Annotated in this window: 39 protein-coding genes; 27 read left to right on the top strand and 12 right to left on the bottom strand. The window is 70.9% G+C overall.

Translation table 11 applies throughout. The annotated features are described in order from the left end of the window. Positions 1-51: 51 nt before the first annotated feature. Complete coding sequence (locus tag MHY30_RS10760; RefSeq protein ID WP_239276919.1) at positions 52-1,026, bottom strand: zinc-binding dehydrogenase; 975 nt, start codon at positions 1,024-1,026, stop codon at positions 52-54. Positions 1,027-1,104: 78 nt separating this feature from the next. Here MHY30_RS10760 and MHY30_RS10755 point away from each other — a divergent pair, with 78 nt between their 5' ends. Next, entirely contained in the window at positions 1,105-1,674 is a 570-nt protein-coding gene (locus MHY30_RS10755) for a TetR/AcrR family transcriptional regulator (RefSeq protein ID WP_239276918.1), read from the top strand. A 5-nt stretch (positions 1,675-1,679) separates the two neighbouring features. On the opposite strand, the gene MHY30_RS10750 is transcribed toward MHY30_RS10755, so the two are convergent. Further along, the gene (locus tag MHY30_RS10750) at positions 1,680-1,994 is read right to left on the bottom strand and encodes a YbjQ family protein (RefSeq protein WP_138178090.1); all 315 of its coding nucleotides are present in this window, start codon (positions 1,992-1,994) and stop codon (positions 1,680-1,682) included. A 116-nt stretch (positions 1,995-2,110) separates the two neighbouring features. Between MHY30_RS10750 and MHY30_RS10745 the strand changes: the two genes are divergently transcribed. Further along, the gene (locus MHY30_RS10745) at positions 2,111-3,301 is read left to right on the top strand and encodes a thiolase family protein (protein WP_239276917.1); all 1,191 of its coding nucleotides are present in this window, start codon (positions 2,111-2,113) and stop codon (positions 3,299-3,301) included. A 136-nt stretch (positions 3,302-3,437) separates the two neighbouring features. Here the strand turns inward: MHY30_RS10745 and MHY30_RS10740 are convergent, their stop codons facing one another. Continuing rightward, positions 3,438-7,175, bottom strand: a complete 3,738-nt coding sequence (locus MHY30_RS10740; protein WP_239276916.1) for a choice-of-anchor I family protein — start codon at positions 7,173-7,175, stop codon at positions 3,438-3,440. Positions 7,176-7,357: 182 nt separating this feature from the next. Here MHY30_RS10740 and MHY30_RS10735 point away from each other — a divergent pair, with 182 nt between their 5' ends. The 3 genes from MHY30_RS10735 (at position 7,358) to MHY30_RS10725 (ending at position 10,183) form a co-directional block, all read left to right on the top strand. Continuing rightward, the gene (locus MHY30_RS10735; protein ID WP_239276915.1) at positions 7,358-8,080 is read left to right on the top strand and encodes a VIT family protein; all 723 of its coding nucleotides are present in this window, start codon (positions 7,358-7,360) and stop codon (positions 8,078-8,080) included. An 82-nt stretch (positions 8,081-8,162) separates the two neighbouring features. Beyond that, a complete protein-coding gene (locus MHY30_RS10730; RefSeq protein ID WP_239276914.1) occupies positions 8,163-9,326 on the top strand; it encodes an acyl-CoA dehydrogenase family protein in 1,164 nt (387 codons plus the stop codon). 68 nt (positions 9,327-9,394) lie between these two features. Then, positions 9,395-10,183: an enoyl-CoA hydratase-related protein gene (locus MHY30_RS10725; protein WP_239276913.1), complete on the top strand. Its 789-nt coding sequence runs from the start codon at positions 9,395-9,397 to the stop codon at positions 10,181-10,183. 78 nt (positions 10,184-10,261) lie between these two features. Here MHY30_RS10725 and MHY30_RS10720 read toward each other — a convergent pair whose 3' ends face one another. Then, positions 10,262-10,789, bottom strand: a complete 528-nt coding sequence (locus MHY30_RS10720) for a MarR family winged helix-turn-helix transcriptional regulator (protein ID WP_239276912.1) — start codon at positions 10,787-10,789, stop codon at positions 10,262-10,264. Between the two features lie 134 nt (positions 10,790-10,923). Between MHY30_RS10720 and MHY30_RS10715 the strand changes: the two genes are divergently transcribed. Further along, positions 10,924-11,901 carry a cytochrome b/b6 domain-containing protein gene (locus MHY30_RS10715; RefSeq protein ID WP_239276911.1) on the top strand — a complete coding sequence of 326 codons (978 nt, stop codon included), beginning with the start codon at positions 10,924-10,926 and terminating at the stop codon, positions 11,899-11,901. A gap of 56 nt (positions 11,902-11,957) precedes the next feature. On the opposite strand, the gene MHY30_RS10710 is transcribed toward MHY30_RS10715, so the two are convergent. The 3 genes from MHY30_RS10710 to MHY30_RS10700 form a co-directional block, all read right to left on the bottom strand. Continuing rightward, positions 11,958-12,584, bottom strand: coding sequence for a hypothetical protein (locus MHY30_RS10710; protein ID WP_239276910.1), 627 nt, complete (start codon positions 12,582-12,584; stop codon positions 11,958-11,960). 44 nt (positions 12,585-12,628) lie between these two features. Continuing rightward, entirely contained in the window at positions 12,629-13,282 is a 654-nt protein-coding gene (locus tag MHY30_RS10705) for a hypothetical protein (protein WP_239276909.1), read from the bottom strand. 107 nt (positions 13,283-13,389) lie between these two features. Next, entirely contained in the window at positions 13,390-13,965 is a 576-nt protein-coding gene (locus MHY30_RS10700) for a TetR family transcriptional regulator (RefSeq protein WP_239276908.1), read from the bottom strand. A 55-nt stretch (positions 13,966-14,020) separates the two neighbouring features. On the opposite strand from MHY30_RS10700, the gene MHY30_RS10695 reads away from it, so the two are divergent. Genes MHY30_RS10695 through MHY30_RS10685 form a run of 3 tightly spaced genes read left to right on the top strand, consistent with a single transcriptional unit; the run spans position 14,021 to position 15,899 of the window. After that, positions 14,021-14,629, top strand: coding sequence for a biotin transporter BioY (locus tag MHY30_RS10695; protein ID WP_239276907.1), 609 nt, complete (start codon positions 14,021-14,023; stop codon positions 14,627-14,629). After that, positions 14,626-15,309: an energy-coupling factor ABC transporter ATP-binding protein gene (locus tag MHY30_RS10690; protein ID WP_239276906.1), complete on the top strand. Its 684-nt coding sequence runs from the start codon at positions 14,626-14,628 to the stop codon at positions 15,307-15,309. The genes MHY30_RS10695 and MHY30_RS10690 overlap by 4 nt, the downstream gene beginning before the upstream one ends. Continuing rightward, positions 15,303-15,899 (top strand): energy-coupling factor transporter transmembrane protein EcfT, encoded by a 597-nt coding sequence (locus MHY30_RS10685; protein ID WP_239276905.1) that lies wholly within the window; start codon positions 15,303-15,305, stop codon positions 15,897-15,899. The genes MHY30_RS10690 and MHY30_RS10685 overlap by 7 nt, the downstream gene beginning before the upstream one ends. A 77-nt stretch (positions 15,900-15,976) precedes the next feature. Here MHY30_RS10685 and cofE read toward each other — a convergent pair whose 3' ends face one another. Continuing rightward, positions 15,977-16,753 (bottom strand): coenzyme F420-0:L-glutamate ligase, encoded by a 777-nt coding sequence (gene cofE, locus MHY30_RS10680; protein WP_239276904.1) that lies wholly within the window; start codon positions 16,751-16,753, stop codon positions 15,977-15,979. Position 16,754: 1 nt separating this feature from the next. Then, positions 16,755-17,261, bottom strand: coding sequence for a GNAT family N-acetyltransferase (locus MHY30_RS10675; RefSeq protein ID WP_239276903.1), 507 nt, complete (start codon positions 17,259-17,261; stop codon positions 16,755-16,757). Positions 17,262-17,408: 147 nt separating this feature from the next. On the opposite strand from MHY30_RS10675, the gene MHY30_RS10670 reads away from it, so the two are divergent. Continuing rightward, positions 17,409-17,969 carry an acyl-CoA thioesterase gene (locus MHY30_RS10670; RefSeq protein WP_239276902.1) on the top strand — a complete coding sequence of 187 codons (561 nt, stop codon included), beginning with the start codon at positions 17,409-17,411 and terminating at the stop codon, positions 17,967-17,969. A gap of 142 nt (positions 17,970-18,111) precedes the next feature. Here MHY30_RS10670 and MHY30_RS10665 read toward each other — a convergent pair whose 3' ends face one another. After that, entirely contained in the window at positions 18,112-19,092 is a 981-nt protein-coding gene (locus MHY30_RS10665) for an acetylxylan esterase (RefSeq protein ID WP_239276901.1), read from the bottom strand. Positions 19,093-19,342: 250 nt separating this feature from the next. Between MHY30_RS10665 and MHY30_RS10660 the strand changes: the two genes are divergently transcribed. From MHY30_RS10660 to MHY30_RS10650, 3 genes are all read left to right on the top strand, one after another. Then, complete coding sequence (locus tag MHY30_RS10660; RefSeq protein ID WP_239276900.1) at positions 19,343-20,266, top strand: LamG domain-containing protein; 924 nt, start codon at positions 19,343-19,345, stop codon at positions 20,264-20,266. Then, positions 20,263-24,741 carry an alpha-L-arabinofuranosidase C-terminal domain-containing protein gene (locus MHY30_RS10655; RefSeq protein ID WP_239276899.1) on the top strand — a complete coding sequence of 1,493 codons (4,479 nt, stop codon included), beginning with the start codon at positions 20,263-20,265 and terminating at the stop codon, positions 24,739-24,741. The genes MHY30_RS10660 and MHY30_RS10655 overlap by 4 nt, the downstream gene beginning before the upstream one ends. A 123-nt stretch (positions 24,742-24,864) precedes the next feature. Continuing rightward, a complete protein-coding gene (locus MHY30_RS10650; RefSeq protein ID WP_239276898.1) occupies positions 24,865-28,467 on the top strand; it encodes a proline dehydrogenase family protein in 3,603 nt (1,200 codons plus the stop codon). 58 nt (positions 28,468-28,525) lie between these two features. Here the strand turns inward: MHY30_RS10650 and MHY30_RS10645 are convergent, their stop codons facing one another. Beyond that, positions 28,526-30,622 carry an RICIN domain-containing protein gene (locus MHY30_RS10645; protein WP_239276897.1) on the bottom strand — a complete coding sequence of 699 codons (2,097 nt, stop codon included), beginning with the start codon at positions 30,620-30,622 and terminating at the stop codon, positions 28,526-28,528. Positions 30,623-30,811: 189 nt separating this feature from the next. On the opposite strand from MHY30_RS10645, the gene MHY30_RS10640 reads away from it, so the two are divergent. The 8 genes from MHY30_RS10640 (at position 30,812) to rocD (ending at position 40,343) form a co-directional block, all read left to right on the top strand. Then, the gene (locus tag MHY30_RS10640) at positions 30,812-31,822 is read left to right on the top strand and encodes a LacI family DNA-binding transcriptional regulator (protein ID WP_239276896.1); all 1,011 of its coding nucleotides are present in this window, start codon (positions 30,812-30,814) and stop codon (positions 31,820-31,822) included. A 132-nt stretch (positions 31,823-31,954) separates the two neighbouring features. After that, the gene (locus MHY30_RS10635) at positions 31,955-33,217 is read left to right on the top strand and encodes an ABC transporter substrate-binding protein (protein WP_239276895.1); all 1,263 of its coding nucleotides are present in this window, start codon (positions 31,955-31,957) and stop codon (positions 33,215-33,217) included. 71 nt (positions 33,218-33,288) lie between these two features. Then, on the top strand, positions 33,289-34,251 hold the full coding sequence (locus tag MHY30_RS10630; RefSeq protein ID WP_239276894.1) for a carbohydrate ABC transporter permease: 963 nt from the start codon (positions 33,289-33,291) through the stop codon (positions 34,249-34,251). Beyond that, positions 34,248-35,141, top strand: coding sequence for a carbohydrate ABC transporter permease (locus tag MHY30_RS10625; RefSeq protein WP_239276893.1), 894 nt, complete (start codon positions 34,248-34,250; stop codon positions 35,139-35,141). Before MHY30_RS10630 ends, MHY30_RS10625 begins: the two co-directional genes overlap by 4 nt. A gap of 11 nt (positions 35,142-35,152) precedes the next feature. Beyond that, on the top strand, positions 35,153-36,409 hold the full coding sequence (locus tag MHY30_RS10620) for a family 1 glycosylhydrolase (RefSeq protein WP_239276892.1): 1,257 nt from the start codon (positions 35,153-35,155) through the stop codon (positions 36,407-36,409). Next, the gene (locus MHY30_RS10615; RefSeq protein ID WP_239276891.1) at positions 36,406-37,926 is read left to right on the top strand and encodes an alpha-N-arabinofuranosidase; all 1,521 of its coding nucleotides are present in this window, start codon (positions 36,406-36,408) and stop codon (positions 37,924-37,926) included. The genes MHY30_RS10620 and MHY30_RS10615 overlap by 4 nt, the downstream gene beginning before the upstream one ends. A gap of 321 nt (positions 37,927-38,247) precedes the next feature. After that, the gene (gene ddaH / locus MHY30_RS10610; RefSeq protein WP_239276890.1) at positions 38,248-39,132 is read left to right on the top strand and encodes a dimethylargininase; all 885 of its coding nucleotides are present in this window, start codon (positions 38,248-38,250) and stop codon (positions 39,130-39,132) included. Beyond that, positions 39,129-40,343, top strand: a complete 1,215-nt coding sequence (rocD, locus tag MHY30_RS10605; protein ID WP_239276889.1) for an ornithine--oxo-acid transaminase — start codon at positions 39,129-39,131, stop codon at positions 40,341-40,343. The genes ddaH and rocD overlap by 4 nt, the downstream gene beginning before the upstream one ends. Before the next feature lie 83 nt (positions 40,344-40,426). Here the strand turns inward: rocD and MHY30_RS10600 are convergent, their stop codons facing one another. Next, positions 40,427-41,362 carry an SDR family oxidoreductase gene (locus tag MHY30_RS10600; protein ID WP_239276888.1) on the bottom strand — a complete coding sequence of 312 codons (936 nt, stop codon included), beginning with the start codon at positions 41,360-41,362 and terminating at the stop codon, positions 40,427-40,429. A gap of 185 nt (positions 41,363-41,547) precedes the next feature. On the opposite strand from MHY30_RS10600, the gene MHY30_RS10595 reads away from it, so the two are divergent. From MHY30_RS10595 to MHY30_RS10570, 6 genes are all read left to right on the top strand, one after another. Continuing rightward, a complete protein-coding gene (locus MHY30_RS10595; RefSeq protein ID WP_239276887.1) occupies positions 41,548-42,390 on the top strand; it encodes a helix-turn-helix transcriptional regulator in 843 nt (280 codons plus the stop codon). 96 nt (positions 42,391-42,486) lie between these two features. Further along, entirely contained in the window at positions 42,487-43,653 is a 1,167-nt protein-coding gene (locus tag MHY30_RS10590; RefSeq protein WP_239276886.1) for an alpha/beta fold hydrolase, read from the top strand. 103 nt (positions 43,654-43,756) lie between these two features. Further along, positions 43,757-44,800, top strand: coding sequence for an acyl-CoA dehydrogenase (locus tag MHY30_RS10585; RefSeq protein WP_239276885.1), 1,044 nt, complete (start codon positions 43,757-43,759; stop codon positions 44,798-44,800). Beyond that, a complete protein-coding gene (locus tag MHY30_RS10580; protein ID WP_239276884.1) occupies positions 44,794-46,194 on the top strand; it encodes a bifunctional PIG-L family deacetylase/class I SAM-dependent methyltransferase in 1,401 nt (466 codons plus the stop codon). The genes MHY30_RS10585 and MHY30_RS10580 overlap by 7 nt, the downstream gene beginning before the upstream one ends. After that, positions 46,191-46,910, top strand: coding sequence for a glycosyltransferase family 2 protein (locus MHY30_RS10575; protein WP_239276883.1), 720 nt, complete (start codon positions 46,191-46,193; stop codon positions 46,908-46,910). Before MHY30_RS10580 ends, MHY30_RS10575 begins: the two co-directional genes overlap by 4 nt. 94 nt (positions 46,911-47,004) lie before the next feature. After that, positions 47,005-48,180: a zinc-dependent alcohol dehydrogenase gene (locus MHY30_RS10570; RefSeq protein WP_239276920.1), complete on the top strand. Its 1,176-nt coding sequence runs from the start codon at positions 47,005-47,007 to the stop codon at positions 48,178-48,180. The last annotated feature ends 80 nt before the right edge of the window (positions 48,181-48,260 follow it).

Below are 48,260 nucleotides of genomic sequence, written 5' to 3'. Positions count from 1 at the left end.
ATAAGAGACAGGGGCGGGCGCCGACCCAGGGGCGGCGGCGCCCGCCCGGGCTCACGGGCGCAGAAGCACCTTGCCGACGCGCGGCGACAGGCTCGCGGTCACGGCCTCGCGGATGTCGTCGAGGTCGAAGGTCGCCGCGACGGGCAGGGTGACCGTACCGTCGGCGAGGTAGCGCGACAGCTCGCCGAAGAGGGCACCGCGGGTCTCGGCATCCATCGTCTTGCTGACGACGCTGCCCCAGAATCCCTTCACGGTCGCCTGGCGGAAGATGATGTCGCCGGCGGAGAGTTCGAGCTTCCCGGCGCCCATCGAGCCGAAGATGACGAGCGTGCCGTTGTCAGACAGCAGCGACAGCACGTCGTTGCTCGCCGAGCCGCCCACCGAGTCCACGCCCGCGACGATCCGCGCGCCGTCGGCGATCGCGAGAGCCTTCTCGCGCCAGTCGTCGGCGTCGGTGGACACGACGTTGTCGATGCCCTGCTCGGCGAGCTCGTCGACGGCGCTCTGCCGACGGACCAGCCCCAGGACGTGGATGCCACGCGCCCGCGCGATCTGCGCGACCATGCGCCCGACGGCTCCGTTGGCGGTGTTCTGCACGATCCAGTCGCCGGGTGTGAGGTCGAGGGAGTGCAGGAGGCTGATGGCGCTGAACGGCATGGATACGAGCTGCGCGGCCACCTCGTCGGGGAGGGCGTCGGCGACGGGGATGAGGCCCGCGGCCGGGGCGACGACGTACTCGGCCCAGACGCCGAAGGTGCCGCCGGTGGCGACGCGCTGGCCCACCTCGAGCCCGTGGACGCCCTCGCCGATCGCGTCGATGATGCCGACGGCCTCGGTGCCGGCGCGGGCGGGGAGGTCGGGCTTGAAGCCGTAGTCGCCGCGGATCGTCCACAGGTCGTGGTTGTGGATCGGCGAGAGCGTCACCCGCAGACGCACCTGGCCGGGGCCGGGCTCGGGGGTCGGAACCTCATCGACGCTCAGAACATCGGCGGGTTCGCCGAATTGGGGGTGCACGATCGCGCGCATGTCTCTCCTTGCGTGGCTATTTTGTAACGACCGGTCTAATATAGGCCTCGACCGGGAAGAAGGAAACCCATGGGCAGGATGCCGACATTCGACCGCCGCGCCGTCGTCGACGCCGCGCGCGATGTGTTCTGGCAGCACGGCTACGCCGAGACGGGCATCGCCGAACTCGAAGACGCCACCGGCCTGACCCGTTCCAGCCTTTACAACGCGTTCGGCAGCAAGCGCGGACTCTTCGACGCGGTGCTCGCCGGATACCTCGACGATGTCGTGCGAACGCGCCTGCGACCGCTGGGCGGGGGAGACCCGGGCGCTCTCGAGGCGTATGTCGAACAGATGCGCGCGGCGATCGCGGCCGACAGTTCCCGCGCTCGCCTGGGATGCCTCCTGCTCAACGCCGGAGCATCGCCACTGGCGTCGGACGACGACGACATCCGCGCGCTCGTGTCCGGCTACGCCGCCGAGATGCGGGCCGCCATTCGCTCCGCCGTCGCCGACCGTCGCCCCGATCTCTCGCCAGATGCCGTGGACGCCCTCGCCGGCGTCTGCGCGTCGCTCGTCGTCGCAGCGCTCACCCTCGCCCGCGCCGACCGTGACGCGGCCGTGGCGACCCTGGCATCCGTCCCGACGACGCTGGAGTCCTGGCGCTGAGCCCCTCAGCCGAGCTTCACGGCCGTGCCGTACGCGACGACTTCCTGGAAGTTCTGTGCGACCTCGCTGGTGTCGAAGCGCATCGCGATCACGGCATCCGCGCCGAGGGCCTGCGCCTGCTCGATCAGACGCTGCTTGGCTTCATCGCGGCTTTCCTGCAGCTGTTTGGTGAGCCCCTCCAGTTCACCGCCGAAGATCGACTTGAGCCCCGCGCCGAACTGCACGCCGATGTTGCGGGCGCGCACCGTCAGGCCGGTGACCTCTCCGTAGACCTCGACGATCTGACGGCCGGGGACATCGTTCATGGTCGTGACGAGCATGCGGTCAGTCTGGCAGCGGCCCTGGGGCGCCCGCCAGTGTCGCGCGGGCCATCGCATGCCCCCGGATGCCGCGCGAGGCACAATGCTGTCATCCCCGCTTCTTCCCGGAGGTCCCCATGGCGCCGAACGCTTCTCGCATCGTCCTCGTCTCGGGCGCGCGCACCCCGATCGGCTCGTTCGGCGGCGCGCTGTCGAGCGTAGACGCGCACGAGCTCGGGGCCGTTGCGGTCACCGCGGCGCTCGACCGCGCGGGTGTGCCGAAGGATGCCGTGGACGAGGTCGTCATGGGCTGTATCGCGCAGAACGGACCCGACGCGTACAACGCCCGCCGCGTCGCGCTCGCGGCGGGGCTGCCGACCCGCGTCCCGGCCTTCACCGTGAACCGTCTGTGCGGGTCGGGGCTTCAGGCGATCTGGTCGGGGGCGCAAGAACTGCGGTGGGGCGGCGTCGACGTCGTGGTCGCCGGTGGCGACGAAAGCATGTCGCGCACGCCGTTCCTCGAGTACGGTGCCCGCGGCAACGCGAGGCTCGGCGACCGGACGCTCCTCGACGGCACGCTCGCGATCCTCACCGACCCCTTCAGCGGCCGGCACATGGGCACGACCGCTGAGATCGTGGCATCCCGGTACTCCGTGTCGCGGGAAGAGCAGGACGCGTTTGCGGTGGAGAGCCAGCGGAGGGCTTCGACGGATGCCGCCCGGGTGGCGTTCGCGGAGGAGATCGTGCCCGTGGCGACCGGCGGGAAGAGGCCGGTCGAGGTGTCGGTCGACGAGCATCCGCGGCCCGGGACGACCCGCGAGGTGCTCGCGGGGCTTCGGCCCGCGTTCGAGCGCGAGGGGACGGTCACGGCGGGGAACTCGTCGGGGATCAACGACGGTGCCGCCGCGACCGTGCTGATGCGCGAGGACGACGTGCGCGCACAGGGCCTCGCGGGCCTCGCGACGCTGGAGGCCGTCACCACGGCGGGCGTCGACCCCGAGATCATGGGCTACGCCCCGGTGCTCGCGCTGCAGCGGTTGTGGGAGCAGACCGGACTCACCCCGGCCGACGTCGATGTGATCGAGCTGAACGAGGCGTTCGCGGCGCAGGCGGTCGCGGTGATCCGTGACGCGGGCCTGGATGCCGAGAAGGTGAACCCGTACGGCGGCGCGATCGCCCTCGGCCATCCCGTCGGCGCGACCGGCGCGATCCTCACGGTCCGCGCGGCCCTCGACCTCCAGCGCCGCGACCTCGAGTACGCGGTGGTGACGATGTGCATCGGCGGCGGCCAGGCCCTCGCCGCGCTGCTCCGGCGCTTCCGTCCGTAGGGCGCGAGTCGCCAGGATTTGTCGCCTCGGGCCCCGCCCGGGCGACAAATCGTGGCGACTCGCGCGCAGGCACGGCGCCGCCGCGAACGGGAACGGCCCCCACCCCGGAGGGGTGAGGGCCGTTGCCGTGCCGGGGTCAGGCCGTGCGGCGACGACGCAGGGCGAAGGTCAGACCGCCGGCGACCAGCAGGAATCCACCCGCCAGCGCGACGCCCCACGGAGCCTGGGCGCCGGTCGCGGCGAGGGTGCCCTTGCGGAACACCTCGATCGCGAGCGGGCTCAGCACCGTGCCGTCGGCGCGCGTGATGACCACCGTGTGCGTCCCCGGCTCGAGCGCCACGGGGACGTTCACGCGGAACGTGACCGATCCGTTCGCGTCAGCGGCCGGGATGCCGGTGATCGCGGTCGGCGTGCTGTTCAGCGTCGCGGTCAGCTGCTCGCCGGCGTTCAGGCCCGCGACCGTGACGGTGAACGACCCGCCCTGCTCGACGCGCGTCGCGCTCGCCGTGACGCTCACCGCGGCGGGCGAGGTCGTCGGCTGAGTGGTCGGGGTCGGGGTGGGGGTCGGAGTCGGGGTCGGCGTCGGCGTGGGCGTGGGCGTGGTGCCCTCGTCGACCGGCTGCGCCCCCTTCAGGTACGCGCGACCCAGGGGCGACGGTGCGACCGTGCCCTTCGCGGTGAAGTAGTCCACCGTGGCCTGCAGGTCGATCTGACCCGAGTCGGCCTTGCCCGTCCCCTGCGCGAAGGTGGTGAAGTTGTCGCCACCCGCCGCGAGGAACGAGTTCGTGACCACGCGATACGACTTCGTCAGGTCAATCGGCGTGCCGTTGAGCGACATCGCGAGGATGCGCGAACCCGCTGCGGCGTTGGGGTCGTACTCGAACGCGAATCCCTTCGACACGCCCAGCGCGAGCACGGGACGCGAGGCGCCCTGCGGCTGCCACTGCTGCTCGAGCACTGACTTCAGCTGCGCACCCGTGAGCGAGAGGGTCACGAGCGTGTTGCCGAAGGGCTGCACGTTCGCCGCCTCGCGGTACGAGACCGAGCCGTTGTCGGTGCCGTACAGCAGGTCGGCGCGAAGGCCGCCGGGGTTCATGAACGAGATCTGCGCGTCCTGACCGTTGAACGAGGGGTTCTCGCTCGTGGCCCACAGGTACACGTCGGCGACGGTGTTGCCGAGGGTCGAGTAGGCGCCGCGGTCCTCTCCGCCGGTGTTGTTCTTCGCCCGGGTGATGTCGCCGGTGATCCGGCCCACCTCGACCTGGCCCTTCACGTCGGCGGTGGCCTTGGCATCCGCCACGATCTTCGCGACCTGCGTCTGCGGGTACGCGACCCACTGCGAGACGGTGGAGTCGTACAGCGACCGCACCCCCGGCGTGATCGAGACGAGCTCGCCGGCGTCGTCGAGGTCGATGTCGAGCGTGCCAAGGTTCGTGCCGTACTGACCCGCCTGGATGACGGAACGTCCGCCGATCTCGCACGCGTACTTCTGGTGCGTGTGCGCCGAGACGATGGCATCCACGTCGCTCGATGCGCCGCGGACCAGATCGCCGAAGTCGCCGGACTCGGTGGCGATCTTCGTGCAGTCGGTGCCCTCGGAGCCTTCGTGGGCGAGGACGATCACGATGTCGGCGCCCGCTTCGCGAGCGTTCTTCGCCTCGCGGTTGGCCGCTTCGACGAGGTCGCCGAACTCGATCTCGGCGATCTTCGACGGGTCGACCATGCCGGCGGTCTGCCGGGTCACGGTGCCGACGAAGGCGACCTTGGTGCCGTCGACCTCCTTGATCGTGTACGGCTTGAGGGCGGGCGTCTTCGTGCCCTTCTCGTACACGTTGGCGCCGAGCGCGAAGTCGCTGAAGTCACCCGTGTTGCCGCCGTACGCCGGGATGACCCGGTCGGTCAGGTCGGCGAAGCCGCGGTCGAACTCGTGGTTGCCGACCGCGCTGATGTCGAGGGTCGCGGCCTTGAGCGCCTTGATGGTCGGGGTGTCCTGGTCGATGAACGACTCGAACGCACTCGCGCCGATGTTGTCACCGGCCGAGACGAACAGCGTGTTCGGGTTCTGCTGCCGGTACTTCTCGACCGCGCCGGCGAGAACACCGGCGCCCGCGACGCCGCCGCTCTCCTGAAGCAGACGACCGTGGAAGTCGTTGATCGTCAGGATCTGCAGGTCGGGGGTCTTCGGCTGCGTCGGGCGCACCTCGAAAACGGTGGTCGACCCGGACACCTCGTTGCCGGTGATGAGCAGCGGGATGCCGATGGGAGAACGCAGCGCCGAGACGAAGGTGATGCCCTCGGGACCGAGGTCGCCCGCGGCGGCCGTCTTCACGTCGGCGGAGGCGTTGCGGTTGTTGACGTACGTGACGTACGTGGCGTTCTTGGGGTCGGTGATGTCGTAGACCATCACGCCGCCCGCCCGCTCGAGGCCGATGAAGGCGTACGTGCGGCCGTCGACGACGCCGATTGCAACGTTCTCGGGCTCGGGACCCTTGTCGTCGCTGCGGTCGTCGACGGTGTTGTTGTCGTTCGACACGTTGAACAGCTCGGGCGCGACCTCCTTGAGCTTCTGCTCGAAGTCGTCGCCGGAGTCGAAGACGAGCGTGCCCTTGGTGTCCCAGATCGAGAACGAGCGGCCGCCGTACGCGTAGAGCTCGCTGTAGCAGCCGTCGGCGGTCTTGCCGAGGTCGGTGACGACCTTGAGGCGTCCGAGGTCGGCATCCGCGGAACGGCCGGCGAGCGGCGAGGTCTCGCAGATGGCCGCGAGGTCCTTCTTGCCGAGGTCCTTGATGCGGGCCTCGTCGATGAAGTCGCCCCACTCGCGTCCGTCGCCCTCGTTTGCGGTGACGAGGTAGGTCCCGGCCTTGCCGTCGACGTTCGCCGAGTACGACGCGATCCCGTCGGGCATGTACAGGCCCTTCAGGCCCGAGACCGCGCGGATGTCGATCCCGCCGTCCTTGTCGCTGGTGTCGAGCGCGCTCGCACCCCAGTCCTTGTAGCCCAGGGGCAGGATGCCGGTCACCTCGGCCTTGGCGAGGTCGACCGTTGCGACGGCGTTGGCCTCCTGCAGGGTGACGTAGGCCACGGTGCCGTCGACGGTGATGTACTCGGGCTCGAGGTTGCGCGAGACGCGGTTCGCCGACAGCGGCGTGGAGCCCTGGTCGGGTGCGGCGACGTCGGGACCGAACACGCGGACCTTGGGGTCGAGCGTCTTGGTGCCACCGGGCTCGAACGCGCGGAAGCCCGCGGTCTTCACCGCGCTCTGCGCGGGAGCGGTGAGGGTGGATGCCAGGGCGACGACGCTCACCGATCCTTCGGGGTCGGTGGAGAAGTCGTCGGCGGGCTCGCCCTCGTTGGCCACGACGGCGTACGCGCCGTCCTTCGAGAACGTCACCATGTCGGGGAGGGCGCCGACGGCGACTTCGCCGAGCACCGCGGATGCCGCGTCGTCCTTGTTCGCGTCGAAGAAGACGAGGTGGCCCGCGGCGGTCTTGTCGTCGGCTTCGAAGGCGATGACGCCCAGGCCGTCGTCGCGGACGGCGACGGAGTTGGCGACACCGTTCGAGGCGATGTCGAAGAGCTTCACCGGCTTCGTCGGGTCGCTGTTGAGGAGCACCGTCACGGTGCCGGCCTGCGCGTTCACGACGAAGAGGCGGTCGCGGTAGGTCTGCACGATCTCGGCGGCCGACTCCTTGTAGACGCCGGTGTCGTACGAGCCGACCGGCGTCAGGCCGATCGCCGCGCCGGGGGCGCTGTTCGAGACGGGGGCGGGGACGATGGCGGCCGAAGCCGCCGTTGCGCTCGTGAGAGCGAGCGCGCACACCGCCGCGGTGGTCGCGGTGAACGCGACGGCGCGGCGAAGGAACGTCGAAGGCATGGATGTCCTCGGGGTGTCGGGTGGGATGACACGATCGACGGAGGCGTCGATCTCTCTCACTGTGCCCAGCGGCGGTGACGGCGGGGTGAACACGACGGGAAGGGACGGGGCGGTGCGCGGGCGAAGTCACCTCGTCCTTCACCGCGGGCGGCCGGTGGGTGAGACAGGACTAGCCTGGCCGCGTGACCAACTCGCCGGCGGGAACCCATCCCGATGAACCCCACCGCCAGGGGCTCGCGCAGCGCCTGAACTGGCTGCGGGCGGGCGTTCTCGGCGCGAACGACGGCATCGTGTCGACGGCCGCGGTCGTCGTCGGTGTCGCGGGTGCGACGAACGCGGTCGGGCCCGTGCTCGTCGCGGGGCTCGCCGCTTTGGTCGGTGGGGCGATCTCGATGGCACTCGGTGAGTACGTCTCGGTGTCGAGTCAGCGCGACAGTGAGCACGCGCTCATCCAGAAGGAACGCCGCGAGCTGGCGGAAGACCCCGAGGCCGAATTCGCCGAGCTCGTCGGGCTGTACGAGGCGCAGGGGCTCAGCCGTGACACCGCGACACGCGTCGCGACCGAGCTCACGGCATCCGATGCGTTGAAGGCGCACCTCGCCGTCGAGCTCAACATCGACGCCGAAGACGTGGTGAGCCCGTGGGCTGCCGCGCTCGCCTCGGCCGTGGCGTTCACCGTCGGGGCGATCCTGCCGATGCTGACGATCCTGCTCGCTCCGGTCGCGGTGCGTGTGCCGCTGACGTTCGTCGCGGTGCTCGTGGCGCTGGCGATCACGGGGTACCTGGCCGCATGGATCGGCGGCGCACGGCGGGGCCGGGCGATCCTGCGCACCGTCATGGGCGGCGCGCTCGCGCTGGGAGCGACGTACGCGGTCGGAGCGCTGTTCGGGGTCGCCGCCGCCTGATCTTTTGTCATCCTCGCAATTACTTGGACGTCCATCTAAAATCGCTCTCGCGACAATGCTGTCGCCGACGAAGGAGAGCCGCATGGACACCACCCCCGCCCCCGCGCTCGACGCCCTGACCGCTGACGACCGCGCCGCCATCCTCGACGCCGTCCGCGAGTTCGCCGCGACCGAGCTGACCCCCCACGCCCTGGAATGGGATGCCGCGAAGCACTTCCCCCGCGACGTTCTGCGCCGCGCCGGCGAGCTGGGACTCGGCGGCGTCTGCGTGCGCGAAGAGTCCGGGGGTGCGGGCTTTCCGCGTCGTTTCGCGGTGGAGATCTTCGAAGAGCTCGCCGCGGGCGACCCGACGGTCACCGCTTACCTCACGATCCACAACATGGTCGCCTGGATGATCGACGCCTATGGCGACGACGCACAACGCGAGCGGTGGCTTCCGGGCCTGGTCTCGATGGAGCATCTCGGCGCGTACTGCCTCACCGAGCCGGGGGCGGGGTCGGATGCCGCGGCGATCACGACCTCGGCCATCCCCCACGGCGACACGTTCGTGCTCACGGGCGTGAAGCAGTTCATCTCGGGTGCCGGCGAGGCATCCGTCTACGTCGTCATGGCGCGCACCGGCGAGCCGGGCGCGCGCGGTATCAGCGCGTTCCTCGTTCCCGCCGACGCCCCGGGGCTGTCGTTCGGTCCCAGCGAGAAGAAGATGGGCTGGAACGCCCAGCCGACGCGGCAGGTCGTGTTCGACGAGGTCCGCGTTCCCGCCGAGAACCTGCTCGGCGGTGAGGGACGCGGATTCGGGATCGCGATGGCGGCGCTCAACGGCGGCCGCCTCAACATCGCGGCGTGCTCTCTCGGCGGCGCGCGCTGGGCGATGGAGCGTGCGGTCGCCTACGTGCACGAGCGGTTCACGTTCGGCGAGCCGCTCGCCGAGAAGCAGTCGGTCGTCTTCTCCGTCGCCGACATGGCCACCGAGCTGGAGGCGGCGCGGCTGCTCGTGCACGCCGCGGCGGAACATCTGGATGCCAAGGCGCCCGACGCTCCGACCCGCTGCGCCATGGCCAAGAGGTTCGCCACCGATGTCGGGTTCCGGGTCGCGAACGAGGCGATGCAACTGCACGGGGGCTACGGGTACCTGCAGGACTACGGGATCGAGAAGGTCGTGCGCGATCTGCGCGTGCACCAGATCCTCGAGGGGACGAACGAGATCATGCGGCTCATCGTCGGGCGGAGCGTCCTCGCGGCGTGAGCGGAACCCCCTCCGCGATGTCGGGGACGCGTGCGACGATGCCAGCAGGACGACACGAGGGGAGCGGCATGACCGATCACGCCGGCGAGTACGAGACGATCCGGGTCGAGCAGCGCGGACGGGTGGGGTGGATCACCCTCGACCGGCCCGAAGCGCTCAACGCCTTGAACACCCGCTCGATGGTCGAGGTGGTCGCGGCGGCGACGGCGTTCGACGACGCGCCCGACGTCGGCGCGATCGTCGTCACCGGGTCGGAGAAGGCGTTCGCCGCGGGCGCCGACATCAAAGAGATGGAGGGGAAGTCGGGGCTCGACATGACGCTCACCGACCACTTCGGCGCGTGGAGTCGCTTCGCCGCGGTGCGCACGCCCGTCATCGCGGCCGTCTCGGGATACGCCCTGGGCGGCGGGTGCGAGCTGGCGTTGATGTGCGACATCATCCTGGCCTCCGATCAGGCGAAGTTCGGTCAGCCCGAGATCCAGCTGGGCGTCATCCCCGGCATGGGCGGGACGCAGCGGCTCGTGCGGGCGCTCGGGTATTACAAGGCCGCCGAGATGGTGCTGACCGGGCGCATGATCGATGCGGCCGAGGCCGAGCGCGCCGGGCTCGTCTCGCGGATCGTCCCCGCCGCCGACCTGCGGGAGGAGGCGGAGTCGGTCGCGCGCACGATCGCCGAGAAGCCCCTGCCGGCGCTCTACGCGGCAAAGGCGGCGCTCGATGTCGCGCTCGAGTCGACGCTGGCCGAAGGGGCGCGGTTCGAGCGGCAGGCGTTCGCGGCGCTGTTCGACACCGCCGATCAGAAAGAGGGCATGGCGGCGTTCCGCGAGAAGCGGGCCCCGAACTTCACGCACCGCTGAGTCGGCGGCGCGTCGACCCGAGGGTGCGGCGTCGGCGACCGCGCGCTGCCGGAGACACCGGTACGCGGGTCGTGCGCGTCACAGGGGGTCGGGAGTCGGCGACGGGTCGGCGAAATCGCCGGCCGCCTTGCGGAACCGCGCGATGATCCGCACCAGCTCGGTGGCGTCCGCGGGCGCGAGCCCCGGGTCGCGGAAGACGACGTTCAACGCGTCGGTGGCGTCATCGACGCGCGAGCGACCGGCATCCGTCAAGACGAGCAGGGCCGCGCGGCCGTCCGTCGGATGCGCTTCTCGCGTCAGGAGACCGTCGCGGGCGAGGCGTTCGACGGTGTTGGTGACACTCGTGGGGTGCACCTGCAGGCGCGCGATGGCGCTGGCCATCGGCATCCGTCCCTCACGTGTAAAGGCCAGCAGCCGCAGCATCTCGAACCGCGAGAACGTCAGGTCGAGCGGTTTCAGCGCGCGATCGATGGATGCCATGAGCAGCTGGTGCGCGCGGATCACCGACGTCACCACGGTCATGCCGTCGGCGGCGTCGTCCCAGCCGTGCGCGACCCACTGGCGTCGGGCTTCGGCGATCGGGTCGACCGGTAGGCGTCTAGCCATCCGTCCTCCTCCCGCTTCACGGTACCGCGCTACCACCATTCGCTCCGGCTACCAAGGGCGAGCCCTGCGTGGGGAGAGGCCGTTCGATCCCGGTATCGTCAGAGGTCGGTCCTCGCTCCAGCCCCGAGAAGTAGATGGCGTCCACACCCCGCACCCCGCAGCGCGGGTCTTCGCGCGTCGAGCCGCGCCGCATCGGCGAGCTGACGATCGCCCAGTGGGCTGGATCGCTGCTCCTGCTGGGGGCGCTGGCTCTCATCCTCGCGACGTTCGTCGTGCTGATGGCGCGCGTCGTCGTGTCGCTCGGACCCGTGCGCGAATTCCTCGCCGTCTACCCCGGGGCGTACGACCTGCCCGCGGCGGCTCCCGTCGGGATTCCCGCGTGGCTCGGGTGGCAGCACTTCCTCAACAGCCTGTTCCTGCTGCTCGTCATCCGGTCGGGGCTGCAGTTCCGTCGGCAGAAGCGGCCGGACGTCTTCTGGTCACCGCGGGGCAACAAGCGCCGCCGCATCAGTCTCGCGCTGTGGTTCCACCAGGCCATCGACGTGCTGTGGATGGTCAACGGCATCCTCTTCGTCGTGCTGCTCTTCGCGACGGGGCAATGGATGCGCATCGTCCCGACGTCGTGGGAGGTGTTCCCGAACGCGATCTCGGCGGCTCTGCAGTACGCCGCCCTGGACTGGCCGACCGAGAACGGGTGGGTGAACTACAACAGCCTGCAGCAGCTGTCGTACTTCACGATCACCTTCGTCGCCGCGCCCCTCGCGATCGTCACGGGAGTGCGGCTGTCGGGTGTGTGGCCGCGCGACGCGGAGCGGCTGAACCGACTCTTCCCCGCGGAGTGGGCGCGTCGCATCCACTTCCCCGTCATGCTCTTCTTCGTCGCCTTCATCGCCGTGCACGTCTTCCTCGTGCTCGCCACGGGAGCGCTGCGGAACCTCAACCACATGTATGCCGCTCGCGGCTCGGTCGACCCCGACGCGTTCGCGTCCGATCCGACCGGACTCCTGCTGTTCGCGGCATCCCTGGTGGCGATGACGGCCGCGTGGATCGCGGCGCGCCCGTCGCTGCTCATTCCGATCGCGCGCCTGTTCGGAGACGTGAAGCAACGCTGAGGTGACCCGGTGCGGTGCTCGCCTGCTGGGGAGGCATCCCGGGCGCCGCGACGCTGTCACGTGGCCAGTTCGTCGAGCCACGACGATCGCAGACGCAGAGCGCGCTCTCCGCTCGCGATGACGACGGCCACCGTGATGGCGGCATTCATCGCGGGCGGGAGGTGGAGCGGGGAGACGAAGGTGCCGAGCGAATCCGCGATGAGGGGGATCCGCGAGACCGCCTCGATCACCTGCGGGACGGTCAGGCAGGCCCCGATGGTGACGATCACGGCCGAGGCCACACCGATGGCCCGACTGACCCGCGGGTGCGTGCGGTCCAGTCTGGCCCGCAGCCCTTCGCCGGAACGGGGGTGAGGCGTCAGCGCCCGCTCCTGGCCCGACGAAGACACGAAGTGGCAGCGCCGGAGGCCCGAGGCGCGTGCGGCGCCCTCGATGTGCCCGCCGGGAACGGGAAATCGGGCGGGGAGACGCGACACCGCCTGCAGCGCGCCGTCGCGATAGAGTCGCGCCCGGATCTCGCCGTCCTCTCGATCGCCGAGTGTGCGGACGTCGATCGCGTAGCGAGTCGGTGACGTGGCGGATGTCGGGAGCGTGAGAAGGAACAGGGAGCGGCTGAGCGTCTGCCACCAGCGGAACGGGGCGAGGGGACGGCCGTCGCCCGGTCGGACTCGCCGCTCGGCCATGCGGGCGCGCCAGCCTCCGCGGGTGCGTCTTGGCATCCGCATGATCAGAGCAGGATCTGGCTCAGAGGATGGACCAGGTACCGCAGCGACACCGCCTCCCACGCGGCCCCGACGACGAGAAGCAGGAGGGCGGGGAGAGCCAGCAGGCCGAGACTCTTCAGCCCCCGCACGTAACCGCGACGCCGGGTGAGGGCGCCGACCCGTTTCGGTTGCAGCCAGCTCCGCCCGAGGAGGTAGCTCCCCAGCAGGAGCAGGATGTAGGCCTGCAGCTCGATGAGCACCGTGAGGGAGTGCGGGATGAGCGCCACCCAGCCCACCGGGATCGACGGGACGAGAGTCACGCCGGTCACCACCGCCCACCATCCGAACAACGCCAGGCCGGCGAACGGCACGATGAGCGACGGCAGGACGATGGTGAGCAGACTCAGGCGGAACACGTTCACGGCGAGGATCACCACCGCGAAGAGCGGCGCGGACGAGGCGACCGCCGTGACGAGCTCACCGGTCCCGTCGGTCTCCAGGGTGGCGGCCCGGGCAGCGGGCAACTCGGGGAAGAGCAGCCCCACGGCGAACCCGGCGACGAGCAGTCCGTAGGCGGCCGCGTTCAGGGCGAGGTAGGCGCGTCTGTTCTCGCGGATGACTCGGAACGGTCGACGCCAGAACGGCGTCGGGGAGGGGACGTGATGGGAATCGGACATGGTTCCATCGCAGTCGCCGCCGCCCTGCGGCGACAGTGCCGCCGCGTCACGACCGGGGGTGACATTAGTCAGTGACTGCCCGCCGCCCGGCGGGGGCGCCAGGGGGGCTAGGCCGGGCGGGATGCCGCCGCGTGCAGGCCGCGGTGGATGAGGTCGACGCCGAACAGGAAGTCGGCTTCGGGCGGGTGGGTGGCGCCGGGAGTGACCACGCCGACGCTGTCGTACTGCAGCCGCTGCTGCTCGTGCCACACGTGGCCGAGGACGAAGTGCAGCAGCGTGGTCGCGGCGCGGGCCGCGACGTCCTGGGCGAAGCCCTCGGCCGCAACGGCGGCTGTCAGCCGATCCCGCGCCGCGGTCGAGCCGAGGCCCAGCGCGAGCGTGCTCGAGACGACCTCGGCGCCGTCGCGGTAGGCCAGGAGCGCGTCGCGCAGGGCTCGCGCCTCCGCGGCGACCCCGGAGCCGCGCAGGAGGGATGCCGCCTGCGCCACGATCCGGCCGGAGAGCTCCGCCAGCAGCGACTGCTTGTTGGGGAAGTGCCAGTAGAGGGCGCTCGGCTGCACATCGAGGCGCGTCGCGAGGCGGCGCATGGTGAGGTCGGCGAGGCCGTCGTCGTCGAGGATGCGCAGTGCTGCGCGCGCCACGTCGTCGGCCGAGTGGCCGCGGCCGCGTCCGGGAGGGGTCACGGCTCCGAGTATAGTGAACGCCGTTCAGGTGAACGCTGTTCAGGTAAGGACCGACATGCCCTCTTCCTCTCGCACCCCGGATGCCACCGACTTCGCGCGCGTGGCCGTCTTCGCCGCGCTCATCGCGGCGCTCGGCCTTCCCGGAAGCTTCCCGGTCTTCGGCGGCGTGCCCATCACGGCGCAGACCCTCGGGGTGATGCTCGCCGGCGCGATCCTCGGGCCCTGGCTCGGCGCCCTGTCGGTGACGATTCTGCTGACCCTCGTCGCGGTAGGCCTGCCGCTGCTGGCCGGCGGACGTGGCGGATTCGCGATCTTCCTCGGACCCACCGCGGGGTACGCCCTCGGGTGGATCCTCGGCGCGATCGTCGTCGGGCTTATCGTTCACGCGGGGCACCGCCGTCCCGTGTGGTGGCGCACGGCGGTCGCGATGATCGCCGGGGGCGTCGTGGCGATCTACGCGGTCGGCATCCCGGTGCAGAGCCTGGTGACGCGACTTCCGCTGGCAGAGACCGCGCTGACGAGCCTGATCTTCCTGCCGGGCGACCTGCTCAAGGCGGCGATCGCGACGGTCGTCGTCACGCTGCTCGTGCGGGGGTACCCGCGGGGCTTCCGCCGCGCGTGGCGCACGGAGGCCGCGTCGGAGCCGGCCCCCGTCGCCGCGTGATCCTGCACTGCCGCGACCTCGGAGTGCGGCTCGACGGGCGAGACGTGCTGCGCGGAGTGAGCCTCGATCTCGACGCGCGCACCATCGCGGTGGTGGGAGACAACGGGTCGGGCAAGTCGACCTTCGCCCGTGTGCTCGCGGGTCTCGTCCGACGGCACGCGGGCGACCTGCGGATGGGGGGTCTCGATCCGGACGCGGATGCCGGCGAGCACCGCCGCCGCGTGGCCCTCGTGCTCAGCAATCCCGACGCGCAGATCGTGATGCCCGTCGTATCCGACGATGTCGGCTTCTCGCTGCGCGCCCAGCGCCTGTCGCGGTCGGAGCGCGCGGAGCGGGTAGCGCGCACCCTGGATCGTTTCGGGCTCACGGGCATGGCCGAGCGGCCCGCGCACGACCTGTCCGGGGGGCAGAAGCAGCTGCTGGCGCTGTGCGGTGCGTTCGTGCGCGAGCCCGACGTGGTCGTCGCCGACGAGCCGACGGCCTACCTCGACGCCCGCAACGCCCGCCGCGTCGCCGACCATCTGCTCGCCGAGACCGGGCACGCACTCGTGCTCGTCACCCACGACCTGGCCCTCGCACGACGTTGCGACGCCGCGGTGCTGTTCGCAGACGGGGGAGTGGATGCCGCGGGTGCGGCATCCGAAGTGATCGACGCCTACGAGCGGGCTCTCGTGTGCTGAGCCTCTACCGGCCCGGCACCGGGGTGCTGCATCGCCTGCCCGCGGGGCCGAAGATGCTGCTGCTCGCCGCGGCCGCGATCGGTCTTTCGGCGCTGCCGACCGCGGCGTGGACGGCGGCGGTCTGCGCGGTCGCGGTGTTCTCGGCCTACGTCATTCCGGGCGTCGGAGTGCGCACGCTGGGCCGTGAGATGTGGGGGCTGCGGTGGGTCCTCGCGGTCACGGCGCTCGGGCAGCTGATGTTCCTCGGCCCGGAGCCGGCCCTCGCCAACACGGCGCGGGTCGCGGCTGCCCTGCTGGTGGCCGCGCTGCTCCCGTTGACGACGCGCGTCGACGACCTGCTCGACGCTCTCGAGCGGGGCCTGCGTCCTCTCCGGAGGATCGGGATGGATGCCGACCGCGCGGCGGTGCTCCTCGCGGTGACCATCACGACCGTTCCGGTGCTCGCGCGGCTCGCCGCCGAGGTGCGCGACGCCCAGCGCGCCCGGGGCGTGCGGCCGTCGCTGCGTGCCGCCCTCGTGCCGTTCGTCGTGCTGTCGCTGCGGCACGCCGATCAGCTCGGCGAGGCGCTCGCGGCCCGCGGGGTGCGGTGAGACGCCGATCGCGCGGCAGCGCCGGGGGAGACGCCTCCGTGCGCGGCAGCGCGCGAGGGGCCCCTGAACGAGCCGTTTCAGTCGGAGGCAGCGCGCCCGGCCTCGAACCCGGCCGCGTAGGCCTCGTCGGCACCGAGGTGGAACATGTCGCGCTCGGCCGGCCGGACGATCGACCGTGCGCCGGGAAGATCGAGGTCGCCGACCAGGTCCCCCCGCCCGCGCACGACCGCGACCGGCAGGCGCGCGGCCTTGCCCTTGACGAGGTCGGTCGCCGCGGCGATCTCGTCGGCCACGCACGGCAGTGTCACGATGAGCGGCCGGCCTTCGGCATCCGTCGTACCGCGCAGATCCTCGAACACGTGCACCCCGGCGGCGCCGATCGCATGGTCGGTCTGGCCCTCGCGCCACGCGCGGCCGAGCGTGTCGGTGATGAGCACGCCGACGCGGGCGCCCGTGGCCTGCCGCAGCCCCGCCGCGAGGGCACGCGCCGAGGCGTCGGGGTCTTCCGGCAGCAGCAGGACGGTGCCTTCCGGAGTGTTGCTGGCGTCGACGCCTGCCGCGGCCGACACGATCCCGAGGCGGTTCTCGACGATGCGGGTGACGTGCCCGGCGGGCGAGGTGCGGGATGCCACGAGCCTCACCGTCTCGCGCGTGATGGCGTCTTCGCGGTCGTCGGCGCGCAGGATGCGTCCCTCTGCCTTCGACACGATCTTGCTGGTGACCACGACGATGTCGCCGTCGCGCAGGTCGGCGTCCGCGCGGGAGTCGGCGTCGACCGCGGCCCGGATCACCGCGACCAGGTCCGCGCCCGGCGAGATCTCGCCGATGCCGGGCAGCGCCCAGATCTGCAGCACGTCAGCGGACGAAACGCACCTCGGTGAGCTCCTCACCGAGGAAGGGCTGCACCTGGGTCGCCCCGTCGAGCGTGAACCCGTTGCGCGTGTAGAAGCGATGCGCGCGGGGGTTGTCGTCCGCCACCCACAGGTACAGACCTTCGCCCTCTTCGACGGCGGCGTCGAAGAGCTGCTGGCCGATACCGGTGCCGTGGAACTGGTCGAGCAGGTAGATGAAGTACAGCTCCCGCGGTCGCGGAGCGTCGTCGTCGCGGGCCGGGCCCGACCCGACGAAGCCGACGATCTCGCCGTCGACGAGCGCCGCGTGCATGCGGTAGTCCTCGCCCTGCGCGGCCCAGTGGGTCCACAGCTCGGCCATACGCTTGGGGGACACCGCTTCGAGCGCGGCCTTGCTGATCAGGTGGTCGTACGTCTCGTGCCAGCACGTCGCGTGCACACGGCCGAGAGCCTCGGCATCCACGTCACGCACCGGACGGACGACGATGTCGGCTCGGGTTTCCGCAGTCATGGCGTGACTCTACGCGCGGCTCCGGTCAGTGGGAAATCGGCGGAATCGGGGGTCGGAATGCGGTACAAGCGGTGACGCACGGTGCCCTTTGTAGGTCATGCACACCGATCTGGCCCGACCGTCGTCGAAACGCTACGCTCGCCCGTCGTGAACGTCCTGTGGCGCACCCTCCTGGTCCTCTTCCGTGCGCGTCGACGCCTGCGGCGAGAAGGTCCCGTCGACCCGAACTCGGTCGGGCGCCTGCGCTTACGCGTGCTCCCCACCGACATCGATCTGCTCCGGCACCTCAACAACGGCCGCTACCTGTCGCTGTTCGACCTGGGGCGGTGGGATCTGCTCACCCGCACCGGGATCGCGGGGGCGATGGCGTCGCACGGCTGGTACGCCGTTGTCGCGGCGGAGACCATCACGTTCCGTCGGTCGCTGGAGCTGTGGCAGCGATTCGACCTCGAGACGCGGCTGCTCGGCCACGACGACCGCGCCGTGTACCTCGAACACCGCGCGGTCGTGAAGGGCGAGATCTACGCGCGCGCCATCATCCGGGCGCGCATCCTCCGACGCTCGGGCGGCACGGTCCCGCACGACGAGCTGTTCGCGGCCGTGGGGCGGCCCGAGGGTGTGCCCGACGTCGAGGCGTGGGTGCATGAGTGGGCTGCGGCGTCCGCGCTGCCGTCGACCAAGCGCCCGGCGCCGAGCGACTGGCGCTGACCCGTCGCCCCTTCCGTGCGCGAGTCGCCACGATTTGTCGCCTCTGAGCGCGGTCAGGCGACAAATTTTGGCGACTCGCGCCACCCGGGGCGTCAGCCCCGGGGCGACTTGTGCGGCCGGGGCGGCTCGCGCGCCCGGGGCGTCAGCTCACGCCGAAGCGGGCGTCGAGCCAGGCGACCTGGCGAGCCCAGTGGCGCGTGCCGCCGCCCTCGTGGCCGTTGTAGGGGTACACCTCGATCGCCGCGTCCTCGGACGACAGCGCGTGGAAGGCGGCGAACACCCCCGACGGCAGCACGATGTCGTCCATCAGGGCGACCGAGAAGAACGCCGGGGCGGTGATCCTCCGCGCGAGGACGGCGCCATCGATGTGCGACAGGGTGTGCAGCGCCGCCGCGGTGTCGTCGCGGTGGATCGACAGCCAGCGCGTGACCTCGGTGAACGGCGCCGAGGGGGTGCGGACGATCGCGTTCGGGATGTCGCACAGGAACGGCACATCCGGCAGCACGGCCGCGACGGTGTCCGGGCACAGGGCGGCGGCGGCGATCGCGAGCGCGCCACCCTGACTTCCGCCGGTCACGGCGATGCGCGTCGCATCCACCCCGGGGAGCTCGCGCACCACGTCGATCAGCCGCGCGGCGTCGGTGTAGAGGCGGCGGTAGTAGTACTCGCGGGGGTCGTGGATGCCGCGGGTCATGACGCCCGGGTAGGCGGCGGTGGAGCCGTGGGGGTCAGGGGTGTCGCCGATGCTCCAGCCCGAGCCCTGGCCGCGGGTGTCCATGATCACGTGCACGTAGCCCGCCGCTGCCCAGGCGATCTTGTCGCCCGGGAGGCCGCGCCCACCGCCGTAGCCGATGAATTCCACGACCGCCGGCAGTGCCTCGTCGCCGTGCGGGCGGACGACCCACCCGCGGATCTCGTCGCCGGCGAACCCGGTGAAGGTCAGGTCGCGAATCGACAGGGCCCGCACCGGCGTGGGCACCGGGAGGAGCGTCGCCGGCCGCGCGGCGGCGCGGGCCTCGGCGAGGGTCTCGGACCAGAAGGCGTCGAGACCTTCCGGTTCCGGCAGCTCAGGGCGGTACTCGCGCAGCAGCTCGAGCGGCATGTCGGTGAACGTCTGAGCCATGGCGGTCTCCAGGGTCGGGGCGAATCGACAGTAGCGAATACGGGCCGTGTCACTGCTTCCGGCGCGAGCTGGCCGGACCAGGGGAACGGCCGTGTGAAGCTTCACACGCAGTGAGAGTGAGAGCCACCCCTGTGAAACAGTGTTGACACCGCGTGTTCCGCCCCTCGAAGATGGTGCCAAAGTGAGCGCTCACATTCAGCGCCCCTCTGCCGGATCACCGGCACGCCCATCGTCGAGGAGGACGAGCTTGGTGCTGTCACACCCCCGAACCGAGGAAGCCGCGCGCGGGAAGACCATCCGCCGCGCGGGCTCCCTGCTCGCCGCCGCTGCCGTCGTGCTGAGCGGCCTGGTTCCCGCTGCCGCTGTCGCCGCAGCGCCGTTGCCCACGCCGATCGCCTCGTACGACTTCGCGGCCACCACCGGCACGACCGTCCCCGATTCCTCCGGCAACGGGCGCGACGCGACGGTCCGCGGAACCGGGTTCGCGATCGACGGCGATGCGCTGTCGCTGCCCGGTGGGGCTGCGGGATCGAGCGCCGCCTACGTCGAACTGCCGACCGGGCTCTTCGACGGGCGCAGCACCGTGACAGTGTCGGCGTGGCTTCAGGACCGTACCGGCGCGGGCAACCAGGCGGCGATGTTCTTCGGGACGACCGAGAACCTGCCGCAGCAGTACTGGTTGCTCAACCCGTCCAACCCCGCAGGGCGGGTCAAGTCCGTCCTGACCGATGGTCCGCGCATCGGACAGCCGTGGACGCTCGAGCGCGGCATCTCGCCCACCGACGCCTCGCGCGGCGTCGCGGGCCCTGCGGCGACCGACGCGTGGGCGCTGTACACGACGGTGATCACGCCCACCTCGATCACGGCGTACCTCGACGGCACGAAGCTCGGCACCGTGGCATCCACGCGAACCGTCGCCGACTTCGGGACCGGCCTGGTGTCGTACATCGGCAAGTCGTCGTACCCCGACCGGTTCTGGAAGGGCGGCGTCCGCGACGTCGCGATCTACGACACCGCCCTCACCGACGACGATGTGAAAGCGCTCGTCGCCGAGGGCACGCCCTCGAACCAGGAGGACGTGGATGCCGCGGCGGCCGCGCTCGCCGTGCCCAGGGCCGACGACGTGCGGGGCAACGTGACGCTGCCCGGACGGTCGAGGTCACAGCGACCGTGAGCAAGGGGTCCAGCTCGGCGATCCGCAGCTTCTCGCTCGTCGTGCAGCCGCTGCCCGCGGCGCAGGAGCTCGGCGCCTACTTCTTCCCCTTCTTCACCGGGGAGAGCACGACCACCGACGAAGAGATCTCGTTCGCGACGTCGCGCGGTAACGACCCGCGCAGCTGGCTCACCCTGAACGACGGGAAGCCCGTCCTCACCTCCGACCAGGGCGAGGAAGGCATCCGCGACCCGTTCGTGCTGCGTTCGCCCGACGGCGACCGTTTCTACATGCTGTCGACCGACCTGAACATGTTCGACCGGTACAACGGCGACTTCGGCCGGGCGCAGGAAGTGGGCAGCCGGAAGCTCAACGTCTGGCAGTCGAACGACCTCGTGACGTGGAGCCCGCTGCGGCAGATCACGGTGTCGAGCGCCCTCGCGGGAAACACCTGGGCGCCCGAGGCCACGTGGGACCCGGAGCGCGGCGAGTACGTCGTCTACTGGGCCTCGAACCTGTACCCGAGCGCCTCGACCGACGGTCGCCGCGCCGCCGACAGCTACAACCGGATGATGATGGTCACGACGCGCGATTTCGTGACCTTCAGCGAGCCCCAGCCCTGGGTCGACGTGAAGCGCGGTGCGGGCAAGGGCACGATCGACGCCACGATCGTGCGCGACGGCGACGTCTTCTACCGGTTCATCAAGGACGAGGCATCCATGACCGTCCGTCAGGAGCGCTCGACCGACCTCACCGCGACCGTGACCGGGTCGCTCCCCACCACCACCTCGACCCCCGGCTGGCAGCTCGTCAAGGAGCAGATCGGCGTCGGCCAGCCCAACCCGTGGGGTGGCACGTTCACCAACGGCGAAGGTCCCACGGTGTTCGCCGACAACGCCGAGGCCGGTCACTGGTACATGCTCGTCGACCAGCCCAGCTACCACGGCGGCCAGGGCTACATGATGTTCGAGACGCGCGACATCGCGTCGGGGAACTGGACGTCGGTCCCGGATGCCGAGCTGCCGACGCGTCCGCGGCACGGCACGGTGCTGCCGATCAGCGCGGCCGAGCAGCAGCGTCTGCTCGAGGCCTACCCGACCGATGAGACCGCGGACTACTCCATCACCGCGTCGCCGGACGACGAGGGCGCCGAGATCTCCGACGAGATGTACGGCGTGTTCTTCGAGGACATCAACAACGCCGCCGACGGCGGGCTCTACGCGGAGCTCGTGCGCAACCGCTCGTTCGAGTTCATGCCCGTCGACAACCGCGACTTCACCGGCATGACCGCGTGGACTCCCGTCGGCGTCGGGGGCAGCGGCTCGGCGCAGCCGGTGAACGATGCGTCGCGCATGAACGACCGCAACCGCACCTACCTGCAGCTGGATCTGACCAGCACCGGCGCGGGCACCTACGGCGTCGAGAACGCCGGGTTCGACACCGGCATCGCGCTCACCTCCGGCGCCGTGTACGACGTGTCGTACTGGGCCCGGACGACGGCTCCCGTCGGTACCGCCGTCTCGCTGGTGCTGCGCACCGCCGACGGCACCCCGGTGTCGAACCCCTTCACCGCGACGGTGGCCGGCGACGGCTGGGTGAAGTACACCGGGACGGTCACCGCAACCGCGACGACCGACCGCGCCCGTCTGCTCCTGCAGGCCGGCGGCACCGGAACACTCCGCGTCGACGAGGTGTCGCTGTTCCCGCAGGACACGTTCATGGGGCGCCCCAACGGTCTGCGCAAGGACATCGCGCAGAAGATCGCCGACCTGCACCCGAAGTTCGTGCGGTTCCCCGGCGGCTGCATCGTCAACGTCAACAGTCACGAGGACTACTCCGCGGCATCCGGGTACGAGCGCGCCCGGTCGTACCAGTGGAAGGACAGCGTCGGGCCCGTGGAGACCCGGGCCACGAACGCCAACTTCTGGGGCTACAACCAGTCGCTCGGCCTGGGGTACTTCGAGTATTTCCAGTTCGCCGAGGACATCGGCGCCAAGCCCGTGCCGGACGTGCCCGCGCTGCTGAACGGCTGCGGTCAGGCGCTGCAGCCGACCGACCCGGCTCTGCTCGAGCGGCACATCCAGGACACGCTCGACCTCATCGAGTTCGCTAACGGCGGCGTCGACACGACGTGGGGCAAGCTCCGCGCCGACATGGGGCACCCGGAACCGTTCGGTCTCGACCGCATCGAGATCGGCAACGAGGAAAACTACCCCGAGGCGTTCATGGCGAACTTCGTGAAGTTCCGGGATGCCATCAAGGCGAAGTACCCCGACATGATCCTGATCAGCAACTCGGGGCCGGACGCCGAGGGCGCGACGTTCGAGAAGCACTGGGAGCAGAACCGCGCGGAGAAGGTCGACATGGTCGACGAGCACTACTACCGCGACCCGTCGTGGTTCCTGTCGCACAACGCTCGCTACGACGCGTACGACCGCAACGGACCGGACGTGTGGATCGGCGAGTACGCCTCGCGCGACAACCGCTTCTTCAACGCGTTGTCCGAGGCGGCGTACATGACCGGAATCGAGCGCAACGCCGACGTGGTGAAGATGGCGTCGTACGCGCCGCTCCTCGCCGACCAGAGCAGCACGCAGTGGCGACCCGACCTCATCTGGTTCGACCGCGACCAGGTGTGGGGCTCGGCCAACTACGAGGTGCAGAAGCTGTTCATGCGCAACACCGGTGACCGCGTCGTGCCGACCGAGGCCCGGGGAGACCTCGCGCCGACGAGCCTCCCCGGCGCCGTGGGCCTGTCGACATGGAGCACGTCGGCACGCTACGACGACGTCAAGGTCACGACCCCCGGCGGGGAGACGCTGTTCGCGGACGACTTCGCCGACAAGAACGACGACGGCTGGACGAAGCTCGCCACCGCGGGCTCGTGGTCGGCGGCCGACGGCAGCTACGTGCAGTCGTCGACGACGGCGAACAACACGCTCGTCGCCGGTCCCGCCCTGGATGCCACGGACTACGACGTGTCGCTGAAGGCGACCAAGCTCGCGGGCGCCGAGGGCTTCCTCGTCGGGTTCGGTGTGCAGGGGTCGGCCGACTACCTGTGGTGGAACCTCGGCGGATGGGGCAACACACGCAGCGTGGTCGAGAAGGCCGTCGGCGGGACGAAGTCGATCGTGACCGACACCGGGACGCCCCGGGTCGAGACCGGGCGCACGTACGACCTGCGCATCCAGGTGCGCGGTCCCGAAGTGACGCTGTTCGTCGACGGACAGCAGGCCGGGAAGTTCACCAACACCGCGGTGGAACCCTTCGCGCAGGTGATGACGACGGACGAGGCGACGGGTGATGTCATCCTCAAGGTCGTCAACGCGCAGGCGAAGGAAGCCGTCACCGAGATCGACCTCGGCGGTCTCGCGGTGCTCCCCACCGCGCAGATGACGGTGCTGGCCGCGGCCCCGGGTGCGGTGAACACCGCGGATGCCACCCCCGTGGCGCCGGAGACCACGGAGGTCGCCGTCAGCGGCACCTTCACGCGGACGTTCGCGCCGTACTCGGTGACCTTCCTGCGGATGCACACTCGCACGCCCGACACCCAGGCGCCGACGGTGTCGGTCGCGGCCACGCCCGCCGCGCCCGACGGAGCGAACGGCTGGTACGTGTCCCCGGTATCGGTCTCGGCTACCGCGACCGACGACACCGATGACGCTCCGCGCCTGGAGATCAGCGCCGACGGTGGGACGACGTGGGCGGCGTACACCGGCGCGTTCACTCCGGTCGACGGGACGGCGGACCTCGCGTTCCGGGCGATCGACGCCGCCGGCAACGTCTCGGCATCCGTCACCGCGGTAATCCGCCTGGACCGTCTCGCCCCGACGGCGACGAGCGAGGTGGATGCCACGACCCGCACCGTGCGTCTCACCGCGAGCGACCAGGGCTCGGGGGTCGACCGCATCGAGTACCGGGTGGGAGACGGCGGTGCCTGGACGACGACCGCGGGCGCTGAGGCCACCGTCACCGTCCCGGAGGGCGCGACCGCGGTGACCTACCGCGCCGTGGACCTCGCCGGCAACGTCGGGGGGACCGCGTCGGCCGCGATTGGCACCGAGGCGGGAGATCCGACGCTGGCGGTGTCGGGCGACCTCGTCGCCGGTGGCGTCCTCACCGTCTCGGGCACGGGATGGCCCGCCGACACGGACGGGCGTCTGGAGCTGCGCTCCACACCGGTCGACCTGGGCGCCGTGCGCACCGACGCCGCCGGAGCGTTCCGCGTCACCGTCACCCTCCCCGCGGACGTCACCGCGGGACGGCACGAGCTGGTCGCCCTCATCGGGGACGAGCGGGTGTCGGTGCCCCTCGAGATCCGCGCCGCCGGACCCGGCGTGACGACGCCGCCGGCGAGCGTCCCGGCCGCTCCGAACGCGGGGCCGTCGCTGGCGGTGACGGGCGGAGCGCTGTCGCTCGGAGCCGTCGTCCTCGGGCTCCTGGCGGTGGGTCTCGGCCTGGCGCTGCGTCGTCGCCGCCGCGTCAGCGAGAACTGACGTCTCCGACGAAGCCCCGGCCGCCCGCTCGTGCGGCCGGGGCTTCGTCGATCTCGCTTTCGTTGTGCGGGCGGACCGGCGGGCCTCGGGTCGTGGGCACGCGCTCTGCTTAGGCTGTGGAGCATGAGCGAGAACGATCCGCAGACGCACGGTTCCCTGCTCTCCGGCGACGCCGTCGAGCGCGCCGTCGCCCTCGTCGAGTCGGGGCCCCTGCCGCCGGCACCGGACGCCGCCCGCTTCCTCGCGGACGCGGCCGACGGCATCCTGCGACCGGAGGGGACGACCGCTCCCGCCGCCGCGCTGCGCCGGATGGCTGCGGACGTGCCCGCGACCGTTCCCTGGATGCTTCGCGGCGCCGTGCAGCTCGGCGGGGCGGTCGCCCCGGTGCTGCCGACGCCGGCCGTGCCGCTCGTGCGGCGGGCGCTCGCCGACGCGCTCTCCTCCCTCTTCCTCGACGCGCGCAGCGACCGCCTCGGCCCCGCGCTCGCGGCCTGCCGAGAGGACGGAGCCGTCCCGGACGTGCGGCTCACCGCGCCGCTGGTCCTCGGCGAGAGCGCCGCACGGCACCGCTTCGACGGCATCCGCGCCCTCGTCGCCCGAGACGACGTCGACCGGGTGTCGTTCGCGGTCCGCGAGGTGGTCACCGGGATGTCGGGGTGGGCGTTCGAGGCGGACGTCGAGCACGCCGCCGAGCGTCTGCTGCCGTTGTTCGTGGATGCCGAAGCGTCGGGCACACACGTCACCCTCGTCGTCGAGGGGCGCGACGACCTCGATCTCACCGTTGCTGTGCTCACGCGTGTGCTCGAGGAGGCGAGCGCGGCGTCGGCTTCCGCCGGCATCGCGCTGCCCGTCGCCGTCCCCGAGACGTTCGGAGCGTTGCGGGAGCTGGCCGCGTGGGCGGGCGTGCGGGCGGCCGCGGGGGGCGCGCCGCTCGTCGTCCGCCTCGACGACGCCGTTCCTCTCACCGACGACGCCCTCCGTGCCGCGCGGCACGGGTGGCCCGCCCCCGTCGCGACCTCGACCGCCGACCTCGACGCCCTCACCGTCGCGGCCGTGCGCGAGGCGCTCGGACGCCGCGGTGCCGAGGGTCTGCGGGTGGAGGTGGCCACCAGCGATCCGGTGCGCGCGGCGTTGGCGCAGACGCTCGCCGAGTCCGTCGGCGCGAGCATCGACCGGGCGGTGCCGCTGGGCGTCGAGCCCATCGCCTCGGGGCCGAGGATCGTCCTGGCTCCCGTCGTGCACCCCGACGATGTCGACGCGGTCATCGCCCCGCTCGCGGCGCGAACGGTACCGCCCCGCGCAGACGACACCGACGTCCGCGACCGGATCGCGGCCGCACTCGCGACGCCCGACGCGACGCCGGCGCCGCGGCGGGTCGGGCAGCGCGCGGCGACGCCGTCCCCCGCACTCCTGCGCGAGCCGGCCGTGGACGACCCCGCCGACCCCGGGCTCACGCAAGCGGTGCTCGGCATCGCCCGCGACGCCGCCCCGGGGGACACGTCGGCTCTCGCCCCCGACGTGCAGCAGATGCTCTTCGGCGGGCAGGCCTTCGTCGACACCGCCGTGTTCTCCGTCCGCGAGACCACCGAGCTCGCGGGCGCGGCGCCGGGATTCCGCAACACCCCCGCCACCGACCCGGGCGTCCCCGAGGACCGCGCGTGGGTGCACGAGGTGTGGGCGGCGGTCGACGGATCGACGGCCGGCGACGCCACCGCGGCCGGCGGGCGCGTGGACGACGAGGCCGGACTGGACGCCGTGCTCACCCGGGTGCGCGAGGCCGCGACGGAATGGGGCAGCCGTGCCGCGGCCGACCGCGCGGTCGTGATCGGTGCGGCATCCCGGTCGCTCGCCGAACGCCGCGCCGCCCTCGTGGAGGTCCTGGCCTCCGAAAGCGGTGCGCTGTTCGCCGAGGCGGATGCCGAGGTCGACACCGCCGTCGACGCCGCGGCGTACTACGCGGTGACGGCGAAAGAGCTCGATCGCGTCGCCGGGGCGGTGTTCTCGCCCGATCGGGTCACCGTCGTCGCTCCGCGCTGGAACTCCTCGGTCGGGCTGTGCGCCGCCGAGGCCCTCGCCGCGCTCGCCGCCGGCTCCGGTGTCGTGCTCACACCGTCGCCGCGCGCGCGACGAGCCGGGGCCGTCGTGGCCGAGGCGTTGTGGGCGGCGGGCGTCCCGCGCGACGTGCTCGCCTTCGTCGACCTCAACGAGGAGGCATCCGGCCGCGCGCTCATCGTTCACCCGGGTGTCGATCGCGTTCTGCTCGCGGGTGCGCGGTCGACCGCCGAACGCTTCGTCGCCTGGCGGCCCGACCTGCCGATGCAGGCCCTCACCGCCGGCCGCAACGCGGTCATCGTCACGCCGTCGGCCGACCTCGACCGTGCCGTCGCCGACATCGTCGAGGGCGCTTTCGCGCGTGCCGGTCAAGCCGCCACCGCGTCGTCGCTCGTGATCCTCGTGGGCGCGGCCGGGCGCTCGACGCGGTTCCTCGCGCAGCTGAAGGATGCCGTGTCATCGCTGCGCGTCGGCCCCGCCGATGACCCGTTGTCCGACGTCGGTCCGCTGGTCGAGGAGCCCACCGGCGACGTGCGTCGTGCACTGACCGTGCTCGCCGACGGTGAGCGCTGGCTCGTGGAGCCGCGCGAACTCGACCTCGGGCCCGAGACCGCGGGACGCTTCTGGACGCCCGGGGTTCGCACGGGTGTCCACGCCGGTTCGCACCTCACCCGCGCCGCGGTCGCGGCGCCGGTGCTCGGCATCCTGCACGCCCCCACGCTGACGCGCGCGATCGAGCTGCAGAACCTCGTCGGGTCGGGTTTCGTCGCGGGGCTTCACACCCGCGACGCCGCCGACCTCGACCTGTGGCTCGACACCGTCGACGCGGCGGTGCTGCGCGTGAACCGCCCGACCACGGGAACCGTCGTGCAGCGAGAGCCGCTGGGCGGATGGGGACCGGCGGGCGTGGGACCGGGGGCGATGTCCGGCGGGCCCAACCGTCTCGTCGCCCTGGGGTCGTGGCGCCCGTCGTCGGGCGGCCCCGCGTCGACGACGCTGCACCTGCGCGGGCTCGACACGCGCATCTCGACGCTGATCGAGGCGGCGCAGCCGACCCTCGACTACGCGGCGTTCGAGTGGCTCCGTCGGGGCGCGCTCTCGGACGCGGTGGCGTGGGACCGCGAATTCGGCCGCGTCAAGGACGCCTCACGTCTCGTCCTCGAGCGCAACCTCCTGCGGTATCGGCCGACGGACGTGGCCGTACGTGCCACCGCGGACGCCCCGTGGCACGCGGTGCTGCGCGTGCTCGTGGCCGCCGTGCGGTCCGGATCGTCGTTCGGCCTGAGCACGCCCGTGGGACTCCCCGCCGCCGTGCGGCACCTCCTCGGTGAGACCGGTGTGCCCGTCTCGGTCGAGACGGACGCGGAGTGGCTGCAGCGCATGGCGGGTGGCATCCCGGATGCCGAACCGGCCGACGACGGCACCCCCGTCGACGTCGCGCCCGCCGGGCCCCGCGCTTCGCGCGTGCGGCTCATCGGAACCCCCGCGTCGGTCGAGACCCTCCGCGTGGCCCTGGCCGAGACGGTCGGCGGCGACCCCGCACTCACGGTCTACGCGGGCGAGGTCACGACGGCGGGCCGCATCGAGCTGCTGCCGTTCCTGCGGGAGCAGGCCGTCTCGATCGAGGCGTTCCGCTTCGGGCGCCCGGATGCCTGGAGCGCCGAGGTCATCTGACGCGAGGGTCGTCCGCGGGCGCCCTGGTCGGAGGGCGGCCCGCGGACGACCGTTCTCGCTACTGGATGCCCTCCCGCGTGAGACGCCACTGCTGGCACGTGAGCCCGTTCGCGGGCCACTGCTGCGCGACCGCGCCGTCGGCCGTGGCGCATCCGTCGATCTCGAGGAGCTTGCCACTGTTGACGTTGGCGAAAGTCCACCACCCGCCCGCGGTGGACGCGTTCCACCGCTGCGTCGCGCTCCCGGTCGGCCCCCACTGCGCGGCGTCGGCACCGTCCGCGGTCGATGCCGCCGGGATCTCGAGGAGCTTGCCGCTATTGAGGTTCGTCAGCTGCGTGCTCGTCCCCGACGGTGTGAGGGTCCACCGCTGCGTCGGGTGGGCGGTGGGGCCCCACTGGCCGACCGCGGCGCCGTCCGCCAGCGACGCGCCGAGGACCTCCAACAGCTTGCCGCTGTTGCGATTGGTGATCTGGAATTGCGGATCCAGACCGGCGGTGCGCCACACGCGGAGGGTGTCGAGTTCGGCGAAGTTCGTCCCCTTGCCGAAGCGGATCGTGTTCGCGCCCGCGTTGAGCGTCACGGTCTTCTGCGCCCAGGCATAGCGTCCCCAGTCGACCGTGGGCGGGTACGAGATGGACGAAGCGCTTCCGCCGTTGACACTCACGGTGTGGCTGGCGGTGCTGCCGTATCCGTTGGCGTAGCGCACGTCGAGGGTGTAGGTGCCGGCAGAAGGCACCCGGACGGTGAACTGGACGGCACTGCCGCTGTTGTTGATGTTGCCGATCTTCTGCCCGTTCGCGGCCTGCGGGTGCACGACGACCGCGGCGTCCGTGACGGTGGCCTTCTCCGCTTCGTACTGTTGCGCGTCCACCGGGATGGAGCCGACGCGGATGTCGTTCAACGCCGTCGCCGTGTTCTCGACGTTCGTGGCCTGATACAGCGTCCGGCCGTCCGTGCCGATGTCGATGCCCTGCGCGAATCCACTGAAGTTACCGCCCTGGGTGTCGCTGGCGTCGTACGTCACGGCCATGGGGAGCCGCTCCCACGGGCCTTCGCCGAGGTTGTAGTTGACGTAGAAGTTCTGGCCGCCGTCGATCGCACCGGTGGCCGTCAGCGACCACTTGGATGCCACGATCACCGTGCCCTTCGGTCCGCCGCTGGGCACCCATTTCACGTAGGGCGATGACCCGATGCCTCGGCCGTCGGCGAGCCGCACGGGCGTGCCGATGCTGGTCGTGTCGCCCCAATTCAAGCCGTCCGCGGAGGTCTTGAAGTACACCGGTGCGGTGTTCTGGGACTGGCTCGGGCGGTTGACCACCTCAAAAGTGGCGAGGTATCGACCGTCGGGGAGTTTGGTGACGGTGATCATGCCGGGACGATCGCTCTGGTTCGGTGGTGCGGACACGTTCACCAGCGGCCCCCACGTCTGGCCTCCGTCGACCGAGCGGCGGTACGACACTGCTTGCAGCACGCCCGCAGACTTCTGGCGTTCGTCCGAGTAGTAGGCGACGAGTCCGCCGCCCCCGTCCACCGCGAGCGATGGCTCCCACACCGTGGTCGTCGTCGACGTGGGGCTCGGGTCGTAGACGGCGGGGCCGCCGGAGTCGATCGTGCTCAAGGGTGCCCAGGTGACGCCGCGGTCGGTGCTCTTGTAGACGACCAGCCGGCTGGAGGATCGATCCTGCGGCATGATCATCCCGGTGAGGAGCAGTGTTCCCGCGGCCAGCGATCCCGACGCTTGGGGCATCTCGTACAGGAACGGCTGCGCCGTGCGGGTGTAGCCGGGGAAAGCGACGCTGGGATCGACGTCGGCGATCTTCGTCCAGGTTGTCCCGTTGTCGGTGCTCCGGTGAATCGGATACACCTGCTTGCCGTTTTGCAGCACGAGTTTGTCGTAGGTCACCAGTTGGGTGCCGTTCGCGGATCCGTTGTTCTTGAGGACGATGATCTTCGCGTACGTCGTGCCCGCCGGAACTCCGCCTTCGGGGTTGAAGGACGAGCCTGCTGGTGGCGCGTACACGACCGAGCCGTTCCCGGTCGTGACGGCAGAGGCGGACATCGGGGCCGAAACGGCCGCGAGCGTGAGGGCCGCGGCCGCCAGGGCAGCGGTGAGCGCGCGGCGGTATGGTCGGTGGGGATTCGGGGAAGGGGACATGGTTCCTGCTCCTCTGTCGGGGAGGTCGGAGCCGGCACGCGCCCGCGTCAGCGCAGCGACCCGCTCTCGCGTGGGATGCGCCCTACGACTACAACGTTGTAGAGCGATCCGAAGCTAAGGGACGACGGGGGGTGCGTCAAGAGTGCTTCTGCAACGTTGTAGAGTCGGCACGGAACCGGGAGGGATGCCATGAGCGCAACGCTGCACGATGTAGCCCGCGCGGCCGGGGTGTCGATCAAGACGGTCTCGAACGTGATCAACAACTACCCGCACGTGCGGTCGGCCACGCGAGAGCGCGTCGAGGCTGCGATCGACGAGCTGCAGTATCGGCCGAACCAGGCCGCTCGAAGCCTGAGATCGGGGCGGACGGACATGATCGGCCTGATCGTTCCGGACCTTCGGAACCCCTATTTCGCCGAGCTCGCCGACGATGTGATGCGCGCCGCCCGCGCGCACGGCTTCTCGGTCCTGATCGAGCAGTTCGACGCCGAGCGGGACAGCGAGCTCGCGGCCCTCCGGGGCGCACGCCGCCGAGGGTTGGATGGAGTGCTCTACTCCGTGCTCTCCCTGGGTGAAGACGATGCTGCGCTGCTCGACGACGTCGGGATGCCGATGGTTCTGCTGGGAGAGCGGATCTTCCACTCCGCGCATGATCACGTGACCATGCGCAACACCGAGGCGGCGCACGCCGCGACGGCGCACCTCATCGCGTCGGGTCGCCGGCGCATCCTCGCGCTGGGGTCGCACCCGGGCGAGGTCGTCGGGTCCGCGGGTCTGCGGCTGCGAGGATACGAATCGGCGCTCGCGGAAGCCGGGCGTCCGGTCGACCCGCAGCTCGTCGTGCCGGTCGACCGGTGGCATCGGATCGATGGTGCCGATGCCATGCGGGCGGTCCTCGATGCGGGGATCGAATTCGACGGCGTCGTCGGCTTCAACGATTCCCTCGCGCTGGGGGCGATGCGTGTCCTCCTCGAGCGCGGTGTCCGCATCCCGGAGGATGTGGCGATCGTGGGTTTCGACGACCTCGACGAGACCCGGTACTCGTTGCCGGCGCTGACCACCATCGACCCCGGCCGTGATGAGATCGCGCGGGTCGCCGTCGAGCTGCTCGTCGAGCGCATCGCGGGCAATCACGACACCGCGCCGCGCGAGATCCTCGCGGATTTCCGGCTCGTCGAACGCGAGTCCACCCGGGGCTGACGCCGTCGCTTGACAATCACCGCACGTCGAGCAATCATCCTTTTACAACGTTTACCTACATCGTTGTAAACAGCATTGCCCCTCGCTCGACTGGGGCGCACCCGACGACGCAGTCACAGAAAGGCATCGAAGATGATGAACCGCACCGCAGCCGTCCTCGCGACGGTGGGAGCGACGGCCCTCGTGCTGGCAGGATGCTCCGGCTCCTCCAGCCCGGCCACCGAGGGCCCGGTCCAGCTCACGTTCTGGCACGGCTACACCGAAGCCGACGGCGAGGTCCTCGACCAGATCGTCGCTGACTTCAACGCGTCCCAGGACGCCTATGTCATCACCCCGGAGACCAAGACGTGGGCGGTCATCGACGACACCCTCCTCCCGGCGTTGACCTCCGACCAGGGCCCGGACATCGTGGCCATGCCGGCCGAGCGCATGCCCGTGTACGCGGATCGCGGTGCCTTCGCCGACCTCACGGACTTCTACGCCAACGCCGACAGCAACACCGCCGACCTCGTCCCCCAGGCCGTGGACATGGTCACGGTGAACGGCACGCCGTACGGGGTCCCGACCGGATTCGTGCCGCTGGCGATGTTCTACAACAAGGCGCTGTTCGCCGAGGCGGGCATCACAGAGGCGCCCACGACATGGGACCAATGGGTGGCGGATGCCACGCAGCTGACCGTCGACGAGAACGGCGACGGCACGCCGGAGCAGTACGGCGTGGCGATCCCCGACCACGCGACGGTCGCCAACGGCCTGTGGCCGAGTCTCCTGCTCAGCGGCGGAGGTCAGATCGTCGAGGGCACGGACGAAGCAGTCATCGATTCGCCCCAGAACGCCGAGACGCTCGCCTTCTGGACCGACGCGATCACGAATGACAAGATCTCACCGACCGGCCTCGACGGCATCGGCGCGGACGAGCTGTTCAGCTCCGGCAAGGCCGCCATGCACGTGGGCGGTCCGTGGATGGCATCCATCGCCAAGGACAACAACATCGACTACGGGATCGCCGCGATCCCGGCGGGTCCGGCCGAGCAGGCCGCCTCGGCCATCGGCGTCGCGATGGGCGTCACCGAGCAGGCCGACGAGGCGAAGAAGGCGGGCGCGGAGGCGTTCTTCGCCTACTTCTTCCAGGAGGACGTCGCCACGGAATGGTCGCTCGCGTCCGGTTGGCCGCCGCTGCGCACCGACATCCCGCTGAGTGAAGTCTCGTCCAACCCCGTGGTCGCCGCCCTGAGCGAGATCGCCCCCACCGGTCGTGCGCTGCTCCCGGGGGTGGTCAACAGCGTGGACGTCATCACATCCATCGACGAGCTGACCCAGAAGGCCGTCGCGGGCGGGGACATCGCCGACCTCTTGCAGACCGCTCAGAGCCAGATCCAGCAGGCCATCGAGTGATCGACGGCACGGGAGGGGCGCCCGCGTTGCCCCTCCCGTGTCTCCCAAACCACCCCACGGACAGGAACTCCATGACCACGCACGCCCCGAGTGCGCCCGCCCGACGCCCCGGCGCCTATCGGCCTCCGACGCCCCTCGGGGGCCGCGGGCCCCTCCGCCACAGCCCCCGGCACCGTCTCACGGTGATCGCCTTCCTCACGCCCGCGATCGTCATCCTCACGGTCTTCGTCGCGTGGCCGATGATCTCGGCGCTGCGGTTGTCGTTCACCGATTCCAGCGGCTTCGGCCGCGAAGAGTTCGTCGGCCTCGAAAATTACGTGCGGGTCTTCACCGACGGCGACATCCTGCGGGCCATGGGCAACACCGCGCTGTACGCGGTGCTGTTCACCCCCCTCGCGATCGCCATCGCGGTGGCCTTCGCGTTGTTGCTGAACAACCCGTCCCTGCCCCTGCGCGGGCTCTTCCGAACGGCGCTGTTCACGCCGTTCATCGTGTCGTTGGCGGTCGCGGCCTTCGCCTGGTCGTATCTGCTGGACCCCCAGATCGGGCTCCTGAACTTCTGGCTGCGCGGTGTTGGCATCCAACTGGGCAACGTGCTGCAGGACCCCACCCTCGCCATGCCCGCCGTGGTGCTGGTCGCCGTCTGGAAGAGCTTCGGGTTCTACATGGTGATCTTCCTCGCGGGCCTGCAGGACATCCCGACGAGTCTCTACGAGGCGGCCCGCGTCGACGGGGCCACGGCGTTCCAACGATTCCGCAACATCACCTTGCCGATGCTCGCGAACACCATGGGTTTCGTCGTCATCGTCGCACTCATCGCCGCCCTGCAGGCGTTCGACCAGATCTACGTCATGACCGGCGGCGGGCCCTACGGAACGACGCAGACCATCGTGATGGAGATCTACCAGTCCGGGTTCCGCAAGCTCGAGCTCGGTTTCGCTTCCGCTCTGTCCTACGTGCTCCTGCTCATCACGCTCGTGCTGAGCCTGGCGCAGTTCCTCTTTTTCTCTCGTCGGGAGAAGGACGCCGCATGACCGCTCTCGCGCCCGCCCCCTCCGTTCCCGCGGCCGTCGCTCTCCGCCGCCGACCGTCGCCGCACGCTCGTCGTCGGCGTGCCGTTTCTGCGCTTCTTCTCGTCGTCGTCGGTATCGCGACGCTGGCTCTGATGCTGCCGATCCTCATCATCGTGTTCACGGCGTTCAAGCCGGTCGCCGAGGTCAACGCCTACCCGCCGACGCTCCTGCCCGCAGAGTGGACGCTCGACAACTTCACGCGCATCTTCACCGACCTGCCGTTTGCGCGCCTCATTCTCAACAGCTTCGTCTTCGCGGGCGGCGTGACCGCGTTCGCGTTGGTCTTCGACTCCCTCGCGGCCTACGCGCTCGCGCGACTGGACTTCCGCGGCAGCCGCGTGCTCTTGATCGCCATCATCGCGAGCCTGATGATCCCGTTCCAGGCCACCCTCATCCCGATCTACCAGCTCGTCGCCGACCTGGGGTGGGTGAACTCCTACGCCGGGCTCATCGCTCCGCGCGCGGCCGATGCGTTCGGCATCTTCTTCCTGCGGCAGTTCTTCCTCTCTCTGCCCCGTGATCTCGACAACGCCGCACGGATCGACGGAGCCAGCGAACTGCGCATCTTCCGCAGCATCGTGTTGCCCAATGCCGTCCCCGCGCTCCTGACGCTCGGGATCTTCACCTTCGTCAACAACTGGAACGACCTGCTGTGGCCGCTGGTGTTCACCACGCAGGCCGAGATGGGCACGGTCACCTCGGGATTGACGCTTCTGACGGGCCCGGGCGGGATCATCCCGCAGGGCGTCATGATGGCCGGCTCGCTCATCGCCGTGCTGCCGCTGGCCATCCTCTTCCTGATGATCCAGAGGCGGTTCGTCGAAAGCGTCGGAACGTCAGGACTGAAATGAGAGAGCGACGGATGCCGACCACCCCCTGGTACCGCGACGGCCGCCTGCACTTCGGGGCGGGCATCGAAAACACGTTCGTGCCGCAGGAGCGCGCGGGAGAGCGCGCCATCGACGAGTACGCGCTCACCGATCACTACGCCCAGTGGAGCGGCGACCTGGATCTCGCGGTGTCGGTCGACGCGGAGTTCCTGCGATGGGGGATTCCCTGGCACGTCGTGTCGCCGGAACCCGGGCGATGGGACTGGTCGTGGACCGATCGTGTGCTCGACGGCTTCGCCGCGCGGGGCCTGCGCCCCATCGTCGACCTGCTGCACTACGGCACGCCGACCTGGATCGAAGGCGAGTTCGCCCACCCGGACTATCCGTCCTTCGTCACCGAGTACGCGGCGCGGGCGGCGGAACGGTATCGCGATCTCGCGACGGACTACACCCCCGTCAACGAGCCGATGCTGCACTCCCTGTTCAGCGGCGAATACGGCTACTGGCCCCCGTATCGCTCCGGCCCGGCAGGACTCGTCGAGATCGCGACGGCGATCGCGCGCGGATTCGTCGGCACCCAACGTGCCGTCGCGGACGTCCTCGGGCACGAAGCCACGTTCGTGCACGTCGACGCCTCGATGCGGTACGCGGGTGATGTCGACGCCCCCGAGCATCGCGAGACCGCGTACCGGTACGCGCACCAGGCGTTCCTGGTCGAGGATCTCGTGACCGGCCGGGTCGGACCGGACCACGCGCTGCTGCCCTTCCTCCTCGCCCACGGTGTCGACGACGACGCGTTGACGTGGTTCGCCGACAACGCGGTGCAGCCGGACGTGATGGGAGTCAACTACTACCCCCGCCACTCCACGGAGCTGTTCGAGTCCGGCATCCATCACGGAGGTGGATTCGCCGACCCCCGTCCGACACGGGACGACGGCGTCGAGGGACTCGAGGAGATGTTGCGGACGTACGCCGAGCGCTACGGCGCCCCCGTCATGCTCGCCGAGACGTGCGTCACCGACGACGTGCCCACGCGACTGGCCTGGCTCGACGCGTCTGTGGCCGCCGTCAACGGTCTGCGAGCCGACGGCGTCGACGTGGTCGGCTACACATGGTGGCCGCTCTTCGACATGTACGAGTGGACGTACCGCCACAGCGAGCTGCCCCGCGCCGCTCACCTCTTGACCATGGGCCTTCACGATCTCGTGGAGACCCCGACCGTTCTGGCACGCCGACGCAACCCGGTGGCCGACAGATTCGCCGAACACGCATCCCGAGGAGCACGATGACCACCGCCCGCTTGACCATTGACGCGCGTTTCCCCATCGGGGAGGTGCGGCGGCGCCTCTTCGGCGGCTTCGTCGAACATCTCGGACGTCACGTCTACGACGGCATTTACGAACCCACCCATCCCGACGCCGACGAACAGGGGTTCCGCCGTGATGTGCTCGAGCTCGTGCGCGAGCTCGGCGTCTCGATGATCCGGTACCCCGGCGGCAACTTCGTCTCGGGCTTCCGCTGGGAAGACAGCGTCGGGCCGCGAGAGCAGCGGCCCCGCCGTCTGGACCTCGCCTGGCACTCCACCGAGACCAACGAGGTCGGCCTGCACGAGTTCGCCGACTGGCTCGACAAGGCCGGCAGCGAGCTGATGCTCGCGGTCAACCTCGGAACGCGCGGCACGCTCGAAGCGATCGACCTGCTCGAGTACAGCAACCTCCCCGGCGGCACCACGCTGTCGCAGCAGCGCATCGACAACGGCCGCCAGGCGCCGTTCGATGTGCGGGTGTGGTGTCTCGGCAATGAGATGGACGGACCCTGGCAGCTCGGGCACCGCTCCGCGGAGGACTACGGCAAGCTGGCCGCGCAGACGGCGAAAGGCATGCGACAGCTCGACCCGTCGATCGAACTCGTCGTGTGCGGGTCGTCGGGCGCGCAGATGCCGACCTTCGGCGAGTGGGAGCGCGTCGTCCTCACCCACACGTACGACGAGGTCGACATGATCTCGTGCCACGCGTACTACCAGGAGCACGACGGCGACATCGACTCGTTCCTGGCGTCCTCGGTCGACACCGACCGCTTCATCGAGGCCGTCGTGGCCACCGCGGATCACGTCGGCGCTGTGCGCGGCAGCGACAAGCGCATCGACATCTCGTTCGATGAGTGGAACATCTGGTACCAGACCCGCTTCCACGACGTCGACCAGCTGAGCGGCATCGACAACTGGCCCGTCGCTCCGCGCCTGTTGGAGGACGTCTATTCGGCCGTGGATGCCGTGGTGTTCGGCAGCCTCATGATCTCGCTGCTCACCCACGCCGACCGGGTGGCATCCGCCTCTCTCGCTCAGCTGGTGAACGTGATCGCGCCGATCATGACCGAACCCGGCGGGCCAGCCTGGAGGCAGACGACGTTCTACCCGTTCTCGATCACCTCGCGGCTGGCGCGCGGCGAGGCGCTGCGCGTACAGGTGGAGGCCGGGACGATCGAGACGGCGAAGTACGGCACGGTGTCGGCGGTGGATGCCGTCGCCACCCACGACGCCGAGACGGGTGCCGCCGCGGTGTTCCTGGTGCACCGCGGGCGGCACGAGCCCGTCGACATCGCGATCGACATCAGCGGCTTCGGTGACGTCGAGCTCGTCGAGACGCACGTGCTGCACGATGACGACCCCTCCGCCAGCAACACGCTGGAGCAGCCCGATCGTGTGCAGCCCCGCTCGCTCGAGGGAGCGCACATCGAGGGCGGCATCCTGCACGTGACGCTGCCGCCGATCGCCTGGGCGGCGCTCGCGCTGAAGCGCATCGGCTGACGCCCGCGGCAACGCCCCTTCACCCCGGGCCCGCAGGGGTTCGTGGCGGAGGGGCGTTCCGTGCGCGGTGCGGTGGCTCCGGGATCTGCACTCCCGCCGTCGGACGGGGATGGATGCCACTGACCGCGCGCATCACGGACGTTATGCCCCGCGAACGCCCCTTACCCGCCCGCGTTCGCACGCGACGGGCGCCGTTGGGTGCACAATGGAATCGGCGTGCCCGGACCGACCTTTCCCCGCACGGCGCGATCGGCGCCGACGGGTCGAAGGGCCACCGGGCCCGAGGACAGCGTCCGCCGCACCTTCTCCTGAGGAGCAGAGATGTCCGCGAACCCCACCGCCGCCGCCGTCGAGTCCGAGACGATCGAGCGCGTCCAGCAGCACCGCCGGTACCTGATGTGCCGGCCCGAGCACTTCACCGTCAGCTACAGCATCAACCCGTGGATGGAGCCATCGCGCCCCACCGACACCGACCTGGCCTTGCGCCAGTGGCAGTCGCTCTACGACACGTACGTCGCGCTCGGTCACGAGATCGAGCTGATCGACCCCGTCGAGGGTCTGCCCGACATGGTCTACACCGCCAACGGCGGCTTCGTCATCGACGGTGTGGCGTACGGCCCGAAGTTCCGCTTCCGCGAGCGCGCCGACGAGGCTCCCGCGTTCATCGACTGGTTCGCCGCGAACGGCTTCGAGGTCGCCGAGCCCGTCGAGGTGAACGAGGGCGAGGGTGATTTCCTGCTCGTCGGCGACACGATCCTCGCGGGCACCGGTTTCCGCTCCACGGGTGACAGCCACCGCGAGGTCGGCGAGGTGTTCTCGCGCGAGGTCGTGTCGCTCACGCTCACCGACCCGCGGTTCTACCACCTCGACACCGCGATCGCGGTGCTCGACCCGGTCGAGGGCCCCGGCGGCGTCGAGCGCGCCAACATCGCGTACCTGCCGAACGCGTTCGACGAGCGCAGCCAGGCGATCCTGCGCGAACGCTACCCCGATGCCATCCGCGTCTCGGATGCCGACGGCGCGGTGTTCGGCCTGAACTCCGCCAGCGATGGCAAGAACGTCATCATCTCGCCCCGCGCGAAGGGCTTCGAGGCGCAGCTGCGCGAGCGCGGGTACACCCCGGTTCTGGTGGACCTGTCCGAGCTGCTGCTCGGTGGCGGCGGCATCAAGTGCTGCACGCTGGAGCTGCGCGGAGGCACCCGATGAGCACCGCCGTCGACGACCTCGGCGCGCAGCTGATCGCCGCCGAGAGCGCGCACGTCGCGCACAACTACCACCCGCTCCCGATCGTCGCCGCGCGCGCCGAGGGTGTCTGGGTCACCGACGTCGAGGGCAAGCGCTACCTCGACCTGCTGTCGGCGTACTCGGCGCTGAACTTCGGCCACGGCCATCCGGCGATCCTCGCCGCGGCCCGCGAGCAGTTGGATCGCCTGACCCTCACGAGCCGCGCGTTCCACAACGACAAGCTCGGGCCCTTCGCGACCGCCCTTGCGCAGCTGTGCGGCAAGGATCTGGTGCTGCCGATGAACACTGGCGCCGAGGCGGTCGAGACGGGCATCAAGGTCGCTCGCGCGTGGGGCTACCGCTCCAAGGGCATCGCGCCCGACGCCGCCACGATCATCGTCGCCAACGGCAACTTCCACGGCCGCACCACGACGATCGTCGGTTTCAGCGACGACCCGGTGGCGCACGACGACTTCGGTCCGTACGCGCCGGGCTTCGTCCACGTGCCGTACGGAGACGCGGATGCCATCGCCGCCGCGATCGACGAGAACACCGCCGCGGTGCTCATCGAGCCGATCCAGGGCGAGGCTGGCGTCGTCATCCCGCCCGAGGGGTTCCTCCGCCGGGTGCGGGACATCTGCACCGAGAACGATGTGCTCTTCATCGCCGACGAGATCCAGTCGGGACTCGGCCGCGTGGGAGAGACGTTCGCGTGCGACCGCGAGGGCGTCCTCCCCGACGTGTACCTCCTCGGCAAGGCGCTGGGTGGTGGCATCCTGCCGCTGTCGGCGGTCGTCGCCGACGAGGACGTCCTCGGAGTCATCCGGCCCGGGGAGCACGGGTCCACGTTCGGCGGCAACCCGCTGGCCAGCGCCGTGGGCTTGCGGGTCGTCGAGATGCTGGCATCCGGCGAGTTCCAGACCCGCGCCAAGGCGCTGGGCGAGCATCTCGCACAGGCACTGCAGGGCCTCGTCGGTCACGGCGTGACCGCGGTGCGGGTGGCCGGGCTCTGGGCCGGTGTCGACATCGATCCCGCCGTCGGGAGCGGGCGCGAGATCGCCGAGAAGCTGCTCGCCCGGGGCGTGCTGGTCAAGGACACGCACGGGCAGACGATCCGCATCGCACCCCCGCTGACGATCCGGGCGACCGAGATCGACTGGGCGATCGAGCAGCTCCGCCACGCCCTGTCCTGAGAGCGCGAGTCGCCAGGATTTGTCGCCCCGGCATTGCCGTAGGCGACAAAACCTGGCGACTCACGCGCGGTCGGTGCGGCCAGTCACGCGTGCAACGCCACCCCGGTGAGGCGCCGCGACTCCTCCCACACACGCGCGGCCTCGGTGAGGTCCCGAAGCGGTCGGTACAGCGCGTGCGTCGTGGGGGCGCCGCCGAGGTTCATCGGCCCGCGCGGGCCGTAGAGCACGTCACTGCGCGGTTCGGTCGTGGTGGCGGCGAGCAGGGCGGGTTGCGCCGCGGAGCGGACGGTCCCGAGCAGGATGCCGTGCCGCGACATCCAGCGGATCACCCGAACGCTCGACGTATCGGCCGCGCGCCCGATCTCAGGGCGTACCGCGAGCAGATTCGTGGGGGCCACGCCCGGATGCGACAGCACGCTCCGGACGCCCCACCCGGCATCCTCGCTTCGTCGGTCGAGCTCCCGTGCGAACAGGCCGAGGGCGATCTTCGAAACCGAGTACGCCCGCTGCCCGTCGTACGCGCGCTCCGACTGCACGTCGTCCCACTCGATCCGTCCACTGCGCGCGGCGATGCTCACCTGCGTCACCACGCGCGCCCGCCCGGCGGCGAGGAGCGGAAGGATGCCACCGACGAGGGCGACGTGTCCGAGGTGATTGGTCCCGAGCTGCAGCTCGAACCCGTCCGCCGTCGTCTGCCGCGCCGGCGGCGTCATCACACCGGCGTTGTTGACGAGAAGGTGCACCGGGCGCCCGTCGGTGCGGAGCCCCTCGGAGAACGCGCTGACGCTCGCGAGCGACGACAGATCGAGGTCGTGGAGTTCGAGGCGGGCGCCGGGTACCCGTTCGCGGATCGTCTGCACCGCACGGTCACCCTTCGCACGGTTGCGGACGGGAAGCACGACCTCGGCACCGGCGGCGGCGAGTCGCTCGGCGATCACGAGGCCCATGCCGTCGCTGCCGCCGGTCAGCACAGCGCGGCGGCCGGCGAGGGAGGGAAGGGGGATGTCGATGTCGGTCACGGTGTCTCCTCGGTCGGGGTGGATCCCACAGTGCGCCGCGCTCCGCGACTCAACCAGGACCCGTCGATCCCCGGCTGAGCCGACCGTCCTTCCCGGCCGACCGCCGGCGACTCGCGGGCGGACCGCCGAAAAGGGGGGATCGCCGCGTCCTGGTTCGGCCGCCGGCCGGCGGGTAGACAGGGAGCATGATCGACCGGACGGCTCTCGCGGACTTCCTCCGCACGCGGCGCGAGGCGCTGCAACCCGAGGACGTCGGGATGCCGCGTGGCATCCGTCGTCGTACCCCGGGACTGCGTCGCGAAGAGGCCGCGGCGCTCGCGCACATGTCGACGGACTACTACGCCCGGCTCGAACGGGAACGCGGACCGCAGCCGTCGCCGCAGATGCTCGCGGCCATCGCGCAGGGATTCCATCTGACGCGCGCCGAGCGCGACCACCTGTTTCGTCTCGCCGGGCACGTGCCCGACGAGCGCTCCGCGGCGGGGGAGCACATCAGCCCGGGACTGCTGCGCATCCTCGATCGTCTCGATGACACGCCCGCCGAGATCATCACCGAGCTCGGCGAGACCCTCCGCCAGTCGCCGCTCGGGGCCGCGCTCAGCGGCGACGCGTCGCTGCGGAAGGGCCCGGCACGCAGTCTCGGCTACCGCTGGTTCACCGACCCGGCGGCGCGGGAGCTGTACGCGCCCGAGGAGCACGAGTTCCTCAGCCGACTCTTCGCGTCAGGGCTGCGCGAACTCGCCGGTCGCCGTGGCCGTGAGTCACGTGCCGCAGCGCTCGCCGACGCCCTGCTCGAGCGGAGCGCGGAGTTCCGCTCCCTGTGGGCAGCCCATGAGGTGGGTCTCCAGCCTCGTCAGACGAAGCGGTTCGTGCACCCCGCGGTGGGCGCTCTCGACCTGCACTGCCAGTCGCTGATCGATCCCGAGACGTCGCACTCGCTGCTGGTCTACACCGCCGTTCCCGGCAGCGAGAGCGCCGAGAGGCTGCGCTTGCTGGCGGTCCTGGGTCCGCCGGTCCCCACCGCGTGAGTCGCCAAGATTTGTCGCTTGAGACGGGTCTCAGGCGACAGATCTTGGCACCTCACGCTTCCTGCGGCGCGCGGGGCTCGGGGGTAGCGTGCAAGGGTGGGAGAGAACGTCAGGGTGCTGCGGCGCCCAGCAGCAGACGGGGCGCCGCCGTTCGAGCTGAGCTACGTCCGCACCGGTCCGCGCACGTCGACACCGGCGCTGATCATCCCGGGCGGGCCCGGGCTGGCATCCGTCCTGCCCTACCGGGGGCTCCGCCGGCGCGCGGCGAGCGGCGGACTCGACGTCATCATGGTCGAGCATCGCGGCGTCGGACGTTCCCGCCGCGACGACGCCGGGCGCGACCTTCCGCCCGAGGCGATGCGGATCACCGCGGTCCTCGACGACCTCGCCGCGGTGCTCGACGCCGAGGGCGTCGACCGCGCGCACATCGTCGGCTCCTCGTACGGCAGCTACCTCGCGTCGAGCTTCGGGGCTCGGCATCCCGATCGGGTTGCAGGGATGCTGCTCGACTCCGCCCTGCAGCGCGCCGACGACCTCGACCTCGAGCGTGCCCGCCTGCGGGCCCTCTTCTGGGATGCCGACGACGACCTCGCGCGCGGCGTGAGACGCCTCGTCGCCGACGGGATCGACGAACGGGTCGTGCTCGATGTCGTCCGCGCGGCGTACGAGCTCGTCGGCCCCGAGCTCGTCGAGCCGCTCGTCCGGCACCGCCCCGGACTCGCGTGGCGCGCGCTCGCGGCCTACGCGACGAGGGACGGTTCCGTCGCCCGGATCCCCCGCATCTACGAGTTCGACATCGTCGGCACGATCGCGTTCCGTGAGCTGCACTACGGCGCCCCGCCCGACGGACGGCCGTTCGACCCGGCGCTGACCTACGCGCCGCTCGCCGGACGGTACCCGGCGTTCGCGGGCGAGCCCTACGACCTCGCGTCCGAGGTCGCGCGATTCGCGTGGCCGCTCGTGCTTCTTTCGGGCGACCGTGACCTGCGGACCCCGCCCGAGATCGCCGAACGCGTCGCCCGAACGGCTCCGGATGCCACCCTCGTGCGCCTCCACAACGGCCACAGCGCCCTGGACACTCACCCGATGGCGCTGCTGAACGCCGTGCGCAGGCTCGTCCGCGGCCAGCAGTACCGGCTCCCCGGCGATGGAGCAGCGCTGGACCGCCTGCCTCGCACCGGTGTTTCCGCATCATTCCCGCGGCTCTTGCGGCCACTCGCGCACATCGACGCCCTTCTGCACACGCGCCTTCCGGGTCGCTGACGCGCCGCGCGGCGCGGGGGTTCGGCGCCGTGCAGGAAGCGGGGTGCGACCGGTGCCGCTGTCAAGCCTCGGCGGATCCCGCCGGTACGGGAAGAATCGAACGATGAGCGCTCCCGTTCATCCCCCCTTCCCCCTCCTCATCCCCGACGACACCCCGGATCTCGACGACGTCCGCGCCGCCCTCGCACGAGCGGATGCCGTGGGCGAGCTCGGCACCGACCTCGCCGCCACGCTCGCGTGGGTCGTCGGTGTTGCCCGGCCGCGCTCGGTAGCCCTGACCTGGGAGCTGCTGGCGTCGGTCGCCGCCCGTGACGTCGCCGCCGCCCGCATCCTCGAGCCGCACCTCGACGCTCTCGGCATCCTGGACGAGGCCGCCGTCGCCGGATACCCGACCCCGGACCCGGCCGGCTCGTGGGGCGTGTTCGCGGCCGAGAGCCCCGGCACGCGGCTAGAGGCGCGTGAGGATGCCGGGACCTGGACGCTGCACGGCACCAAACCGTGGTGCTCCCTCGCGGCCGACCTCACCCATGCGCTGGTCACCGCGTGGGTCGACGACGAACGGCGACAGCTCTTCGCTCTGGACCTGCGCGACCGGGCGGTGACGGCGCGAACCGGTCCCTGGCACGCGCGAGGACTGGACCGCGTCGTGAGCGCCCCGATCGATGTCGACGGCGCGGTCGCGGTGCCGGTCGGTGAGCCCGGGTGGTACCTGCGCCGCCCCGGCTTCGCGCACGGCGGCGTCGGGGTCGCCGCATGCTGGTGGGGCGGTGCCGTTCCGCTGCGGTCGGCTCTCGCCGCAGCGGCGCGGGCGGACCGGGCCGATCAGCTTTCGCGCGTGCACCTCGGCCGCGCCGACACCGCGCTGTGGGCAGCCCGTGCCGTGCTCGTCGAGACCGCGCAGGTGTTCGGCGCCGGGGGCTCGGCATCCGAGAGTCTGCGCGCCGCGCGCGCCCGCGCCGTCGTCGTCGACGCGGTCGAGACGACGCTCGCGGAGGCCGCCCACGCTCTCGGGCCGCTTCCGCTCGTCACCGACGAGGCGCACGCCCGGCGCGTGGCCGACCTGCAGGTGTACGTGCGGCAGCATCACGCCGCGCGCGACCTGGCGAAGATCGGCGGCGACGTGGCGGAGGGTGCGAACGCATGGTGAGCTTCGACCACCGCGACCCCGGCACCGACGAGGACACGTGGACCGCGGCCCTCGCGCGTCCCCTTCCCGCACTCGACCTCGACGTCGACCGTGTCGTGGTCGTGGCCGCGCACCCCGACGACGAGAGCCTCGGTGCCGCAGGGCTTCTGGCAACCGCGGCGGAGCGGGGGATCGCGATCGATCTGATCGTGGTGACCGACGGTGAGGGATCGCATCCGGATTCCCCCACACACAGTCCCGCGACGCTCGCGCTGCTGCGTCGCCGCGAACTCATCGACGCCGCTCGCATCGTCGGCCTCTCCCACGATCCGCTCTTCCTCGGTCTGCCCGACGGCGGAACGGACGACTACCGCGACGACATCGCCGCCGCGGTACGCGCGACGCTCGACCGGTCGGACGCGGACCGTGTGCTCGTTCTCTCGACCTGGCGCGGCGACGGCCACCGCGATCACCGCGTGGTCGGTGAAGTCGTCGAAGCGGTGTGCGCGGCGCGGGGTGTGCGCTCGCGCGCCTTTCCGATCTGGCTGTGGCACTGGGGAGCGCCCGGCGACGTGCCGTGGCACCGAGCCGAGCGTCTGGCGCTTCCCGCCTCGGTTCGGGATGCCAAGGCGCGGGCGCTCGAAGCGCACGCGAGCCAGCTCCGGCCGCTGTCGGCCGCACCCGGCGACGAGCCCATGATCCACGCCGGCATGCGCGCGCACTTCGCCCGGGACGCCGAGGTGTTCTTCGCCCCGAAACCGTCCAGCGAGGGACCCTCGGCTCGCGCCCCCTCCGAAGCGAAGGACGGGGGAACGGTCGGTCAGGACTACTTCGACGACATGTACACGCGGCACGACGACCCCTGGGGATTCGACTCCCGCTGGTACGAGGAACGCAAGCGCGCCACCCTGCTCGCCGCGCTCCCGCGGCGCCGGTACCGTTCGGCGTTCGAGGCCGGATGCGCGACGGGCGCCGTCACCGCACATCTCGCGGACCGCTGCGACCGCGTGCTGGCCGTCGACCTGGCGCCGGCGGCCCTGGATCGAGCTCGCCGGCGCCTGTCGGGCCGCGAGAACGTCGAGGTGCGTCGCGCCGTCCTCCCCGACGAGTGGCCGGAGGGCGAGTTCGACCTCCTCGTGCTGTCGGAGGTGGCCTACTACTGGGGCGGCGCCGACCTCGACCGCGGACTCGCCGCGTGCGTCGGTTCCCTCGCCGCCGATGGGCACCTCGTGGCCTGTCACTGGCGGCATCCGGTCGCGGAGTACCCCCGCGACGGGGACGACGTGCACGACGCGCTCGCGGCGCGCGGCGACCTGGTGCGCCTCGTCCGACACGAGGAGGCGGACTTCGTGCTCGAGGTGTTCGGGCGCCCCGGCGCACGATCCGTCGCGGCCGATGCGGGACTCGTGCCGTGAGAGCCGTCGCGGTCGTGATCCCCGCCCATGACGAGGAGGCGCTCATCGGGCGCTGCCTGGCGTCGGTGACGCGCGCGGTAGCACGGGCGCGGGAACGCGAGCCGGGCCTGGTCGCGACGGTGACCGTCGTGCTCGACGCGTGCCGAGACACCACACCGGTGCAGGTGCGGCGGTGGCCCGTCCAAGCCATTGAGATCGCGGCCCGCAATGTCGGCACCGCACGCCGCGTCGGTGTCGCGCACGCCTGCGCGGGCGTCGATGCGCGTCCCGAGGACACGTGGATCGCGATGACGGATGCCGACACCGTCGTCCCGCGCGATTGGATCACGCATCAGCTCGACCTGATGGAGGCCGGGATCGACCTCGTCCTCGGCACGGTGCGCCCGGATTTCGCCGACCTCAGCCCCCGCCATGCCGCATATTGGCGGGCGACGCATCATCGAGGCCGCCCGGCGGGGAACGTGCACGGCGCCAACCTCGGCGTGAGGGGCAGCGCGTACGCCGAGGCCGGCGGCATCCCGGACCTCGCGGAGCACGAAGACGTCGCCCTCGTCCGCGCACTGCGAGCCATCGGGGCGCGGGAGCACGCGAGCGACGTGCACGAGGTCGAGACGTCGGGGCGCTTCACCGGACGGACGCCGGGCGGCTACGCCGCGTTCCTGCGGCGGGTGCACGCGTGGATCGACGCCGCGCCGGTCGTGGCGCCGAGAGTGTGATGCACCCTGAGGCCTCGGCATCCATTCGTCAACCGCCTCGGCCGTCGGGCGGGCGGCGACCAGACTGGTGGCCCCCGGAACGAGAGGCATGACCATGAAGGCACTGACCTGGCAGGGCAAGCGCGACGTGAGCGTCGAGGAGGTCCCGGACCCGCAGATCCTCGAACCCACCGACGCGATCGTGAAGATCACGTCGACCGCGATCTGCGGCTCCGACCTCCACCTGTACGAACTCTTCGGGCCCTTCATCGACAAGGGCGACGTGCTCGGCCATGAACCGATGGGCGTCGTTGTCGAGGTGGGCTCGGCCGTGACGAACCTCGCCGTGGGCGATCGGGTCGTCGTCCCGTTCAACATCTCGTGCGGGCACTGCTTCATGTGCCGTCGCGGCCTGCAGTCGCAGTGCGAGACGACGCAGGTCCGCGAGTACGGCAGCGGGGCAGCGCTGTTCGGATACACCAAGCTCTACGGCCAGGTGCCGGGCGGTCAGGCCGAGTACCTGCGGGTTCCCCTGGCCGACTACAACCACATCCGCGTCGGCGACGACCTGCCGGACGACCGGTATCTCTTCCTCAGCGACATCGTGCCGACGGCGTGGCAGGGCGTGCAGTACGCCAACGTCCCCGAGGGCGGCACGTTGGCGGTCATGGGGCTCGGGCCGGTCGGACAGTTCGCCGCCCGCATCGGCGTGCACCTCGGCTACCGCGTGCTCGCGGTCGAGCCCGAGCCGGAGCGCCGCGCGATGGCCGAGCGCCACGGCGTGCTCACGTACGACCTCACCGACACGGTGGTCGACGAGCTGATCGACCTGACCGAGGGGCGCGGTGCCGACGGTGTCGTGGATGCCGTGGGCATGGAGGCGCACGGCAACGGCGGCATCCGACTGGCGCAGAACGCGGTCGGACTGCTCCCGGACGCGCTCGCGCGGAAGGCCATGGACAAGGCCGGTCTGGATCGCCTCGCCGCCGTGTACGCGTCGATCGACCTCGTCCGTCGCGGTGGCACGGTCTCCCTGAGCGGTGTCTACGCCGGTGAAGCCGACGTCCTGCCCATGAAGACGATGTTCGACAAGCAGATCAACTTCCGCATGGGCCAGTGCAACGTGAAGCGGTGGATCGACGATCTGCTGCCGCTGGTCGAGGACCCCGCCGACCCGCTCGGCGTCATGGACCTCGTGACGCACAGCGCCCCGCTCGAGGACGCCCCCGGTCTGTACGAGACGTTCCAGAAGAAGGAGGACGGCTGCATCAAGGTCGTCCTGCGCCCGTGACCTGAAGGCGCGAGTCGCCAGGATTTGTCGCCCGGGAGGCCTCCCAGGCGACAAATCCTGGCGACTCACGCCCGGGCGAC

Origin of the sequence: Microbacterium sp. ACRRU (assembly GCF_022346945.1) — a bacterium.
Lineage (GTDB): Bacteria > Actinomycetota > Actinomycetes > Actinomycetales > Microbacteriaceae > Microbacterium > Microbacterium mcarthurae.
This window is presented reverse-complemented; position numbering and strand designations above follow the sequence as displayed.

Excerpts from the sequence above, each read along its gene's own strand:
- MHY30_RS10695 (WP_239276907.1), top strand. The coding sequence starts at position 14,021 with ATGCCCTCTTCCTCTCGCACCCCGGATGCCACCGACTTCGCGCGCGTG.
- MHY30_RS10720 (WP_239276912.1), bottom strand. The coding sequence starts at position 10,789 with ATGGCTAGACGCCTACCGGTCGACCCGATCGCCGAAGCCCGACGCCAG.
- MHY30_RS10615 (WP_239276891.1), top strand. The coding sequence starts at position 36,406 with ATGACCACCGCCCGCTTGACCATTGACGCGCGTTTCCCCATCGGGGAG.
- MHY30_RS10725 (WP_239276913.1), top strand. The coding sequence starts at position 9,395 with ATGACCGATCACGCCGGCGAGTACGAGACGATCCGGGTCGAGCAGCGC.
- MHY30_RS10640 (WP_239276896.1), top strand. The coding sequence starts at position 30,812 with ATGAGCGCAACGCTGCACGATGTAGCCCGCGCGGCCGGGGTGTCGATC.
- MHY30_RS10730 (WP_239276914.1), top strand. The coding sequence starts at position 8,163 with ATGGACACCACCCCCGCCCCCGCGCTCGACGCCCTGACCGCTGACGAC.
- MHY30_RS10630 (WP_239276894.1), top strand. The coding sequence starts at position 33,289 with ATGACCACGCACGCCCCGAGTGCGCCCGCCCGACGCCCCGGCGCCTAT.
- MHY30_RS10715 (WP_239276911.1), top strand. The coding sequence starts at position 10,924 with ATGGCGTCCACACCCCGCACCCCGCAGCGCGGGTCTTCGCGCGTCGAG.
- MHY30_RS10580 (WP_239276884.1), top strand. The coding sequence starts at position 44,794 with ATGGTGAGCTTCGACCACCGCGACCCCGGCACCGACGAGGACACGTGG.
- MHY30_RS10645 (WP_239276897.1), bottom strand. The coding sequence starts at position 30,622 with ATGTCCCCTTCCCCGAATCCCCACCGACCATACCGCCGCGCGCTCACC.
- MHY30_RS10585 (WP_239276885.1), top strand. The coding sequence starts at position 43,757 with ATGAGCGCTCCCGTTCATCCCCCCTTCCCCCTCCTCATCCCCGACGAC.
- rocD (WP_239276889.1), top strand. The coding sequence starts at position 39,129 with ATGAGCACCGCCGTCGACGACCTCGGCGCGCAGCTGATCGCCGCCGAG.
- MHY30_RS10650 (WP_239276898.1), top strand. The coding sequence starts at position 24,865 with ATGAGCGAGAACGATCCGCAGACGCACGGTTCCCTGCTCTCCGGCGAC.
- MHY30_RS10620 (WP_239276892.1), top strand. The coding sequence starts at position 35,153 with ATGCCGACCACCCCCTGGTACCGCGACGGCCGCCTGCACTTCGGGGCG.
- MHY30_RS10745 (WP_239276917.1), top strand. The coding sequence starts at position 2,111 with ATGGCGCCGAACGCTTCTCGCATCGTCCTCGTCTCGGGCGCGCGCACC.
- MHY30_RS10570 (WP_239276920.1), top strand. The coding sequence starts at position 47,005 with ATGAAGGCACTGACCTGGCAGGGCAAGCGCGACGTGAGCGTCGAGGAG.
- MHY30_RS10710 (WP_239276910.1), bottom strand. The coding sequence starts at position 12,584 with ATGGCCGAGCGGCGAGTCCGACCGGGCGACGGCCGTCCCCTCGCCCCG.
- MHY30_RS10705 (WP_239276909.1), bottom strand. The coding sequence starts at position 13,282 with ATGTCCGATTCCCATCACGTCCCCTCCCCGACGCCGTTCTGGCGTCGA.
- MHY30_RS10750 (WP_138178090.1), bottom strand. The coding sequence starts at position 1,994 with ATGCTCGTCACGACCATGAACGATGTCCCCGGCCGTCAGATCGTCGAG.
- MHY30_RS10625 (WP_239276893.1), top strand. The coding sequence starts at position 34,248 with ATGACCGCTCTCGCGCCCGCCCCCTCCGTTCCCGCGGCCGTCGCTCTC.
- MHY30_RS10760 (WP_239276919.1), bottom strand. The coding sequence starts at position 1,026 with ATGCGCGCGATCGTGCACCCCCAATTCGGCGAACCCGCCGATGTTCTG.
- MHY30_RS10665 (WP_239276901.1), bottom strand. The coding sequence starts at position 19,092 with ATGGCTCAGACGTTCACCGACATGCCGCTCGAGCTGCTGCGCGAGTAC.
- MHY30_RS10675 (WP_239276903.1), bottom strand. The coding sequence starts at position 17,261 with ATGACTGCGGAAACCCGAGCCGACATCGTCGTCCGTCCGGTGCGTGAC.
- MHY30_RS10740 (WP_239276916.1), bottom strand. The coding sequence starts at position 7,175 with ATGCCTTCGACGTTCCTTCGCCGCGCCGTCGCGTTCACCGCGACCACC.
- ddaH (WP_239276890.1), top strand. The coding sequence starts at position 38,248 with ATGTCCGCGAACCCCACCGCCGCCGCCGTCGAGTCCGAGACGATCGAG.
- MHY30_RS10595 (WP_239276887.1), top strand. The coding sequence starts at position 41,548 with ATGATCGACCGGACGGCTCTCGCGGACTTCCTCCGCACGCGGCGCGAG.
- MHY30_RS10755 (WP_239276918.1), top strand. The coding sequence starts at position 1,105 with ATGCCGACATTCGACCGCCGCGCCGTCGTCGACGCCGCGCGCGATGTG.
- MHY30_RS10635 (WP_239276895.1), top strand. The coding sequence starts at position 31,955 with ATGATGAACCGCACCGCAGCCGTCCTCGCGACGGTGGGAGCGACGGCC.